At 57.5% G+C, this 57,671-nt stretch carries 51 protein-coding genes (1 of these 51 running past the window's edge); 21 read left to right on the top strand and 30 right to left on the bottom strand.

The window, feature by feature from the left end; translation table 11 throughout:
- From E1180_RS06705 to E1180_RS06690, 4 genes are all read left to right on the top strand, one after another.
- Positions 1–505: the 3' portion of a helix-turn-helix domain-containing protein gene (locus tag E1180_RS06705; RefSeq protein ID WP_155190399.1), read on the top strand. Its footprint begins 347 nt before the window's first position; 505 of the gene's 852 nt are visible here — the last part of the coding sequence; the start codon falls outside the window, past its left edge; the stop codon is at positions 503–505.
- A gap of 198 nt (positions 506–703) precedes the next feature.
- Positions 704–1,939 carry a L,D-transpeptidase gene (locus tag E1180_RS06700; RefSeq protein ID WP_208996976.1) on the top strand — a complete coding sequence of 412 codons (1,236 nt, stop codon included), beginning with the start codon at positions 704–706 and terminating at the stop codon, positions 1,937–1,939.
- 209 nt (positions 1,940–2,148) lie between these two features.
- Positions 2,149–3,411: a BtaA family protein gene (locus E1180_RS06695; protein ID WP_155190397.1), complete on the top strand. Its 1,263-nt coding sequence runs from the start codon at positions 2,149–2,151 to the stop codon at positions 3,409–3,411.
- Between the two features lie 17 nt (positions 3,412–3,428).
- Positions 3,429–4,082, top strand: coding sequence for a class I SAM-dependent methyltransferase (locus tag E1180_RS06690; RefSeq protein ID WP_155190396.1), 654 nt, complete (start codon positions 3,429–3,431; stop codon positions 4,080–4,082).
- Here E1180_RS06690 and E1180_RS06685 read toward each other — a convergent pair.
- Entirely contained in the window at positions 4,079–4,747 is a 669-nt protein-coding gene (locus tag E1180_RS06685; protein WP_208996975.1) for a hypothetical protein, read from the bottom strand. The genes E1180_RS06690 and E1180_RS06685 overlap by 4 nt on opposite strands.
- A 239-nt stretch (positions 4,748–4,986) precedes the next feature.
- Between E1180_RS06685 and E1180_RS06680 the strand changes: the two genes are divergently transcribed.
- Positions 4,987–5,631, top strand: a complete 645-nt coding sequence (locus tag E1180_RS06680) for a LysE family translocator (protein WP_208996974.1) — start codon at positions 4,987–4,989, stop codon at positions 5,629–5,631.
- A 122-nt stretch (positions 5,632–5,753) separates the two neighbouring features.
- On the opposite strand, the gene E1180_RS06675 is transcribed toward E1180_RS06680, so the two are convergent.
- From E1180_RS06675 to E1180_RS06655, 5 genes are all read right to left on the bottom strand, one after another.
- Positions 5,754–6,026: a hypothetical protein gene (locus E1180_RS06675; protein WP_155190395.1), complete on the bottom strand. Its 273-nt coding sequence runs from the start codon at positions 6,024–6,026 to the stop codon at positions 5,754–5,756.
- Positions 6,027–6,218: 192 nt separating this feature from the next.
- The gene (locus E1180_RS06670) at positions 6,219–6,629 is read right to left on the bottom strand and encodes a TIGR02301 family protein (RefSeq protein WP_244313984.1); all 411 of its coding nucleotides are present in this window, start codon (positions 6,627–6,629) and stop codon (positions 6,219–6,221) included.
- Positions 6,630–6,667: 38 nt separating this feature from the next.
- A complete protein-coding gene (locus tag E1180_RS06665; protein ID WP_155190394.1) occupies positions 6,668–6,898 on the bottom strand; it encodes a hypothetical protein in 231 nt (76 codons plus the stop codon).
- Positions 6,899–6,992: 94 nt separating this feature from the next.
- Positions 6,993–7,427 carry an NUDIX hydrolase gene (locus E1180_RS06660; RefSeq protein ID WP_155190393.1) on the bottom strand — a complete coding sequence of 145 codons (435 nt, stop codon included), beginning with the start codon at positions 7,425–7,427 and terminating at the stop codon, positions 6,993–6,995.
- 30 nt (positions 7,428–7,457) lie between these two features.
- On the bottom strand, positions 7,458–7,970 hold the full coding sequence (locus E1180_RS06655; protein ID WP_155190392.1) for a hypothetical protein: 513 nt from the start codon (positions 7,968–7,970) through the stop codon (positions 7,458–7,460).
- A gap of 115 nt (positions 7,971–8,085) precedes the next feature.
- Between E1180_RS06655 and E1180_RS06650 the strand changes: the two genes are divergently transcribed.
- The 3 genes from E1180_RS06650 (at position 8,086) to E1180_RS06640 (ending at position 11,516) form a co-directional block, all read left to right on the top strand.
- Positions 8,086–8,832: an SOS response-associated peptidase gene (locus E1180_RS06650; protein WP_155190391.1), complete on the top strand. Its 747-nt coding sequence runs from the start codon at positions 8,086–8,088 to the stop codon at positions 8,830–8,832.
- A gap of 258 nt (positions 8,833–9,090) precedes the next feature.
- Positions 9,091–10,380, top strand: a complete 1,290-nt coding sequence (locus E1180_RS06645; RefSeq protein ID WP_155190390.1) for a pentapeptide repeat-containing protein — start codon at positions 9,091–9,093, stop codon at positions 10,378–10,380.
- Positions 10,381–10,640: 260 nt separating this feature from the next.
- Complete coding sequence (locus E1180_RS06640) at positions 10,641–11,516, top strand: class I SAM-dependent methyltransferase (RefSeq protein ID WP_155190389.1); 876 nt, start codon at positions 10,641–10,643, stop codon at positions 11,514–11,516.
- A gap of 99 nt (positions 11,517–11,615) precedes the next feature.
- On the opposite strand, the gene E1180_RS06635 is transcribed toward E1180_RS06640, so the two are convergent.
- The 3 genes from E1180_RS06635 to E1180_RS06625 form a co-directional block, all read right to left on the bottom strand.
- Positions 11,616–12,047, bottom strand: coding sequence for a glyoxalase superfamily protein (locus E1180_RS06635; protein ID WP_155190388.1), 432 nt, complete (start codon positions 12,045–12,047; stop codon positions 11,616–11,618).
- Between the two features lie 324 nt (positions 12,048–12,371).
- Positions 12,372–13,832, bottom strand: a complete 1,461-nt coding sequence (dnaA, locus tag E1180_RS06630) for a chromosomal replication initiator protein DnaA (protein WP_208996973.1) — start codon at positions 13,830–13,832, stop codon at positions 12,372–12,374.
- Positions 13,833–14,923: 1,091 nt separating this feature from the next.
- Positions 14,924–16,336: an FAD-binding oxidoreductase gene (locus E1180_RS06625; RefSeq protein WP_155190386.1), complete on the bottom strand. Its 1,413-nt coding sequence runs from the start codon at positions 16,334–16,336 to the stop codon at positions 14,924–14,926.
- Positions 16,337–16,505: 169 nt separating this feature from the next.
- Between E1180_RS06625 and fabI the strand changes: the two genes are divergently transcribed.
- The 3 genes from fabI (at position 16,506) to E1180_RS06610 (ending at position 19,344) form a co-directional block, all read left to right on the top strand.
- Entirely contained in the window at positions 16,506–17,318 is an 813-nt protein-coding gene (fabI, locus tag E1180_RS06620) for an enoyl-ACP reductase FabI (protein WP_155190385.1), read from the top strand.
- A gap of 105 nt (positions 17,319–17,423) precedes the next feature.
- Positions 17,424–18,065 (top strand): histidine phosphatase family protein, encoded by a 642-nt coding sequence (locus E1180_RS06615; protein WP_155190384.1) that lies wholly within the window; start codon positions 17,424–17,426, stop codon positions 18,063–18,065.
- Between the two features lie 112 nt (positions 18,066–18,177).
- Entirely contained in the window at positions 18,178–19,344 is a 1,167-nt protein-coding gene (locus E1180_RS06610) for a DUF3095 family protein (protein ID WP_155190383.1), read from the top strand.
- 200 nt (positions 19,345–19,544) lie between these two features.
- Here the strand turns inward: E1180_RS06610 and E1180_RS06605 are convergent, their stop codons facing one another.
- Positions 19,545–21,830, bottom strand: coding sequence for a putative bifunctional diguanylate cyclase/phosphodiesterase (locus E1180_RS06605; protein WP_196220551.1), 2,286 nt, complete (start codon positions 21,828–21,830; stop codon positions 19,545–19,547).
- A gap of 279 nt (positions 21,831–22,109) precedes the next feature.
- On the opposite strand from E1180_RS06605, the gene aroC reads away from it, so the two are divergent.
- On the top strand, positions 22,110–23,195 hold the full coding sequence (aroC, locus tag E1180_RS06600; protein WP_155190381.1) for a chorismate synthase: 1,086 nt from the start codon (positions 22,110–22,112) through the stop codon (positions 23,193–23,195).
- Between the two features lie 66 nt (positions 23,196–23,261).
- Here the strand turns inward: aroC and E1180_RS06595 are convergent, their stop codons facing one another.
- From E1180_RS06595 to E1180_RS06535, 14 genes are all read right to left on the bottom strand, one after another.
- The gene (locus tag E1180_RS06595; RefSeq protein ID WP_155190380.1) at positions 23,262–23,834 is read right to left on the bottom strand and encodes a hypothetical protein; all 573 of its coding nucleotides are present in this window, start codon (positions 23,832–23,834) and stop codon (positions 23,262–23,264) included.
- 23 nt (positions 23,835–23,857) lie between these two features.
- A complete protein-coding gene (ribB, locus tag E1180_RS06590) occupies positions 23,858–25,177 on the bottom strand; it encodes a 3,4-dihydroxy-2-butanone-4-phosphate synthase (protein ID WP_155190379.1) in 1,320 nt (439 codons plus the stop codon).
- 71 nt (positions 25,178–25,248) lie between these two features.
- Positions 25,249–26,358, bottom strand: a complete 1,110-nt coding sequence (locus E1180_RS06585; RefSeq protein ID WP_208996972.1) for a class I SAM-dependent methyltransferase — start codon at positions 26,356–26,358, stop codon at positions 25,249–25,251.
- A gap of 3 nt (positions 26,359–26,361) precedes the next feature.
- On the bottom strand, positions 26,362–27,594 hold the full coding sequence (locus E1180_RS06580; RefSeq protein ID WP_155190378.1) for a class I SAM-dependent RNA methyltransferase: 1,233 nt from the start codon (positions 27,592–27,594) through the stop codon (positions 26,362–26,364).
- A 50-nt stretch (positions 27,595–27,644) separates the two neighbouring features.
- Positions 27,645–28,385, bottom strand: a complete 741-nt coding sequence (locus tag E1180_RS06575; protein ID WP_196220550.1) for a TlyA family RNA methyltransferase — start codon at positions 28,383–28,385, stop codon at positions 27,645–27,647.
- Between the two features lie 51 nt (positions 28,386–28,436).
- On the bottom strand, positions 28,437–28,571 hold the full coding sequence (locus E1180_RS22615) for a hypothetical protein (protein ID WP_280115227.1): 135 nt from the start codon (positions 28,569–28,571) through the stop codon (positions 28,437–28,439).
- Positions 28,572–28,597: 26 nt separating this feature from the next.
- On the bottom strand, positions 28,598–29,224 hold the full coding sequence (locus E1180_RS06570; RefSeq protein WP_155190377.1) for an SCO family protein: 627 nt from the start codon (positions 29,222–29,224) through the stop codon (positions 28,598–28,600).
- 30 nt (positions 29,225–29,254) lie between these two features.
- Positions 29,255–29,800 carry a copper chaperone PCu(A)C gene (locus tag E1180_RS06565; protein WP_155190376.1) on the bottom strand — a complete coding sequence of 182 codons (546 nt, stop codon included), beginning with the start codon at positions 29,798–29,800 and terminating at the stop codon, positions 29,255–29,257.
- Positions 29,801–29,838: 38 nt separating this feature from the next.
- Positions 29,839–30,219, bottom strand: coding sequence for a hypothetical protein (locus E1180_RS06560; RefSeq protein ID WP_155190375.1), 381 nt, complete (start codon positions 30,217–30,219; stop codon positions 29,839–29,841).
- A gap of 92 nt (positions 30,220–30,311) precedes the next feature.
- A complete protein-coding gene (locus tag E1180_RS06555; RefSeq protein WP_155190374.1) occupies positions 30,312–31,691 on the bottom strand; it encodes an MFS transporter in 1,380 nt (459 codons plus the stop codon).
- Positions 31,692–31,853: 162 nt separating this feature from the next.
- Positions 31,854–33,815, bottom strand: a complete 1,962-nt coding sequence (gene dxs, locus E1180_RS06550) for a 1-deoxy-D-xylulose-5-phosphate synthase (protein ID WP_155190373.1) — start codon at positions 33,813–33,815, stop codon at positions 31,854–31,856.
- Between the two features lie 327 nt (positions 33,816–34,142).
- Positions 34,143–35,351, bottom strand: coding sequence for a helix-turn-helix transcriptional regulator (locus E1180_RS06545; RefSeq protein ID WP_155190372.1), 1,209 nt, complete (start codon positions 35,349–35,351; stop codon positions 34,143–34,145).
- A 374-nt stretch (positions 35,352–35,725) separates the two neighbouring features.
- Complete coding sequence (locus E1180_RS06540; RefSeq protein ID WP_155190371.1) at positions 35,726–35,974, bottom strand: exodeoxyribonuclease VII small subunit; 249 nt, start codon at positions 35,972–35,974, stop codon at positions 35,726–35,728.
- 123 nt (positions 35,975–36,097) lie between these two features.
- Positions 36,098–37,027, bottom strand: coding sequence for a histone deacetylase family protein (locus E1180_RS06535; protein ID WP_283404528.1), 930 nt, complete (start codon positions 37,025–37,027; stop codon positions 36,098–36,100).
- A gap of 410 nt (positions 37,028–37,437) precedes the next feature.
- On the opposite strand from E1180_RS06535, the gene E1180_RS06530 reads away from it, so the two are divergent.
- The 6 genes from E1180_RS06530 to E1180_RS06505 all read left to right on the top strand — a co-directional run bounded on the left by E1180_RS06530 (position 37,438) and on the right by E1180_RS06505 (position 44,880).
- Positions 37,438–38,040 carry a type 2 periplasmic-binding domain-containing protein gene (locus E1180_RS06530; protein WP_208996971.1) on the top strand — a complete coding sequence of 201 codons (603 nt, stop codon included), beginning with the start codon at positions 37,438–37,440 and terminating at the stop codon, positions 38,038–38,040.
- 752 nt (positions 38,041–38,792) lie between these two features.
- Positions 38,793–40,574: an acyl-CoA dehydrogenase family protein gene (locus tag E1180_RS06525; protein WP_155190370.1), complete on the top strand. Its 1,782-nt coding sequence runs from the start codon at positions 38,793–38,795 to the stop codon at positions 40,572–40,574.
- Positions 40,575–40,605: 31 nt separating this feature from the next.
- Positions 40,606–41,349, top strand: coding sequence for a crotonase/enoyl-CoA hydratase family protein (locus E1180_RS06520; RefSeq protein WP_155190369.1), 744 nt, complete (start codon positions 40,606–40,608; stop codon positions 41,347–41,349).
- Between the two features lie 70 nt (positions 41,350–41,419).
- The gene (locus E1180_RS06515; protein ID WP_155190368.1) at positions 41,420–42,283 is read left to right on the top strand and encodes an SDR family oxidoreductase; all 864 of its coding nucleotides are present in this window, start codon (positions 41,420–41,422) and stop codon (positions 42,281–42,283) included.
- A gap of 175 nt (positions 42,284–42,458) precedes the next feature.
- The gene (locus E1180_RS06510; protein ID WP_155190367.1) at positions 42,459–43,988 is read left to right on the top strand and encodes an ankyrin repeat domain-containing protein; all 1,530 of its coding nucleotides are present in this window, start codon (positions 42,459–42,461) and stop codon (positions 43,986–43,988) included.
- Between the two features lie 85 nt (positions 43,989–44,073).
- Positions 44,074–44,880, top strand: coding sequence for a mechanosensitive ion channel family protein (locus tag E1180_RS06505; RefSeq protein WP_155190366.1), 807 nt, complete (start codon positions 44,074–44,076; stop codon positions 44,878–44,880).
- Positions 44,881–44,897: 17 nt separating this feature from the next.
- On the opposite strand, the gene E1180_RS06500 is transcribed toward E1180_RS06505, so the two are convergent.
- Together E1180_RS06500 and E1180_RS06495 are read right to left on the bottom strand one after the other, a co-directional pair.
- Positions 44,898–47,852, bottom strand: coding sequence for a cation:proton antiporter domain-containing protein (locus E1180_RS06500; protein ID WP_155190365.1), 2,955 nt, complete (start codon positions 47,850–47,852; stop codon positions 44,898–44,900).
- A gap of 99 nt (positions 47,853–47,951) precedes the next feature.
- Positions 47,952–48,869, bottom strand: coding sequence for a DMT family transporter (locus E1180_RS06495; protein ID WP_155190364.1), 918 nt, complete (start codon positions 48,867–48,869; stop codon positions 47,952–47,954).
- 230 nt (positions 48,870–49,099) lie between these two features.
- On the opposite strand from E1180_RS06495, the gene E1180_RS06490 reads away from it, so the two are divergent.
- Positions 49,100–51,259 (top strand): malate synthase G, encoded by a 2,160-nt coding sequence (locus E1180_RS06490; protein ID WP_155190363.1) that lies wholly within the window; start codon positions 49,100–49,102, stop codon positions 51,257–51,259.
- 99 nt (positions 51,260–51,358) lie between these two features.
- Positions 51,359–51,880 carry a c-type cytochrome gene (locus E1180_RS06485; protein ID WP_155190362.1) on the top strand — a complete coding sequence of 174 codons (522 nt, stop codon included), beginning with the start codon at positions 51,359–51,361 and terminating at the stop codon, positions 51,878–51,880.
- Between the two features lie 34 nt (positions 51,881–51,914).
- On the opposite strand, the gene E1180_RS06480 is transcribed toward E1180_RS06485, so the two are convergent.
- From E1180_RS06480 to E1180_RS06470, 3 genes are read right to left on the bottom strand one after another with little or no spacing between them, the layout of a single operon-like run.
- Positions 51,915–53,126: a mandelate racemase/muconate lactonizing enzyme family protein gene (locus E1180_RS06480; protein ID WP_155190361.1), complete on the bottom strand. Its 1,212-nt coding sequence runs from the start codon at positions 53,124–53,126 to the stop codon at positions 51,915–51,917.
- Positions 53,127–53,137: 11 nt separating this feature from the next.
- Positions 53,138–54,625 carry an aldehyde dehydrogenase family protein gene (locus E1180_RS06475; RefSeq protein WP_155190360.1) on the bottom strand — a complete coding sequence of 496 codons (1,488 nt, stop codon included), beginning with the start codon at positions 54,623–54,625 and terminating at the stop codon, positions 53,138–53,140.
- Positions 54,622–56,238, bottom strand: a complete 1,617-nt coding sequence (locus E1180_RS06470; protein WP_155190359.1) for a GMC family oxidoreductase — start codon at positions 56,236–56,238, stop codon at positions 54,622–54,624. The genes E1180_RS06475 and E1180_RS06470 overlap by 4 nt, the downstream gene beginning before the upstream one ends.
- A 157-nt stretch (positions 56,239–56,395) precedes the next feature.
- On the opposite strand from E1180_RS06470, the gene E1180_RS06465 reads away from it, so the two are divergent.
- The gene (locus E1180_RS06465) at positions 56,396–57,292 is read left to right on the top strand and encodes a LysR family transcriptional regulator (protein WP_155190358.1); all 897 of its coding nucleotides are present in this window, start codon (positions 56,396–56,398) and stop codon (positions 57,290–57,292) included.
- Between the two features lie 6 nt (positions 57,293–57,298).
- Here E1180_RS06465 and E1180_RS06460 read toward each other — a convergent pair.
- A partial coding sequence (locus E1180_RS06460; protein ID WP_196220549.1) for a fatty acid cis/trans isomerase occupies positions 57,299–57,671 on the bottom strand: 373 nt, incomplete at its 5' end.

The raw sequence follows: 57,671 nt of genomic DNA, 5'->3' as shown, positions 1-57,671 counted from the left end.
TGTGCCGACGTCAATCCCGGACATTTTGAAAACGGATGCTGTCCTTGACTATGAGTACAGCAGCTTTCTCGACAAGACACCGGCTCAAGCCGGATCCGCCGTGCAGGATCAGGAGAAATGGCTCAGCCGTCCGGGTTCGGACTATGAAATCTGCTGTTCCCTGGAGCAGGTGCAAAACCTTGCCCGGGGCGAAGGATACTGGCGGGAGCTGAGTTCAGCCGCCCGCAAGGAACAGCTTGAGGCGATGGCAACGCGTTGCGATGCTCTTTATCCGGCGCTGCGTCTCTATTTTTTCGATCCGAAGGTCGTTTACTCTGCGCCCGTAACCATCTTTGGTCCGCTCTTGGCAATCGTCTATCTCGGGCAGCAATATCTGGTCTTCCGGGAAAAGCGGCAGGTTGAAGCTCTGACACGCCATTTTGACCAGCTGATCCGCGACTGCGGCGTGGATGCCCGCAGCTCTGCCGCCATGCTTGCTGAAATGGCGGAGAACTGCGCGTCCTAGCCGCACCAATTTTGCGAAAGGCGCCGGATTTCATACAATTTGTGATGTGAATAACATCAAAAACCTGATTAAGCTGCCAATTTGGGGCGGAAGAGGTAAGGAAACCAATGAGTAACCTTATCTCCTAACTGAAAGTACATAGCTTTCCGGTAGAGTTTTAGTCGAGCTTTAATGGTTTTGCGTTGGGGGAGCTCAGGGATGGATCTGGGTCTTTTGAAATACCGTTTCACGCCGGGAAAACGGCTCATGCCTGCCACCCGGCTTGCTGGGGCAGCCTTCCTGTCCGCAGCATTGACCGCGGGTGCGCTGGCCCGAGACGGCGAGCCGGACACCACTGCGCCGGTTTCCGAACATCCGTTGCACATGCTTGTCTCGATCAACGATCAGAGCATCAGCGTTTACCGGGGAACGGAGCTGATCAACACGTCGCCGATCTCCTCTGGCAAGCGCGGCCACAGCACACCAACCGGCGTGTTTTCGATCCTGGAAAAACGGCGCAAGCACTTCTCCAATCTCTATGACAATGCGCCTATGCCGTTCATGCAACGGCTGACCTGGTCCGGTATTGCGTTGCATGTGGGCAAACTTCCCGGTTATCCCGCGTCCCACGGCTGCATTCGCCTTCCGCGTGATTTCGCGATGTCGATCTACAAGATGACCGAACGCGGAATGCATGTTGTTGTGACCAAGGACCCGTCCGTGCCGGCGCGCATTCAGCATGCCGTTCTGCCACAGCCATTTTCCGTCCGCACGGAAGTTGCCAGTCTGGCCGAGACCATGATCAACGCGGATCCGGCTTTGCGCGGGGCCATTCAGGTCGCGACCGTCCCGCAGGAGCTGCCCGCGGTTCAGCCGGAAAACCCGCATTTTGATCAGCCCTTGCGAATGATCATCACGCCGGTCCAGCCGGAAGGAAAAGTCCGGACCTTGCAGCGTCTGTTGAACCAGCTGGGCTACAATGCCGGTCCGGTTGATGGCGTGGTTGGCCGCAAGACCCGTGCCGCGATCCGTCTGTATCAGGAAGGCGCGGAAATGCCGATTACCGGCAACATCACCGACAGGCTTGTGTCGCTCATTCATGGTGAAGCGGGCTATCAAAAGCCGCATAATGCGATGCTGCGCGTCCGCCGGAAGTTCCGGGATATCTATCAGGCACGTGTCACACTCAAGTATCCGGACACTGAGATCGGGACCCATGTCTTTACCGCGCTCGACTTCGAGCAAGGCGACAGGTCTGCCGGGTGGATGGCCGTGGATGCCGAGGGCGGGCGCGGCGGATCCGCTGCCAGCATCCTGGACCGGCTGGAAATTCCGGACGATGTCGCAGCGAAGCTGTCGCGCATGTTGACACCAGGAACCTCCCTGACGATCACGGACCGGAGTTTTCAGCGCAATACCGGTCTGGGCACGGATTTCGTCGTCATCACCCGTTAGGTCATCTCCCGGCCGAATTGATTGCAATGCGTTTCAATCAAAACGGGCAGGGCTCTGAAAGGGATAAACACAGGTTTCAAGAATCCCCGCTCCGGCGGGGATTTTTTTATTATCCGGATAAGGGCGCTTTTCAGCCAAACCGTCACCAAATTGTCGCGTCGCTGACGTATCGGGAGGCAGCAATTTGTGACAGGAGGCGTAGGAAAGTCATGGCGCGGAATACACTGGATGCATCAAAGAAGCGGCTGAAACATGCAGTGCACCGGTCTGATGCCACGTCCCGGGAAGGGATGCTGGAGCGCCTTTTTACCTTTGCCTTCAAAGGCCTGGTCTATCCGCAAATCTGGGAAGATCCGGATGTCGACATGAAGGCGCTTCGCCTGACGAAAGACAGCCGCATGGTGACGATTGCCTCCGGCGGCTGCAATGTCATGTCATATCTGACAGCGAATCCTGCCGAGATCACAGCCGTTGATCTGAACCGCGCCCATGTGGCGCTCGGACGTCTGAAACTGGCCGCTGCCAAACATTTGCCGACTTACGAGGCGTTCTACCGGTTCTTTGGAGAGGCGGACGAAAAGGCGAATATTGCAGCCTATGAACGGTTCTTGAAAAACCAGCTGGATCCGGAAACCATCACCTACTGGGAGGGACGGGATCTTGCCAACTGGGGCCGGAAGCGCATCACGCTTTTCTCCCGCGATCTCTATCATCATGGGTTGCTTGGTTACTGTATCGGGCTCGGTCATCTCGTGGCGCGGCTTTACGGGATTGATCCCAAACACATGGTTCGCACCAAGTCCTTGGAAGAACAGCGGTCGTTCTTCGACAATGCTCTTGCGCCCCTGTTCGACAAGCGTCTGGTGCGCTGGGCGACCTCAAAGAAGATGTCGCTCTACGGTCTTGGCATTCCGCCCGCGCAATATGATGCGCTTGTGTCCGCCAATGCGGACGGCAACATGTCGGCAGTGCTGAAAGAGCGTCTGGAAAAGCTGGCATGTGACTTCTCCATGCAAGACAACTATTTCGCGTGGCAAGCCTTTGGCCGGGGCTATGCCCCCTCAAGTGACGCATCGAGCGGCGAGGCGGGCCCGTTGCCGCCCTATCTTAAGCGTGAGCACTTTGAAGCAATCCGCCAGCGTGCCGGCCGGGTTCGCGTCCTGAACCGGAATTTCACAGAGCATCTGCAAAGCGTTGCGGACGATACGCTGGATGCATATGTCTTGCTCGATGCGCAAGACTGGATGACCGACCAGCAGCTGAATGCGCTTTGGACAGAAATCACCAGGACGGCACGACCGGGCGCGCGGGTGATATTCCGGACCGCGGCTGTTCCAACGCTTCTGCCCGGACGCGTGCTGGACAGCATCCTCGACCGCTGGACCTATGAAGCCGAGGAAAGCGTGCAGCTTGGCCAGCAGGACCGTTCGTCCATCTATGGCGGGTTCCATCTTTACGTCTTCAACGGGTAAGGAATACGATTTCTGTCATGACCGAGACGGTTGAAACGGCCCGCTTGATGGATGCTGTCTATCAGCATCAGCGCCATTTTTATGATCTCACACGCAAGTACTATCTTTTGGGCCGGGACCGGCTGATTGCCGATCTTGATCCGCCGGCCGGGGGAAAAGTCCTTGAACTCGGGTGCGGCACGGGGCGGAACCTGATCGCCGCGGCCAAACGGTACCCGTCCGTGCAGTTTGTCGGACTTGATATTTCACAGCATATGCTGGAGACGGCGTCCAGGAACATCCGGAAGGCGGGATTTGAGGACCGCATTACCCTCGTTGAAGGAGATGCTTCCAATCCGGTCGCGCTTGATGCTTCGGGAGCGCAGGTGTTCGACAGGGTATTTTACTCATACACGCTGTCCATGATCCCGGTCTGGCGCGAGGCGCTGGCGGCCGGTGCAAGCCGCCTAAGGCCGGACGGAAAGCTCTATGTGGTCGATTTCGGCCAGCAGGAACGCTTGCCGCAGTGGTTCAAGACGGCGTTGTTCAAGTGGCTGGGGTCATTTCATGTGAGCCCGCGTCCAGAGCTTGAGGACGAACTGAGCATGCTTGCCCGAAAACATGGCCTCAAGCTCACCCACAAGGCGCTTTATCGCGGTTACGCGCTCTTTGCGGCGCTTTGCAAGGATTAATCCCCGGCGACGAAGTAATGCAGCGTACCGTCCGGTCCTATGCCGACGCGGTAGAACACCCAGGCACCGAAGTCCTGTGCGTCCGCGAAATCACCCGCCGTGATGATCCGGAAAAGCTCGACCTTCTGCTCCGGTGTCAAACCTTCCAGAGGGTAGCGCGCAAAGTACGGCCAGATATACATCTCATAGGGGGTCCCGACATCCGCATGCACGAATCCCGCATCCAGAATGTCCGCCAGGATCGCCAGGATTTCGTAGCCCTCGCCATCGCCCGAGGCCTGTTTGAGGTGGTCGATCGGATCGCCGGCGCTGCCGAAAGAAACGGTCGGCGGCATTTCATTGCTCTCGAATATCATGCGCAGCCGGTCAAAATCGCCTGCTGCCGCTGCTTCCTTCAGCTGGGCGTGCATGCGGGCAACCGGCTTCGGCAGCACCGAAGGATCATAAAACACCTGAGGCAGATCCGCTTCGTCCGCTGCCTGAGCCGGGACGTCGGTTCCGGTGTTTGTCGTGGGATCCGGCTGCAGTTCCTCCGCCGGGATCTCAACCGGGGCGGCCACTGCATCCGGCGTAATCGTGATGGTCTCGATCTCCACCGTCTTGCCGGCTGCGGGGGCGGTCAGCAGACCGCACGCAGTCAGAACCACAGCAACTTGCCGCGTCATGATACTTCTCCACGTTACCACGCCGGCCGAAGAGCCTTTGCTGTTGCCTCAGACATGGGCAGCCGAACCGGAAATTCCAGGCTATGAACTGTGCCGACGCCTTTCCTTAAACAATTCGCGCCATTGTGAAAACGGGGCGCCTGCGGATTCGTGAACTTGTCAGATCGAAACAGGGCCGGTATCGAGAATGGCACGCAAACGTGTCAAAGCCTTATCGCCATGAACCAACAGGACCGCTCGTGAGCTATCTGGAATATGCGCTGATCGGATACCTGGTTGGAATCGTGACAACAGCGCCCGTTGGTCCGGTCAACGTCATGGCAATTCAGCATGCTGTTCACAGCGGCTTCCGGCAGGGCGTCTATGTCGGGCTGGGGGCCGTGGTTGCCGATACGGTCTATGCGGCGGTGGCCATTTTTGGTGTCGCCAAGATCACCCAGTTTATCGAAGGCCAATTCAGCCTGATCGAGATTGTCGGCGGTGCGCTTCTGCTGATCTTTGGCTTCAAGATCTGGAACACCCATCCGCATCTCGAAACGGACACCAACGGAAACGCAATCGAGCGCGGCTTTCTGGGCGACTCGGCAGCAGCGTTTTTCATGGCGATCACAAACCCGGGCGCGGTGCTCGCATTTATCGCGATTTTTGGCGGCCTGGGCAATTTCCGGCCCGAGCACGGCGACATAGCGGGCGCGCTTGTCATGGTAGCCGGGGTTGCGTGCGGCGCGACATCCTGGTGGGTTCTCGTGTCGGCGACCGTTTCGCACTTCAAGGCGCGGATCGACGATCGCTGGCTGGATCGCGCCAACCATATCGCCGGGTTTATCCTGATGGCGTTTGGTGCGCTGATTTACCTGAAGCTGGGCTTCGACTGGCTCACGTGAGGCGGTCCGCAATTTGGCATCGCTCTTGCCTCCCCGGCGCGGCTGGATCGCCGGCGTTGCTGATACGCGGCGGGAATCAAAAAGGCCGGCAAGGCCGGCCCGTCTTCATGCCATCAAGGGTGCTACTGCAGGACCCGGTGCACCGTGTAGTCGCCGCGCTGAATTCTTTCCGGAAGACCTTCGGCCAGTTTTGCAACCGCATCTTCGCCGTAGGTCGCCACAAGATCGGCAAGGGCGGTAAACATGGCCGCATGGGCGACCGCATCGGCATCTACACCATTGGCGATGGCTTCGGCCCAGGCATCGGAGATAAAGCCGAGCGCGGCCCGCCGGATATCCTCGTCTTCGGCAAATTCGGCTTCCATTGCCGCGTCAGCATAATCGTCGTTGTACATTCGTTTCCTTACCGGTCTTTCCCGAAACGCAGGTCAATCAACTCCCGCGTGTCCCTTCCCCGAATCTTGTGCCTTGATCCTAGCACGGAGAACCGGGCTGATAAGTAACCGTGAACACAAACTTAACGGCCACCCACAAATTTGATGCAAAAGGTTTACGAAAAGGTAATATTTCGGGGAAATCTCGCAGAACTATCGTCCGTAGCGGCTGGTGACGTCGGTGATGATGCGCTCACCCTCCACCAGATACTGTTCCATTGCGAGACGGGCAGCCGTCGTGCAGTCACGATAAACAGCTGAAAAACCACGATAACCTTGATTGAACCGTTCGATGAAACGGCGCCGGCGGTTCTCGTCTAGCGTTTCCGCGTCGAGAAAATCTTCCATCTGGTCACGCCAGCTTGGTACGTCTCTTTCCCCGCAGACCGGACGCAAAAAATGAAGGGCGCCGAAGATCTCGGAGAGGCGCATCAGCTGCTGTTCGTAAGGTGGCGCTGCCGATGGGCCATCTTGCGCCAATACAACCTGAGACGATAAAACAATACAAAAGACAGCCGCAGACAGGGCTTTCAAGGCGTTGATTCTGGCATGAACGACCATCATGGCCGGATCATGCGCAGGGGCATCGGCGGCTGCAAGGCCTATTGGACATTGACCCCAGGAATTGGCGTAACCGCGCAAAGATTATGAGGAGTGGCGGGCAAGGCCTGATGGGGGAGCATCTGGACATTCATGCTGCCATTCCGGTCAATGAGGCCGGGGCACGCGTCATGCACATGGGCAGAGGCTGCAGGCATCAGGCAGACCAGAAAAAGAACGGCAATCGACCCGATCTTCAGCGCAGCGGCTGCGAGAAAGAACAGTATTTGCATTTTTGCGGACCCACCAAACAATCACTGACTGCCATATTGGACCCGGATTGCACCGCTTGGAAATCAAGCCGCAGCACGCTTGCGTGAGACCCGGTCAGACTGCCGGGAGTGTTGCCATTAACCGCCGCACCCGCTCAGGTGTGCCCGGCGTTGTGAGCCGCTGCCCGACCTCTTCGCCCGTTAGCCAGGCGCTTTCCAGCGCGTCGCTGCCCGGTTTGAGGTCGCCGCTTTGATACGCCCCAAAGAAGACGACCAGAACATAATGGGTGATCGGGCTGCCATCCTGGTCTTTCTGAATGGCATCGACCACCTCGATCGGTTCGCCAAGATCTGCGGTCAGACCAGTTTCTTCAAACAATTCGCGCACGGCGGCATCATGCAGTGTTTCGCCATACTCGAGATGTCCACCCGGAAGGCTCCAGTGATGTTTATAAGGATCCTTCGACCGTTTGATCAGCAGGACACGACCATCCATGTGGCAAAGCACGCTGACGCCGATACGGGGGTGACCTGAAACGGACGGCAGCATCACACCTCCTGGGAAACAGGGAAATAGGGATCAGGCAAACAGAGCGTCGATCTCGGCCTGCGCGCCATCGCCTTCACGCTGGGTTGCCTCTGGCTCGATATGGCCGTGGATGACACCGCTGGCAATGGAAATCAGCGGCTTGATCTCGTGGGTGGCGAAATCGGCAATGTCTGCCGCAATGGCACTGACATCCGGGGCGTCCCGCAATTGCTGCTGGATCTGGCCAACCATGCGGTCGATGTCCGCAACGCGGTATTCCAGATGTTCGCGCAGATGGCTCGGGGCGGCATGATAGGCCTGGATGGCGAGATTCTTGTCCTTGAAGCTCGAATTTTCAAAGTGGCCTTCGTAATCGAGCGGTTCCCATTCCAGAACATCTTCCGAACAATCCGGCATGTCCGGGAGCATTTCCAAAAGCATCATGACTTCATTGAAATGATTAAGATAATCGGTCGCAAGACCGGTCTGGGGATTGATGTTTGCCCGCTCCAGCTTCTCAGCAGCCAGATCACCGGCGCCCAACACTGGATCCAAACATTCCATTCTAGTCCCCCGATTGCCTATCTTTGACCGCTACGCTACTTCTTTTTTGTTTCCAATTGCCTAACTCGGTGGGAGCCTTTTCCAAGGCCGTCCTGGCCGATGCTGGAGGACAGCCATGTGTGGCCGTTTCAGCCTGACGGCAACGCCCGAAGAAGTTCGCGCGCTGTTCGGCTATATTGATCAGCCCAATTTTCCGCCGCGTTACAACATCGCGCCGACCCAGCCGGTTGCGACCGTACGCCAGGAACATGGCCGGCGGCGGTTTCAGTTGATCCGATGGGGCCTGATCCCGTCCTGGGTCAAGGATCCAGCCAGCTTTACGGTGCTTATCAATGCCAGAGCGGAGACCGCCGCGCAAAAGCCATCCTTCCGGGCCGCCATGCGCCACCATCGCTGCATATTCCCGGCCTCGGGCTTTTACGAATGGCGGCGAACACCCGACGGTAAGCAGCCGTTCTGGATCCATCCCGCGGATGGCGGGGTCATGGCGATGGCCGGTCTATGGGACACATGGTCGGATCCGGATGGCGGAGACATGGACAGCGGTGCGATGCTGACAATCGAATCAAACAAGATGATGTCTGAAATCCATCACCGCATGCCTGTCATCTTGAAGCCCGAGTCCTTTGACGCCTGGCTGGATACGGCGAACATTGATGTGCGGCAGGCGCAGCAAATGCTGCTCCCGATCGAGGATGATTATCTGGTGGCAACGCCTGTCTCCTCCCGCGTGAACAAGGTCGTAAATGACGACCCTGAGCTACAGGTCGAAGTTGCGCTTGAGACGACAGACGCTCCGGAAAAGACACGCCGGCCTCAAAAGAAGACGGCAAAAGGCGGCGGGCAATTGGATCTGTTTTGAGCCGCAAGGAACCGATGGTTTTCGAACCAGTTGAATGTCCGTTACGAGCCCTAACTCGATGTTCGCCGACATGCAACCAATTGGCTAATATGACCCATTGCTACCGTTGCCTTGATCCGTTGAACTTATATAGTTTCTAAGAAAGCAAACCTTGTAAATCTGCAAACCCTACCAGGATGCTTGCTTAAGTATCTGCGAGGTAATCATCAGTTGAGATCAGAGAATAAACCGTCGCTGCTAGATTGGCTTTGCCTTAGGTTGAGTCTTGATTTCTCAAGAGCTCGTTGGTTAGGGGCCGTTGCGGGACTATTAGTCATTTTATCTTCGCTTGTGGCGGCTTTAGTGGCAATCATGAGCTTACTCTCGCTGCTATCGGCTTTATTGGGCCTTGGTATATATGCTGGTGATCCAACTGCTGCAGCAGTTCGAAACTTGGGCCTCCTGGTGGCAGCAATTTTCGCTGCACCATTCTTGGTATGGCGAACAATGGTTGCTCAGGCGCAAGCCAATACAGCTGAACAAGGCCTCATTACGGAGAGAATAAACAAGGCTGTCGAGGGATTAGGGGCCGTGAAAACCGTAAAACGGCAGCGAACTCGGATGAGCGGTAAACTAGCACATGAAAAGGGTGAAGACGGCAATCCCAATTTCTCGAAGCCAATCTACGAAGAAGTAACTGCGCCCAATTTGGAAGTGAGGATCGGTGGCCTTTTCGCGCTTGAGAGAATTTCTCAAGATAGCCCGCGAGACTATCTACAAATTTTGGAGATTATTTGCGCGTACATTCGTGAAAATTCCCCATCGCACAGTTTGGAACCGACACCAGAACTCGAAAAACGTCCCTATGTCAGAACGGATATTCAGACTGCAATTAAGATTTTGGCGAGGCGCTCAGAGGAGCAAATCAGCTTCGAATGGAAGTATCGATTTCGGCTGGACCTTCGCAACTGCAACCTATCAGGCGTCGATTTTGAAGCAGGGAATTTTTCTGCGACCATGTTTCACCGCTCAAGGCTAGAAGGTGCAGTTTTTTCTGACTGTAAGCTGGAAGGGACCCAATTTTTCAGTGCAGTTCTAAACTGCGCGGATTTTGACCGAGCTCAATTGATCGGGACTAGGTTTGACCATGCAATTTTCAATTTGCCAGCAATCCCCGCTGGCTCTATGTCAAACAGTATAACAATGGCCAACATTCACAGTATAGTTGTTGCAGGCGCAGATTTGTCAGAAATCACCTATTTAGGTGAGGGCGAGGATTCGAACAGGACATTTGGAACCAAAGATACCAAATTACATCGAGAACTCGAATTCGATAGAAGAAAGTACGATGGTCATTGGCGGGAAATACGGAAACTCCGTAGAGATGACGAGTTAGTACAAGCGAAAGAAAAAGAGCAAGAGTTGGAGAACTCAAAAGATTTCATATATTGGGTTCCTTTCGACACGAATGACCTCGCACTTGGTCATTTCTTGAGCGCCTTTATGGACCGGCACGGACTGTATTCGTGGCCTCATCGAGCAAAGCCCCCAGGGACCACCAGCGAATAGTGGCACATGTAGCCAAATACTTGCGACGATTAGAACTCGAATTTCATTCGTTTCTGAATGACCGCTTTGTGTGCCGATATTGAACCGCGCAAAGTTATCCGAACAGCTCCTTTCCGAATTATTTGAGAACTCTGCTCCATATCGAGTTTGGTCAAAAAGTCCGCTGACCAGTCAGTGGAATTTCGTTCAATTCTTACCGTGTGACGTGCAAAGTCGGGATGGACGGGATAGGAGAGGCTTTCTCTTGTGGCTGGAAACCGATGACGGACGATCACTTCACACCTAAGACGGCAGACCAACCGGGGGGCAGTATCGAAGACGACGCGCTTGCAGAAGCCTATAATCGCGGTCTTGCGCTGCAAAAGAGCGGTGAATTGGAGGCTGCCGCGGACGCTTACCGTCAGGCCTTAAAAATCGACCCGGCGGATCCTGGTGGGGTCAGCATCCGCCTTGCCGCCATGGGTATGGCAGCGGCGCCGGAAAAAATGCCCGATGCTTACGTCGCAACTCTTTTTGACCAGCATGCGGATGTCTTCGACGAGATCCTGGTGGAGGAGCTTGGATATTGCGTTCCCTTGATGGTGCGCGATCTGGTCACCAAGCTGGGAGTTGGTCCCTTCGACAGGCTGTTGGATCTGGGATGCGGCACCGGACTGACCGGCGCCGCCCTGTTTGATGTAACAGCACACCGGACCGGAGCAGATCTGTCGGAACGGATCGTTGAGCTTGCTTATGACCGGGAAGTCTATGACGACCTTTATGTCGGGGAGGCGGTCGAGTTCTTGCAAGAGTTCGAGGATGACGATCTGGGCCGGTGCCGTTGGGATTTGATCACCGCAACCGATGTCTTTCCTTATCTGGGGGCGGTGGAGCCCTTTTTGCAGGCAGCGGCCGACCGGTTGACGAATCTCGGATACCTCGCGTTTTCGACAGAAACGCTGCCAGATGATGCATTTGCCGGCCAGAATTACGTGGTTGGTCCGAAAAGCCGATATGCGCAGAAGGAAGCCTATATCCGGTCCGCTTTGGCCGCCCATGGCTTTGATATTCTGGCGATGGACCCGATCACGGTGCGCCTGGAGGAAGGTGTACCGGTGCCTGGCCATCTTGTCATGGCCAGGCTTGGCGGGCTTTAAACCAATGGGCGGTAAACGGGACCCGATTTACCGCCCAAAGCTTATCGGCTGTGGAGTGATTGAGCATCTTTGGGTGTTTCGAACTAAACGTCCGATACTCTAAGATGCCTGCCTCAGGCGCATGTAAGGTTCGCCGTTGGACGTCTTTTTCAAGGCCACGCCGTCGCCTGCGATGAGGCAAACCACCCGGCTGCGCCAGGCCGAAAAGCTCTCGAACGTGACGACATCAACGGGTTTGTCGAACTGCACGGTTGCCCGGTAGCCGCTCTTGTTGGGCAAACTGGACAAACCGGTGACAACACCCTCAAACGGCTGCTGCAGGTAAGTGCCCGTCACCCGGTCGCCAACGGCAAACGGCTGCATGGGCCCGTTGCCAGCTGCAGCGCAACAGGTATTCCAATCACGGTAGCCATGCTGGCTCGCGATCATTTCCAGTGTCTCACTGTGGCTCACAGTCTGCCCTTTCGAAGCAAGGGCGGAGCGAAGCCGTTTTGCCTGCTGCTTCAGGTCTGTAACGGATGGAAGTGTCATGATGTAACCTTTCAATGGAAAGGCAGGCATTCAAGATGGGGGCCCGCATTGCCATCGGCCTGCGCAAATCATTGCAAAGGTCGATCAGTCCGGAAGGGTCCGGGAAGGCGTTCACCTGGGCCGTGAGGCTGCGGACGGCGGGTCCCTTCAAACCGGCTGCTTAAGTAGGAAGTGCTGGTTGCTTTGTCAATCCGGCAAAAAGAAAGCCGCTTGCGCGGCTTCAAGGGGAGGGAGGTTACGATGTTATGCCCCTGGAGCTGCACGCCAGGTGCTTGGAACAGCGGTATGGGGATATGTACCGCTGTTTTCCGGTCCGCCTTGGTCTCAGGCGTGGATCAGACGCTTCAAAAGCTCGACTTCCTGGGACAGGGATTTGTCCTTGGACACCATGGCTTCAATCTTGCGCACGGCATGAAGCACTGTTGTGTGATCGCGGTTGCCGAAGCGGCGGCCGATTTCCGGCAATGAACGGCCGGTCATGACCTTTGCGATATACATGGCGATCTGCCTTGGCCGGACCAATGTCCTCGCCCGGCAGGACGACAAAAGATCCGCTTTTGTGACGCTGTAGTGCTTGCAAATCACCTGCTGGATCTCTTCCACCTTGATGGAGCGGGGTTCCCCGATCCGGACCAGATCATGCAGGGTTTTTTCCGCAAGCTGCATGGTCACCGGCTGCTTGGTCAGCTGGTTGTGGGCAAATAGCCGGTTCAGGGCACCTTCGAGATCGCGGGCGGAGGAAATGACATAGCGGGCGATGTAATCGGCTACATCATCTGGCACCGAGAACCCGGGATGGGTCCGGCGGGCGGCAAAGATCCGCTTGCGCAAGATATCCTGCCGGAGCGCATAGTCTGTTGCCTGGATGCCGACCACTTCGCCTGTCTGTATGCGTTGACGCAAAGCAGTGCCAAGTGTCTCCAGTTCTTCCGGTGGCCGGTCGGCCGCCATGATGATCTGGGCAGGGGCTTCCATCAGCATTTCAAGTGTTTTGGCGAACTCTTCATGGCCCTGTTTGCCATGGAGGAACTGAAGGTCATCCACCAGGAGAAGGTCGATGGAGCGCATGGCCTGGCGCAAAACCGGGAAGGCGGGTGTCCGCAATGCCGGAACCAGGTGGTACATGAAGAACTCGGCCGACAGGTAGGCGACCTGGCGCCCTGCCTTGCGGCCCTCGATTGCCGCGGCCTGAAGAAGGTGTGTCTTGCCTATTCCGGTAGCAGAGTGGACGTAGAGCAGGTTGAGGGTGCCCTCATGCCCCGCTGCCATTTGCCGCACAGCTGCGCATGCCAGGCTGTTGGAGGCTCCTTCCGCGAACGCATCGAAGGTGAGCTTCGGGTTCAGTGCTGCACCATTCAGGAACCCTGCGGCAGCATCCTCGCCCGTATCTGCAAGGCATGGGATATTCGCCGATGTGGCCATTGAGCCGAATTGGGGCGTGGTCGAAAAGGGGGCGGACCGGGCGCTAATCCGCCGGGCGGGGAGGGCTTTGGGAACCGGATTGGTGTGCTGACGCGGACGCAATGCCCCGCGCACGGTCAGCTCGATGCGGTTGATCTTGTTGTGTTCCCGCTTCCAGAGCCCCACCAGCTGCTTTTCGTAATTGTTTTGGATCCAGCTCTTCAAGAACCTGGTTGGCACTGACAAACGAACCGCATCATCGAACGTGTCTTCATGGTTCACACGTCCGAACCAATTGGAGAAAACGTCGTCACCGAGTTCATTTCTGAGCTCTGTTTTTACACGATCCCATTGATCCGAACTGGTCAAGTTCTGAACCTGCATTGTGGCCTCCATGTGGGAGAATGGCCTAACCCATCCCCTCTCGTGCACTGTCAAGGGGCTGCGAATTCCGCCGTCGCTGCCCTTTATTGTTTTGTCAGGCCCAAGCCTCCTTCGGAGGTATTGAACCGGCTGGCTTGTTAACGCCTACGAGACATCATTAACCTTTTGCTTACCATACTTACAAATAGCTTATTTTTATGAGGTCATAGACGTTCGATATAGTAATTCCTGCAGTCGAAACGTATTTGCCATGTAAAATTTACATAGAGATTTCTCCGCTGCGAAGCTGCAGGAGCAGTTTGTAAGTCTTGAATTCTGTATCTCCTATGATTGCAGCTCACAGCCGCCGTGAGCACGTGTTTGATTTTAGGAAAATTTTAACCTTTGGAACATTTTTTTTCGAGTTTTCAAAAGGCAGGCCAAAAATTAGGAAGTTTTGATAGGTTGTTTTCTATCTTGCCTCTGAAAAGACAGGCATTTTTGACAAGCATGCAGAAAGGATTGGTTAACGGCAGCGGCGCGCGTGTTGAACTTTTTTGCTCCTTAGACCGGATCAGGCAGCCGTCATGCGTGGATTTTGGGGAAAACAGACTCACAGATCAGCATGATGATCCATGGCCGGCCGTTAACGAAGATGACGGGCGCAAACGGCAAATGGCAGATCAATCAGTAGGGTGGTGCCAATTGTGAATGTAGACGTTGCGCTGTCACAAATCAGGGCGCCTGCCGCCGTAAGCCGTCGAAACGCAAATACTCTGGCAACCTGTAATTTCTGACACTTGATCGGCTTCTGATACCTCTGACAACTTTTCGATGGCGCATGCGGATTTTACAACTTGAAAATCGTCAGCACGGCTGAAGTATTCCTTCAGTATTTCGCAGGCGTCATGAAATCAGCATTGGTGGGTCTCCGCGGTTGCAGGCGCGTGTTTCATTGGACTGCTCAGGGTTGCTTTTGTTTTGGGCCGTGTCTTTGAAATCCCAATCGCACAGGCATTTAAACGCGTGCTGCAGGCAATACGAAAAACCCGGCACCAAGGCCGGGTTTACAACACGTTAAGCGGCTCATATCTGCGCCTTTGGCAGCAGCATCACAGGATCCGGCCTGGGTTCAGAAGGCCTTTTGGGTCCACGGCTGCCTTAATGCGGCGCATAAGGTCCAGTTCGATGTCCTGCTTTACGTCCTTCAGGAGGTCTTTCTTCAGCCGCCCGATTCCGTGTTCGGCAGAGATGCTGCCATTGAACTGCAGCACGATGTCATGAACGATCTTGTTCATCTCATCCCACTTGGCAATGTAGTCTTCCTTATCCGCCCCGACCGGTTGGCTGACATTGAAGTGAATGTTGCCGTCTCCAATATGACCGAAGGGCACAGGGCGGCATCCCGGCACAAAAGCGTCCACTGCTTCCATGGCCTTGTCGAGGAAATCGGGAACCGAGGCGACTGGCACGGAGATGTCATGCTTGATGGAGCCGCCTTCCGGCTTTTGAACTTCCGACAGGCCGTGGCGCAGATGCCAGAAATCATTCACCTGGGAAAGGTTCTGCGCGAAGGCCGCATCCTCGACTAGGCCAGCTTCAAAGGCGTCGCCCAGGATGCCTTCCATTAGATCGCGGACTTCAAAGGCCTCCGATCCGCTCGACAGCTCCATAAGCACATACCAGGGGTGTTCGCTCTCCAGGGGGTCGCGGGCACCGTCCAGGTGTTTCAGGCAGAACTCGATGCCGATCCGGGGCATGATTTCGAACCCGGTCAAAAGCGGTCCGGCCTGCGCTTTTGCCAGGGAAAAGAGCTTCAGAACCGCATGCGGGTCTTGCGCTCCGACAAACGCAGCTTCCAGTTTTTTCGGCTTCGGGAAGAGCTTCAGGGAGGCAGCTGTAATTATCCCCAGGGTGCCCTCGCCACCGATAAACAATTGTTTCAAATCATAACCGGTATTGTCTTTGCGCAGCGTTCGCAGCCCGTTCCAAATCTCGCCCGTTGGCAAGACAACTTCGAGCCCGAGAACGAGGTCCCGGGTGTTACCATAGGCCAGCACGGCGGTGCCGCCGGCATTGGTCGAGATGTTTCCGCCGATCTGGCACGAGCCTTGTGCACCGAGGGAGAGCGGAAACAACCGGTCCACTTTCTCAGCCTCGTTTTGCAATGTTTCCAGCACCACACCAGCTTCGACCGTAATGGTAAAGCCATCAGGGTCGACATTTCGGATCTTGTTCAGGCGGGCGAGGGACAAAACGATTTCGTCCCCGGTTTCCTGCGGAATTTGGCCGCCCATCAGCCCTGTGTTGCCGCCTTGCGGCACCACCTTCAGACCGTTCTCATAGGCATAATTGAGGACCGCACTGACTTCTTCCGTCGTGCCCGGCCGGAGCACCATTGGGGTGACGCCCTGGTAAAGATCCCGCCACTCGATCAGATAAGGGGCCTGGTCATCGGGCAATGTCAGAACGTTGGCCTGGCCAATCAAATCGGCAAAGCGGGCGGCGTGGGCAGTGGCCTCCATAAGTGGGGTCCTCGTGATGTTTAGCAGTTGATTTCGGGCGGCAACATAGTGCCAGAAGCACACGCCGTCGACGCTTCATTCCAAAATCCGGTCACTTGAAGGAACCACACCCTTGTGCCATAGGAAGCCAGCCCGCTCGGGCGGTACTGGATTTCTTTCGGAGATGAAGATGGCGGAAACGCGCGGACTGATGAACGGCAAACGTGGTCTGATCATGGGCGTGGCGAATAACAAGTCGATTGCCTGGGGCATAGCCAAAGCGGCCGCTGATGCCGGAGCCGAACTCGCGTTGACGTATCAGGGAGATGCTCTGAAGAAACGGGTTGAACCGCTGGCGGAACAACTGGGCGCGATTGTCGCCGGTCATTGCGATGTAACCGATGGAGAATCCATCGATGCGGTCTTCAACCTGCTGGAAGAGAAGTGGGGCAAGATCGATTTCGTGGTCCATGCTGTTGCCTTCTCCGACAAGAGCGAATTGACCGGCCGGTTTGTGGACACGTCGTCAGACAATTTTGATCGCACCATGAATATTTCATGCTACTCGCTGACGGCTGTGACCCAGCGCGCCGAGAAGCTCATGAGCGATGGCGGGTCCATTCTGACGCTGACCTATTACGGCGCCGAGAAGGTGATGCCGCATTACAATGTCATGGGTGTTGCAAAGGCCGCGCTTGAAACAAGCGTCAAGTATCTGGCCATGGATCTCGGCCCGCAAAACATCCGCGTCAATGCAATTTCGGCCGGACCGATCAAAACCCTCGCGGCCTCCGGGATTGGCGACTTCCGCTATATCCTGAAGTGGAACGAGTATAACTCACCGCTGCGCCGGACGGTCACCATTGAGGAAGTTGGCGACAGTGCCCTGTTCTTGCTGTCGGACCTTGGCCGGGGTGTGACCGGTGAAATTCAGCATGTTGATTGCGGTTACAACATCGTCGGCATGAAGGCTGTTGATGCACCGGACATTTCGGTGGTTTGAACCGCCGGTTGAGACCGGTCTTCGACCCGGTTCCGCCTCTTTATTGAGACGTATGAATGCGCGCCCTCCAATCGGTCCGGGCGCGCAACTTCTTTGCAGGTGAACATGACAACACTTTCCATTCCCCAATCCGGCAACCTGCCAAAGCTCCATGATCCGGAGTTTCTGATTTTTATCCGCCACGGCCAGACCGACTGGAACGCCGAGGGGCGCATGCAGGGGCAAAGGGACATTCCGCTGAATGATATTGGCCGCGGACAGGCCTCCGGAAACGGCGCCAAGCTGAAGGATTTTCTCCGCGAGCAGGGACTGACGGACAGTGATCTGGATTTTGTGTCCTCTCCCTTGGGCCGGACCCGGAGCACGATGGAACTCTTGCGCAGCGCCATGGGTCTGCCCCCTGGCCACTACAGGCTCGATGACCGTTTGAAGGAAATCACGTTTGGTGACTGGGAAGGCTTCACATTTGACGATCTGGCGGACGAGGAGCAGGAGTTGATTGCGGCTAGGCGGGCCGATAAATGGGGCTTCACCCCACCGAATGGGGAGAGCTACCGGATGCTCGCAAGCCGTATCGGCGGCTGGCTGAAGAGCGTTCAGACACCAACGGTTGTCGTGTCCCATGGCGGTGTCTTCCGTGTTTTGCGGGGGCTTTTGGAAGGGGGCGCGACCGTCGATGTGCCCAAGCTTGATGTGCCTCAGGACAAGGTATTTGTCTGGCGCAACGGGGGCATGACCGCGATCTGATACTTGCCGGCTTTCCCGCGCCAACACGAACTCGTGACCCGTTTTTCCGGGCCCGGTGTCATCGGTTCCACTCCGCAAGGCGTAAGACAGAAAACAACAGGGCACACTTGTTATGCCGGCCGATGATTTTTATTCAGATCTACCAAGCTTCAGTGATTTCAGCGCCGTTGGTTCCATTGATGACTACCGCCCCGTCCCGGATGACTGGATAGTTCTGGCGGCCGATATTGTCCGGTCGAGCGACGCAATTGCCGGCGGCCGCTACAAGGACGTCAACATGATCGGCGCGGCAGTGATCGCAGCCATCTTGAACGCCGTCGGAAGTGATCGTGTTCCCTTCGTCTTTGGCGGCGACGGCGCCATGTTGATCATTCCGGCTCAACATCTGGAGGCGGGCAAGAAGGCCCTGTCGGGTGTTGTTGATCTTGCCCGGCAAGTGATGGAGCTGGAATTGCGTGCCGCTGCGATCCCGGTCTCCCATATCCGGGGCCTTGGCGGAGATATCCGGATCAGGAAGTATCTCCTTAGCCCCGGCAATCACCTGGCGATGATCATTGGCGACGGCCTACAGCTCGCAGACCAGATACTCAAGGATCCAGACCAGGCCACCCCCTTCGTAATCGCACAAATCACTGGCCCTTTGCCGCCACTGGATGGACTGTCATGCAAATGGGAGCCGCTGCCGGCCGTCAATGGCCAAATTGCCTCGTTGATCGTGAAGCCTACGGGGACAAAAACGCTCACCGAAATCGTCTCCGGTCTGGCCGAAGGGCTGGGTTTCAATCCGCTGACGGATGATGCACAGACGCGCCTTGCCGACCAAAATCGCCTGAAGTTCCGGTTCCCGCCAAAAGGGCTGGGAGTGGAGGTCAAACTCGCGTTTGCCAAGAACAAGCTGAAGGGCTGGCTGGAGGCAAGTGTTGTCTGCCTGTTGTTTTTGTACAGCTACACGACGGGACGGCGGATCGGTCCGTTCGACCCGAAAAAATACTTTCAAGAACTCGGCACCAACACAGATCACCGAAAGGTCGGTGACAGTCTGCAGCTTGTTCTCGATCTCACGCCAAAACAGCTTGCAGCTGTTCAGGTCTATCTGGAAGACGCGTATAAGCGGGGCGATCTTGTCTACGGCCTTCACATCTCCGACGAGGCCCTCATGACCTGCTTTGTCGAGGATATCGGCAAGAGCAAACATATCCACTTTGTGGATGGTGCTGACGGCGGATTGAGCCTTGCCGCGACACAATTCAAAGCGCGCCAGAAAGCTCAGCCGGTGTAGGGCAAGTCGCGTTTAGACGGGTGAGGTTCACTGTCACTCGGCTGTGCCTCTTACGCAAAATCTGATGTTGTCTGAATTTATGTAAACACGACACGCTATAGATCAGCGGGTGATAGCCCGGACCCGAGTTACTGCCCAAAGCTGATCAGCTATGCAGCGGTCGAGGATCATTGGACGTTTCGAACTAACGGGACGATACTCTAGGCTTTAGCTGCGACCGCGACTGCCGGCTCGCCAAGGTCCGGGGGAGGGGCGCGCATAAGGTGGTCTTGGCGCAGGACCATGCCCATGAAGGCATCTTTGGGAATGGCCTTGGAAATCAGGAACCCCTGAATAACGTCGCAGCCATTGGCCGCCAGCCATGCGCGCTCGCCTTCGGTCTCGACGCCTTCGGCCAAAACGGCAATATCGAGGCTCTTGGCCAGATTGATCAGGGCGCTTGTAAACTTCTGAAGGCCCGGATCCCCGTCCACTCCTGCAACAAAACTCCGGTCGATTTTCACGCGGTCCACTTTCAGGTCCCGCAAGCTGGAGATGCTGGAATGGCCGGTGCCGAAGTCATCCAGTTCGATATGGAAACCGAGGCTCGAAAGATGTGCGATGTTTTCCTTGATCGGCATGGCTGCGCTCTCGTCGATCATCACCGCTTCCAGAATCTCTACGCTGACCATTGACGGTGTCAGTCCGAATTGGCGGACCTTCTGGACCAGAGAATTGACGGCTTCGCGGCTGGCCAGCAAATCCGCTGACAGGTTCAGTCCAAAATGGATAGACCGGCGCGTCTGTTTCTCCATACAGGCGGCAAGTTCCAAGGTCTGGTCGCGGACCGCAGCCTCAATCAGGCTCATATAGCCGGCATCCATGGCAGCTGGCAGGAAGGAGCCGGGAAACCGGACGATATCCTTGTCGATCCAGCGGACCAGGGCCTCGGCGCCGACGACTTCACCGGTGTGAATGTCGACCTGGGGCTGGAACCAGGGCATGATGGTCTCTTCCTTGAGCGCCTTCAGAACATTCTTGGCCGTTTCACCGTATTCTTCGAAGATTGCCCGCATGTCTTTCGTGAAGAGTTCGCTGTGACGCGGCCCTTTTTGCTTTGAGGCGCGCATGGCCAGAGCCGCGTCGATCAGGCACTGATCGGTAACGGCCTCACCGGGGGCGCTGAGGAACATCCCGATATTTGTATCGAGATTGGCCTTGTGCAGATCAACGTAGCGGTCCTTGCCCAGCTCGTTGATGATGGCATCGCCCAGGGTTTTGAATTCCTTTGCATAAATCACGTTTGGCCGGAGAAGCACAAACTCAGTTCCGCCGGTCCGGCTGAGGAAATCGTCCGGCTCGGCAAATTGCATCAATTCTGCTGCGATATCCCGCAAGAACGCGTCGCCGATTTGATCGCCATACTGGTCATTGATCTTCTTGAATTGCCGGATGTCCAGTGTCAGCACACCAATACGCTTGGACGGCAGCTTTGCCTTGGCAAGGGCATTGATGGTTTTCAAAAGCGCCTGGCGGTTCGGCAATCCGGTCAGTGGATCGTGAAGACCGAGATTTTCAAACTCCTGCTGGGTGCGCTGGGCAAGCGCCCGGGTGAGCGCGATGGCAATCCCGAAGGCCACGATGATCACCGACCCGCCAACGAGCCCGGCAAGAGACACCGCAAAAAGCGTTTCCGCGCGCTGGCGCTGCAGATCCTCGTGCATGTAGTCGACCGCATTTTGCCAGAGCGAAAATGTCGCCCGGATCAGGTCCGGATAGGCATTGATGACGGGCTCCGTCACAATGTCGGTGCCGGTATCTGCCTGGATGGTCGAGGAGAGCAGCTTCGCGCCCTCACTTTGATAGGCAACATTGGCTTTCCGGTAAACATCTGCCGCTCGTCTCAGATCTTCCGCTTTGGCGCCAGTGAGTTCGGCAAAGTTTTCAAGTGTTTCCCGCGAAGCGCCGTCCGCGGCCACCTTGAACTGCCCGCCCTGGACGGGAACCAGCATCTTGTCCCAGACATTGATCACGTCTTTGCCGGAGAGCATTTCAGCATTACGACGCATGTTCGCCGTCTCAACGATCACCGCAAGAAGCGTATCGGCAACAAGACCCGGGATGGCCATGGCTTCATAGGAAACGGATCCGCCCATCTTGGCGATCTGAAAAGACGACCGGACAAGGTCGCGCGCGCTGCGAATGGCCTTTGCGGCGTCGGGCTCGGCCTTGAATTTGTTCAAATCTGCGAGAAAGTCTTCGGCATAACGGTCGCCAGCGAACTGCAACAGCGCATCTTGAAGGCGGTCGTTGTTGGCGGTCACCTCGCCCGTTAATGCCTTTTCCTGCATCAAGGGGCCGACAGCCTGCACGAGATAGAGACCCTTCAGGCTGTGGTCTATCGCGCTGACGTTCTCAAACTTGTTGTAAAACCATAGGGATGCAAAGAGCAGGCTCGGTGCCAGCAAGAAAACGATCAGACCTGTTAGCCACCCGCGAATGTGCACTTTGGACACCATTCAGTTGAGAGATCGCGATCAGTGTCCCTATAGGCTCTTAATGAAAGGCAAATACCAAGGCAGACCAGCGATCAACTTTGTAAGCTTTCCGTGATTACGGCGTTAAATTGGCCGGTTCTGACACGAAGAACCGCCCAACAGCAGCTGGGTTTGAAGTCCGGGCAGCTAGCACCTCTGCGTCAAACAGCCCACGGGGCTTGAGCTTCAAGTCGCGATGGCGTATCGCTCGCGTTCAATAAAAACGCCAAATCCGTCCAGGAATGTTCAATGTCCCATAACAGCTTCGGTCACTTGTTTCGTGTCACCACCTGGGGGGAAAGCCATGGCCCGGCCATCGGGTGTGTGGTGGACGGTTGCCCGCCGCTGATCCCGCTGACGGAAGCTGACATTCAGGGCTTTATGGAAAAGCGCAAGCCCGGCCAATCCAAATACACCACGCAAAGGCGTGAGCCGGACGAAGTGAAAATCCTGTCGGGCGTCATGGTCGATGAGGACGGCATACAAAAAACAACGGGGACGCCGATTTCGCTGATGGTGGAAAACACCGACCAGCGTTCCAAGGACTATTCGGAAATCAAGGACCGTTTCCGGCCGGGACATGCGGATTTCACCTATGACGCCAAATATGGCATTCGCGACTATCGCGGCGGGGGGCGGTCCTCGGCCCGCGAGACAGCGATGCGTGTTGCCGCCGGTGCCGTTGCCCGCAAGGTGCTGCAAGGTGTTACCATCCGCGCCGCGCTGGTTCAGATCGGCCCGCACAAGATTGACCGGAGCAAGTGGGACTGGGCGCAGGTCGAGAACAATCCGTTCTTTTGCCCGGACGCCGATGCAGCTGCGTCCTGGGCGGACTATCTGGACGGCGTGCGCAAGGCCGGGTCATCCGTTGGCGCGGTCATCGAAGTTGTTGCAGAAGGGGTTCCGGCCGGTTGGGGCGCGCCGATCTACGGCAAGCTGGATACGGATCTGTCGGCTGCGATGATGTCCATCAATGCGGTCAAGGGCGTTGAGATCGGCAATGGGTTCGAAGCGGCGACGCTCACCGGTGAAGACAACGCTGATGAAATCCGCCTCGACGATGTCGGGCAGCCCATGTTCCTGACCAATCATTCTGGCGGTGTCCTGGGCGGGATCTCCAATGGAGATCCGCTCGTCGTGCGGTTTGCGGTCAAACCGACCTCTTCCATCCTGACGGAGCGCAAGTCCATTACGAGCAAGGGGGAAGAAGTGGACGTGATGACCAAGGGCCGCCACGATCCTTGCGTCGGCATCCGTGCCGTGCCGGTTGGCGAGGCCATGATGGCCTGCGTTCTGGCCGATCACTTCCTGCGTCATCGCGGGCAGGTGGGGTAACACTGTCTGGGGTTGTTTGCCGGGCCGTGAGCCGGTTTTTTGGCTCTGTGCGTAGGTGATTGCGGACTAGACGAACTTGAACGTGCGGATCCGGCTCAGGATTTCTTCCGGGTCCGCTTCAAGCGTGTGCAGATTGATTGCGATGAGTTCGCGGCCATGTTCGCGCGGCGTGCGTTTCCAATTGCGCATCATGAACTTTTTCCAGAAGGGGCAGGTCTGGGCCTGGCTGACGGCATCCTCCAGCGACCGGGTGAGCAGGACATGGAGTTTGACCTGTTCATTGTTGCGGACCTTGGTACGGTGCACGTCGGTCATACGGATCGCGGACCAGTCGATGAACCCGATCCGCTCGACATATAGGCCTTCTTCGTTGGCGCCGAGCTGCGGTTTTCCCTTTTCGATCATGGGAAAATGCCAGTAGGCCATGGCAAACGGGGCGATGGCTGCCGGGGCCAGAAGCGGAAGGCCGCCAACAACACTGACGGCGGCAAAGACAATTCCAATTCCAATACAGCCGTAGAACAGGCCTTCGCTCGTCCGCCGGTTGAAGCCGACGGTAAAGGGTTTTGGCGCCGGTTTTTCGTCTGCCTTAGCAGTTGCTTTCCCGGGTTTGTCTGCCGCAGCTGCCTTTACCGCCATGAATGCTCATCCCTTTGACCGCCTCATGTATCGAGGATCTCGGTTTCATCAATTTTGATGTCGAAGCCCTCCAGCCCCACATAATGCCTTTCGCGGGATGCCAGCAGGCGGATTGAGCTCACACCAAGGTCCTTCAGGATCTGTGCGCCAAGCCCAACCTCCCGCCATTGTTCTTGTCTAGCTTGTGCGGAGCTGTGGTCCTCGGTTTCTGCAGCTTCAAATTCACTGCGGGGGCGGGTTGATTGGCGTGCTACCCCAACGGCACCTTCGCGCAGATAGACGATCACGCCCCGGCCGCGCTCGGAAAAGTGGTTCATGATCTGATCAAGCGGGCGGGCATCGCCAAAGACGTCGTCCAGCACTGATTCCAGCTGCAAACGCACCGGAACGCTGCGTCCGTCCAGGATGTCGCCGTAAACGATGGCCAGGTGATGCATCGGATCAAACGGTGTCGAATAGGTCATGGCGTAGGCCGGTCCGGCAACCGTATCAACCGGCTGCTCATTGACCCGCTCGACCATCCGCTCTGTGCGTTGCCGCCAGGCGATCAGGTCGGAGACCGAGACCATCTTCAGATCATGTTCTGCCGCGAACTCGGTCACCTGCTGGCCACGTTTGACGGTGCCATCGTCATTGACCAGTTCACTGATGACACCAACCTGTTCAAGGCCGGCAAGCCGGCACAGGTCGACAGCCGCTTCCGTGTGGCCGGAGCGCATCATGACGCCGCCTTCTTTCGCAACGAGCGGGAAGATGTGGCCCGGCCGGACGAAATCTTCTGCCCCCACATTCGGATTGGCGAGCGCTCGCACGGTCGAGCAGCGTTCTTCGGCGGAGATGCCCGTTGTCAGTCCCTGCCGGTAATCGACGGAGATCGTGAACGCGGTGGCAAGGGGCGCGTCGTTTTCGGCCACCATCGGGTCCAGGCGCAAACGGCGCGCCTGGGCAACCGTCATGGGCGCGCAGATAATGCCGGACGTGTGGCGCACCATGAACGCCATCTGTTCGGGTGTGACCTTAGAGGCGGCGACAATCAGATCGCCTTCGTTTTCGCGGTCGTCATCGTCTGTCACGACAACCATTTCGCCGCGCTCGAACGCACGGATTGCTTCTGCGACACGGGCCTGGGACACGGGATGCTCCTTGGTTGTAGACAGTCCGAGAAAGTCGTTGGGGGTCACTTCGCCATTGGTGGCGATTGCGATTTTGCGGGCCATATCCCGCGAAACCCAAACATTTGGGTCGTTGCATAGGGCTGTGACGGAGGCGGGGGACAGGTTCGCGCGGCGCGCAAAGGCGCTCCGGCTTTCCCCTTTTTGAATCAGCCAATAATCCAGTCTCATGGGGCTGATATACGCCGGGCGCATTTCAGTCACAAGACAAAGAATGAAAAAATTTCAGTATGACTGAAAGGTTATCCGGATTTTATGAATTCAGCGGCGCGCGAGACGAAAGCCGGTGCCATCCAGCGCTGCTCCATGCCAGCCTCGGCGCATAGGCCGGTCAGGTCTTCAGACAGATAAGATGTATAATACGGTTCATGGAACATCTGCGGGAAAACCGACAAGAGACCGTCATAGTCCGGCACGTCCCCGTTTTGCAGGCTGTCCACGAACAGGAATGAGCCGCCTGGCTTCAACACACGGGCGACCTCCGCAACCACCTGCCGGCGCACTTTCGGCGGCAGTTCGTGAAACAGAAATACACAGGAGATCACGTCCATGGAGTTGTCAGCGAAGGGAAGCTCCTCGGCCATGGCGGTCACATAGGTTGCGCGGCGGCTCGCGAACCTTTCCCGGGCAACTGACAAGTAGGGCTCGGACAGATCCAGACCGATCCCGGTAAGGCGCGGAAACGCTTCAAGGGCGGGGCGTAGCAAACCGCCTGTTCCGGTCGCAATGTCCAGATAGGCGACCTTGCGCTGATCTTTGCGCTTCAGGATATCCGCGAACGGCACCAGCGCCTTGCGCCTCATGGCGGCCGTTGCGCCGGAGAACAGAACGTCGACCTGAAAGTCGTAGAGACGGGCGCTGTCCTGTGAAAGCCAGCCATCGGTTTGGAAATGGAAATTCTGCCGGTAATAGCGGGGAAGCGCGGCCGCAAAGCCCTGCGGATCCTTATTGACCTCCTGGTGGGCCTGTTCGGCGCGGCGCCGGGCAACTTCCGGCACGTCCTTGAAGAAGGCCTGGCTGACGCGCAGAAGTTCGCGCGGGCTCATTGTCCCATCGTCCGGGAGCGGATAAAGACCGGCTTCGGCTGCCTTCAGGTCGTCGGCAAACAACCGCGCAATGTCTGACAACAGCCGCCGCTGGGTCGGAACCGGGCCATCCGGAATAACCTTGGGCGTTTCCGGAAGATCCTTTGAAATCCGACGGGTCATCCGTTTCATGGCTTCGGAGTGAACAGTGTAAAGCGCAACCCGGCTGCCCTGCTGAACCGCATAGCGGGTCCGTCTGGCCAGCTTGGACAGCGGTGGCCGCCGGTCTGCCGTACCTGACCTGACTTTCATCTCCGCTGCGCTCATCCGTCACTCCCGCATCAAGACACCGACCACCTCAATATGGGGCGAAAACTGGAACTGGTCCACGGGTGTGACACTTTTGAGCGTGTAGCCGCCCTCCATCAAGATCTTTACATCCCTGGCAAACGTGGCCGGATTGCACGAGACAGCGACGATTGTCTTGACCTTTGAGCGGGCCAGCTGTTCGGCCTGGGCCTGGGCACCAGCGCGCGGCGGGTCGAAGACAACGGCGTTAAACGGTTCAAGTTCGTCACGCACCAGCGGACGGCGGAAAAGGTCGCGCCTTTCGAAAGTCACTTTTTTAAGGCCCTGAGGTTTGCGCAGGGCCCTGTCGAAGGCTGCAATGGCGGCTGCATCGCCTTCCACGGCGTGGACGTTGGCCACCCGGGCCAGCCGGAGGGCGAATGTGCCGATACCTGAAAAAAGATCGGCAACCCATTTGCTTTTGCCGGCTCCCTGAACCACAAGCTGCGCCAGAGCTTCTTCCGCGGCGACCGTTGCCTGCGTGAATCCGCCGGGCGGCGGAACGATGCCGGTACCTCCCATATCGAGAAGGGGCGGGCGGATCTCCAGAAGGATCTCGCCGTTGACCGACAGCCGGGCAAGGCCGAGGTCCGCAGCCTTCTTGCAGAGCGCTGCAATCTGGCGGTCATAGGACGCGGCGGCTTTTTCAAGGGCAACATCGAGACCAGCGGTGGTCTCCAATACTGTCACACGCAGGTCGCCTTTCTTCGGCAGGACCAAAGCGGCCAATTCCTTGAGCCCTGCAAGACTGCGCTCAATCTGCGGGGTGAGAACGGCACAGCCGGCAGCATCAAAGAGGTCATGGCTCGCCCGGCCGTAATAGCCCAACACCACTGACCGGCCTTTGCGGGCCGCGCTGAACACGGCCCGGCGGCGGCCTCCGGCAGTTGCTGCGACGGTTTCAGAAACCTCGGTGGTAATCCCCGCGCTTCTAAGTGCGTTTTCCACAAGGCTTCGTTTCCAGACAAGGTACGGCTGTTCCGCCAAATGCTGCATGAAGCAGCTGCCCGAGGCAGGATCATGTGTGCAGACCGGTGCCACGCGATCCGGGGAGGGGACGATAATCTCGATAAGGTCTGCCCGGTTGCCATCCATGCGAACGCGGATGGTCTCGCCCGGCAAAGCCCCTGCGACATAGACCGGGCCCTCATCGGTAAACGCGATACCGTCGCCGCGATGGCCGAGTTCTTTAATCTCTAAATGGGTCTCATTCATGTGCGAGCGATACCGCCGAACGGGTAGCCGGGCAAGCTTGATGTAACCATTCAAACAGCCTTCTTCCCGTAAAGCAGCCACTCAGCATTGCCGTCGCCACCTTTGACCGGTGAGGGAACAAGTCCGCCAGCCGTCCAGCCCGGCTGCTGGTCAAGCCATAGCCGCAGATCCTCAGCCGTATCTGTGGCCGTTACCTCGTCAACCAGACCGCCCTTGCCGATCTTGTCTTTGCCAGCTTCGAACTGGGGTTTGACCAGGAAGACGCCCTCGGCCCCGGGCGCGGCAAGTCCAAGCGCAGGCGGCAAGGCGAGTTTCAGGGAAATGAAACTGACATCTGATACCAATAGCGCAGGCGCGTCTCCGCCAAGGTTTTCTTGCGTGAGCTCCCGGGCATTCAGGCCGTCCTGCGCAACGACCAGCGGATGATCGCGGAGGCTGTGGTGCAGCTGGTCATGTCCAACATCAATTGCGTGGATTTTTGCAGCGCTGCGCTCCAAAAGCACCTGGGTAAACCCGCCTGTCGATGCCCCGATGTCGAGGCATACCTTGCCCGATGGATCCACGTTGAAGACGGATAGTCCCCCGATGAGCTTCAGTGCTGCGCGCGATACATAGTTCGCAGCTGGATCTGAAACGGCGATCTGGGCCCCTACCGGTACCTTGTGCGCAGGTTTTTCGATCACCGTTCCGTTGACCGAAACTGTCCCGCGCAAAATGGCATCCCGCGCACGGGCGCGGGTTTCAAAGTGGCCATTTTCTGCCAGAAACTGATCGAGGCGCAATTTTGACATGCGCGCGGTTCTAGCGATTACGTGGGGATCTGGAAAGGGGGAAGTGCCGGTTCAAAAGCAGTTTGCAATCATGGAGATGAGCCGGTCGGCATAAACCCGTTCGCCAGCGTAGAGCCAAAGCAAAAGCGCAAGCGCGACAAGACCCGTCGCGCCAGCGGAAAGAGCTATGTAAAGCGGAGAGTTCATGCGCCGCTTCCGTCCTGTCAGGCCCGTCAGGTTGACGGTGCCGCGTTTTCAATCAGCCGCTTCAATTTCGCCAGCGTCGTCTCTTCCGATTCCTGATAGGCGATTGTCCCCACGAACTTGTTGTCTGCATTCATGAGATACACGGCGGCAGAATGGTCCATCGTGTAGTCGCCATCGTCAAGAGGAACTTTCTTGGCGTAGACACGGTAGGTCTTCAGCATCGCCTCAACTTGCTCCGGCGTGCCGGTCAACGGTGTGATGCGCTCATCAAACGCCCAGACATAATCACGCATGACTTCCGGGGTATCCCGTTCCGGATCCACGGTCACGAAAGCGTAGTTGAGCTTTCCGGCATCTTCTCCCAGAACTTCCATCCAGCCCTGAAGCTCGGCAAGTGTTGTCGGGCAAACGTCAGGGCAGTAGGTGAAGCCGAAAAACATCAGCGTCGGTTTACCGGCAAAGGTGTCTTGAGTAACGGCCTCGCCATTGCCGTTCACGAGCTCGAAATCGCCACCGATGGATGCAAGGGGCTCAATGAGCGCCCCGGAATTCGAGCTAGCTACGGTCTGTTGATAAACAAGGTATCCGGAGCCGGCAGCAAGGACGGCAACTGCCGCCCAAGCCACGATCCGGAAGAGTTTCAAACCTGACATGAGGTCACCTCTTCGGATGAATTTGCAGCATTAGTTATGGTCGGAATGGTTGTGTCCATCCGTACCGTGGTTCATTTTGCCGTGATCGCCGTGGCCGTGATCATGCCCATCCTTGCCGGACGCCTTTGCGCCCATCTTGGCAACAGCAAGGTCAATGGCGTAGTCGCCCGCCTTTTCAAATGTCAGGACGACCGGCACCGTTGACCCTTCTTCGAACGGTTGTTTCAGGCCCATGAACATGATGTGCAATCCGCCCGGTTCAAGAGCGACCGTCCCGCCAGCCGGGATCTCGATGCCGTTGTCCAGTTCGCGCATCCTCATGATGCCATCCGTGACGGCCATTTCATGGATTTCGACCTTTGCGGCGAAATCTGATCTTGCGCCGACAAGACGGTCAGCCTCAGTCCCGGAATTGATGATTTCAATAAATCCGCCACCGGCCTTGGCTTTCGGAGGGGTTGCCCGGGTCCACGGGTGAACGAGCGTCAAATCACCCACCTTGTAGTCGTGGGCAAACGCTGAGAACGAGCCGAGTGTAAGGGTGGCCGCAAGGGCGATAGAGGTCCAGAGTTTCATGGTCTAGCTTTCTTGATGTCTGAGTGTTTTTGCGTTTGTCAGATCAAGAAAGAAGGGGGTGCCCGGATCGGTGTCCCGGTATGACATCCGGTAAGCCGTGTTTCACGGATGATAGCGGCGGACAGGTGCGGGGCAGCTGCGGCCGTCAGCCGATCAGAAAGCGTTCCGGAAGCGCAGTGTCCGAGTGAGCAGCCATGGGCGCAGACCGGGCCGCAATTGCAGTCTGCCGGATTGTGGGAACCGGGCAGTATCTGCGACTGTCCGGAAGGAGAACACAGGGCTGTCAGGCCGCTGGCCACGGCACTGTTTGCAGAGAGCGCAGTTCCGAGGATCAAAAGAACAAGCCGCAGCGAAAACGCGATCATGGCGAGCGCCACAAGGGGGCGCCGTTCCGCGTTCAAGACCAACAGCAAGTTCAAATTCGGCTTCATACAGCGGCTATAGGCCGGTTACACCCGGCTGTCGAGGGGCGAAACGGCGCAGGTGCTCCGCTCAGGCCGCACAAAAGACGTTACCCACGGGTCTGCTCAGGAGACGCCTTGGGAGCCTCAGTGTCATCGACCGGATTGTCCGCGCCATCTCCGGCTTCATCCGTGGTCTCGAATGTGTAGATGTCGTCCTCGTATGCGGGAAATTCTTCCGGCGGAATGACATACTCTTCGTTTTCAACATCGAGCGCTTCTGTGGAGATGACGGAGCCGACTTGCGCGGTGGATGCATACTCGAAGTCTGTTTTCTCCTCGGCTGTCAGTGCTTCGCGCGTGATCACGCGGGTGAGGACGAACGCCGACATGGCAAGGCACGTGCCGATCACGAGGACATAAAGCCCGCCTGGCCCGAAGAACTCCATCAACACCGAAGCGGAAATCGGCCCGATTACCGACCCGATCCCGAAGGACAGGAGCATGCCGGACGATGTTTCAACAAAGGCTTCTGTTGGCGCGTGGTCGAAGGCATGGGCAACGGTAACCGCATAGAGCGGCTGGGTGACGGTGCCCAACAGAAATGCACTGATCAAGGCCGGTATGAATGTGGTTGGTTCGATGGTGATGATGCCAAGGGAGGCTGTAGCGGCCGCAAGGCCCAGGCCAATCATCACAAGGCGCCGGTCAACCTTGTCAGAAAGCCGTCCGATCGGCCACTGCGCGACAAGGCCGCCGGCAATGATGGCGGCTGTGTAAATGGCGGCCTGGTTTGTGGTCAGCCCGATCTGGGAGCCGTAGAGCGGTGTGAGGGTGAGAATGGAGCCCTGTGCCGCGCCAATAAAGAGGACGCCGACAAACGCTGCCGGAGAGTTCCTGTAAAGCTGGGCCGGGCGAAATCTAACCAGTGTGATTGGGGCCGGTTGTGTGGATGTGGTGAGTGAGACAGGCATGACCGCAAGGCTGACTGTCACCGAGGCGATTGCGAATGGGATAAACGAGGATATGCTCATCGTCGCAACCGACACCTGCCCAAGCATGAGCGCGGAAAACAGAACCACGATGTAAAAGGACATAACCGTGCCGCGGTTTTCATTGGTAGCCGTCTCGTTCAACCAGCTCTCGACGATCATGTAGAACCCGGCCAGGCTGAACCCTGAGATGATGCGGATGATCATCCAGGCGTAGGGGTCGATAATTACTGGATGCAGAATTGCGGCGCCCGACATCAGGGACACAAGTGCGGCAAAAGCCCTGATATGTCCGGCGCGCATGATCAGGAGAGGGGCGCCGAGGCAGCCCAGGACCATTCCCACGAAATAGGCGGATGAAATGGCACCGATCTCAAAGTCGGAGAAATAGAACCGGTCAGCAGCCAGCGGAAGCAGCGTGGTCTGCAAGCCATGCCCGAAAATCAGCAAGGCGACAGAAAGAAGCAGCGCGGACACGGAAAGGAGCGTCTGGGCCATGAGTGCCTCCGGAATACTGGCAACAAAACAAAAAGCGCCGGACCACCCCGGCGCGTCTGTGCTGGCCTCCAGCCTTCTCAGGTGTGGAAACGTCTGTCAATGCAGATTTAGCGTCCGTTCCCAACCAAATACCGGCATGGGAACGGCGTCAATGAAGCCGCCTTATGCGCTCCGGCCAGCGGTCAGGGCTTCCTGGCCAAGGGCTGCAAATACCGCCCTCAGGATGCCGTCGCAGTCTAGACCGGCCTTGGCATACATGGCATCCGGCTTATCCTGGTCCAGATACACATCCGGCAGGCCGAGTGGCCGCACTTTCAGTCCGTGGTCCAGCAGGCCCTCTTCGGCCAGCATCGTCAGCACATGGCTGCCGAAACCTCCGGCAGACCCTTCTTCCACGGTCACGAGAACCTCGTGTTCCCTGGCAAGGCGCCGGATCAGATCCTTGTCGAGCGGCTTGGCAAAACGCGCATCCGCAACCGTCGTGGACAGACCGGCCGCATCCAGCTCATCGGCCGCTTTGAGCACTTCGCTCATCCGGCCGCCGAAGCTGAGAAGGGCAACCTTTGTTCCTTCCCGCCGGATAACGCCTTTGCCGATCTCAAGCACGGTACCGCGATCCGGCATGTCGAGCCCGACGCCTTCCCCGCGCGGATACCGGAATGAAATTGGGCCTTCGTCATAGGCCACTGCCGTTGCGACCATATGCCGGAGTTCAACTTCATCTGCTGCCGCCATGACAACGAAGCCCGGAAGACAGCTCAGATAGGCTGTGTCAAACGCACCGGCGTGGGTCGGTCCATCCGCGCCAACCAGCCCGGCACGGTCAATCGGAAACCGGACCGGCAAACCCTGGATCGCAACGTCATGCACCACCTGGTCATAGGCGCGTTGCAGGAAGGTCGAGTAGATGGCCGCGAACGGCTTGTAGCCCTCGGTTGCCATGCCTGCTGCAAACGTAACCGCGTGCTGCTCGGCAATGCCGACATCATAGGTCCGCTCCGGAAACGCTTCGCCGAACAGATTGAGGCCCGTGCCATCGGGCATTGCCGCCGTGATCGCAACAACCTTGTCGTCTTCTTCTGCTTCGCGGATCAGGGACGTTGCGAAAACGTTCGTGTAACTCGGGGCATTGGCCTTGGGTTTGGACTGCTTTCCGGTAACAACATCGAACTTTGCAACACCGTGATACTTGTCCTTAGCCCCTTCCGCAGGGCCGTAGCCCTTGCCCTTTTGCGTGACCGCATGGATCAGAACCGGTCCATGATGGTTGTCGCGCACGTTTTTCAGAACCGGAAGGAGATGTTCCATATTGTGGCCGTCAATGGGGCCAACATAGTAAAACCCAAGCTCCTCGAACAGCGTTCCACCGGTCCAGAAGCCACGTGCATATTCCTCGGCGCGGGCCGCTTTTTCAAACAGCTGTTTCGGCAGGTTCTTGACGATGTTCTTGGCCGTATCGCGCAGCGACTGATAAGTCGGTCCCGACACCAGTTTGGCCAGATAGGCGGACATCGCACCGACGGGCGGGGCAATCGACATGTCATTGTCATTGAGAACGACAATAAGGCGCGAGCCGAGGTGCCCGGCATTGTTCATGGCTTCATAAGCCATGCCTGCCGACATCGCCCCATCGCCAATGACGGCGATCACGTTATTGTCGCCGCCCTTCAGATCCCGGGCGGCTGCCATTCCCAGGCCGGCGGAGATTGACGTTGATGAATGCGCAGCTCCAAACGGGTCGTATTCGCTTTCAGTCCGTTTGGTGAACCCGGAAAGTCCGTTGCTCTGCCGAAGCGTGCGGATCCGGTCCCTGCGTCCTGTCAGGATTTTATGCGGGTAGCACTGGTGCCCGACATCCCAGATGATCTTGTCGTCCGGCGTGTTGAACACGTGGTGAAGCGCAACGGTCAGTTCCACAACACCGAGCCCGGCGCCAAGATGGCCGCCGGTGATCGATACGGCATCGATCGTTTCGCTCCGCAGTTCATCTGCGAGCTGCTGCAGATCGCTTTCATCGAGTTCCCTCAGATCCGCAGGCGTGTGCACGCGGTCGAGCAAGGGTGTATTGGGCTTGGATGTCACGCTGAAGCAGGCTCCGGTGTCTATGTTTTGGCGGGCAGGCATACACCAACCGGTTTTAGGGCGCAAACGGAGGAACAGAAACTCGTAACGATTGATGTGCCGCCATATGTCGCAAACTGCAGGGGAGGCGGGCTGAAGGATCGGTCATTTTCTCAGCCGATACACTTTCAGGTGGTAAAATTTTAATCAATCACCCTTTTGGGTGATGCATTTATTGTTAATTTGGCTTAAAAACGCCTCCGTGGTCGATGGGGCCACGTGCACAGTGATCAACTTGGGGCCGTGGCGACACGGCCCCCATTTTTATGTGTTTTTATATATCTCATTGAATATTTTGAGTTATTGGATCAAACGGCTGCGCTTGCCGCCTCAATAGAGGCCCGCCAGCTGGCGCATAAGAATTGCAAGTTCAAGTTGCGTTTTGGTTCCGGTTTTTTCAAAGATCCGGCGTAGATGAGTTTTCCCGGTATTACGCGTTATTCCAAGCGTCTCGACGGTTTGTGTCATGGATGCGGAGACGGTTAGAAGCCTTGCCAGATTTGCTTCGGTCTGCGACAGCCCGAACTGGCTTTGCAAGACATTTTGAACATCTATTGGGACGTCTGCCAGCAGGTACGTTCCAACAACAAGCCAAGGGCCGTCGTCTATTGTCCCAGGCAGCTCACGGACCGGATGTATGACAATCCGGCAAAGCATCGTCTCTGCGTTCTTGATGAACATCTCGATTGTGTCGCTGCCGGCAGTTTGGTGAGACCGGCTCCCGAGCGTCTCCGCATTATCCGCAGAGCTGTCCTGAAGGGCTTTTGCAAGGTTGGCATCCAGTTCCTTGTTCCGGCTTTTCAAGGAGCCGTTCAGGATCCGTGCGGCTCTTGTTTTTTCCAGGGCCTCGGCAGCTGTTGCGGTGGCGGCAATAACGTTGAGGTCGCGGTTGACGATGACAGTTGCAGCACTTGGTGCCTCCATCAGCAATCGTTGTTTGAAGGAGACTATTTTCTCTTCACCAAGCGCATCATCAATGGCCAATCCGGCTTCGACAATCCTTTGAATGCGCGCGAAAATGCGGCCGGTCGCGGCAACGTCCCGGTCCGCTTCCTTGTCGTCCACAATGAGGCATGCGAACAAAAGCTCGAGGTCACCGGACTTGCGGATTATAGACAAGAAACCGGGTGCCTCATTCAGTTTGGCCAAAGGAACAATCGGCCGGAACGAGGAGATGAGCTTGTCTTCCCTGAATGCTTGAACCGGCAATCCGGAAGACGTTTTGGTGCCGAAGCGGGCCTGCAAGTTCGATTTGCAGTAGGGATATTTGAGAGAGGCTTCCTGCAAAAGAAACTGATGTGCGGACAGTCCGCCTTCGGTCTCGATGCTACCCAATATGGCGGCGAGTTCGCGTCCGCTTTCCTGGCCGCCATAAAGATCAGCCGGTCGTCCGTCAGGGGTGAAAGCGTTGAGGTACGTACGGCAGCCGCAGGTGTCGTCAATATTCTTCAGAAGGTCTTTCCAGCCGTTAGGTTGGATCGCAAGCTGAATTACTCGTAGAAGTAGTTCGACCTCTTCTTGATCTTGTAGAAAGTGCATTGTTGCCACTACTATAAGATGCGTAGATTTTTATGAGTATTTTAAAATTCATATCCGAACACCGCAAAATTATCAATATTGGAAAAAGGTGAAAGCTTGAGATGCTTAATCGGTTACTTTTTCGCGTTGCGGTAAATTGATCGCAAAATCTGCCGGTGTACCTTAGTGGTCTGGAAGACCGACGGCCCGCTTCCAGCTGCCGTCTGCACACAGTACATCGGCGTAGAGGCAGGCGTGCCCAGGCGCAAGGCTGACGGATAAGCGCCCGGATAGATCTGAAATCGGTGCCTGGCAGCCCCGGCCCAAAGAAATCTATTGGTTGTAATGGCTTGAAGTATGAAATGCCGCAGAGGTGCCCGTAGAGCGGGCCGGAATTACTGCGGATCGAGAGGGCCGGTGCCTTTGGCCTCGCCGGATTGGCCGAGCTGGATTTTCTCAACTTTGGCTTCCGCAGACTTTAAGAGTGTGTCGCAGTGTTTGCGCAAGGCATCTCCGCGCTCATACATCTCGATACTGCGTTCCAGCGGCACATTTCCTTGCTCCAGCTCACGAACAATTGTTTCCAACTGCTTCAGAGCATCTTCAAACGAGAGTGCGGCAAGCTCGTTGGTGGCATCAGTCATGATCAAGGGTTCCCGAAAAATGTGATTGGGCGGGAGACTCGCGGCCCGGACTGCGAAGGTCAAGAGGCAAGACACCTTTGGAGAAAAACATCCCCGGCGAATTCATTGTGCAACGAGTCAGTCTCAGCCCGTCATGAGGGTCATCATGTGGGCAGCGACCGAGCGCGCGAGGCCTTCCAGGTCATATCCGCCTTCCAATACGGAGATGAGATGGCCTTCAGCATGTTTGTCCGCCACATCCATGAGCACCCGTGTTGCCCAGGCGAAGTCGCCTTCCGTCAGATTAAGCCCGCCAAGTGGATCGCGCGCATGTGCGTCGAAGCCGGCAGAGATAATGACCAGTTGCGGGGCAAATCCGTCCAGACGCGGGAGCAGCACCGTATCAAACGCTTCCTTAAATCCGGTGCCATCTTCGCCTGGTGGCAACGGAGCATTGACGATCGTATTGGCTTCACCGGTTTCGGAAGCTGCGCCCGAGCCCGGATAAAGCGGCATCTGGTGGGTCGAGCAATACATAACAGTCGGGTCGTCCCAGAAAATGTCCTGGGTCCCATTGCCGTGGTGCACATCGAAATCAATGATCGCGACACGGTTGATGCCATGCTTGGCTTGTGCGTAACGGGCAGCGACGGCCACATTGTTGAAGAAACAAAACCCCATGGCGCGGGCTTTTTCCGCGTGATGCCCCGGTGGGCGGGATGCTGAAAAAGCATTGCTGACCTTCTTCGTGAGGACCTCATCAACGGCCCGGCAGGCGCCCCCCACGCCGCGCAACGCGGCCTCCCAGGTTCCGGGCGACATCGTCGTATCGGCATCGACCCGCGCAGTTCCCTCGTCCGGCGCCAGCCTGTGCAGACCGTCGATATATGACATCGGGTGCGCCCGGGCGATGTCTTCCAAAGCACCGATGGGGGCAAGATCCCTTTCCAATGGCTGGAACTTCTCGTGCTCCAGTATCCGGTCAATCGCCCTGATCCGGTCGGGGCGCTCTGGATGGCCGACAGGCGTCAGGTGATCGAGATAGGAGGTATGGTGGAGCAAAAGGGTCGACACGGGATGCTGTTCCGCAATTTATGGTTATTCAAAGCCCGCACATCTGACCGGGAGTTCATCAGCGTGTCAATCACAAGGGTGGGCTGAAATGTCCGCCAAGGGGCGGGTTTCAGGTGCCATTGTGTGTTCGGCCCGGTCACAGGCTGCTGGAGGCACTGGCCGGGGTCCCGCGGTCTACGCTTTTCTCACCTTGCTATGGACGCAAATGAATTTTGCGGGGCCAGGGTTCCCGATCATCGTCCCGTCTTTGCCGGTTGGGGATAATGACAGGTTTGACAGGACAAGGCGCCATGGACGCCAAACATCGATAATAATTCCGGTTTTCAGAGATATTGCGAACGCAAAGTAACGCTTGTTTTAAGTTCTACTAGTTCAATTCTCCGCAGGTTTGACCCTAGGAGAAGACAAACATGAAACTTCTAAAATCCGCCGCCTGTGCACTGTTGATGCCCATGATGATCGCACCTGCCGCTGCGGACGAAATCACGATTCTGGCCGGAAATCTGCCGCCAATGTTCCTAGAAGGCGGAGATGGGCGCGAAGCGGAGATTATTACGGCGACGCTGGAAAAGTGCGGTCATTCCGCGACCTTTGAAATTCAACCGTTTACCCGCCACTGGGAGTCTTTCAAATCCGGTAAGGGCGATGCGGTGTCGACGGTTCCAGTCGGCATGCCGGTCGATGGCACAGCCTCGGAAGTCTACATCCACTATCAAAACGGCGTTTCCTTCTTGAGCGACAGCGGTGCGGCCTATGAAGGGCTGGAAGATCTGGCGGGCAAGAAAGTGATTGGCTTCAAAGGAGCCGAAGCCATCATCCCAGGACTGGCAGATCATACAGGATCGTTTGCTGACTACCGGGAAGTGACCGATCAGATTACCCAGAGCCGGTCGCTGTTTGGTGGCCGCGTGGATGCGATTATCGGCGATGGCATGTTGTTTGCCGAATACAACCGGCAGCTTCAGGGGCAAACCGATCTGCGTTTCGACCCGAACCAGCCCGTGACGTTCTAGGCGGTATTTGACTCCAGCCCATACACCATGGCGTTCCGCAATCCCGCACATGCTGAGGATTTCAATCGCTGTTTTGCGGAGTTGGAGGCCGATGGAACGATTGCCAAAATCAATACGGCATGGGTCGACAAGTACCGTGACAACCTTGGCACTTCTTATCTCAACTATTGAGGATTTGGTGATGGCCGCCTCAGGCCATCGCCGCCCATAAAAAAGAGCCGGCACCGTGGTGCCGGCCTACTGGGAGGTGCGGGCACCGCAATGCCCGAGGGGAGGTCCGCTGCATCTCAATTCTGATTGTTAATCTACGTGATTCCCGTTGCGGAATGCGAGGTGATTACAGTAATCCCGTCTTGTTGTGGTGTTGATAAGTTTGCACGCGCTCGTGAAAAAGCCGGTGAGTTTGCAACATTTGCTTAACAAAACACCGCTGGTTCAGCTTGAAGGCATCTGCGTTGGTCTTGGGGATAACAGCCGTCTCCGACCCGGTGTCCTGTCGTCCGGGGCGGCTTAACGGCGCGCGGCAAAGACCTGCTCAAGCCGAGGCCTCTTAGGCAAAAAGGCGTAAAAGTGCCCCTCTCACATGAAAAAGCACATGGTGCCGTTGCGATACGGGTTGACGTTTACGTCACCTCGACTACTGTCCTAGACAAATAACGTTTGCCTGCCGGGCGCTGACTACCGAGCGCGCGGGTGAACCAAAAAGACAAACCGCCGCCACGGCGCGGCTGGACCGTTCTGGGAGGAAAAACATGTATCGCGCCCCTGTGGATGAGATTTCTTTCACGTTGAAGCAAGTGTGTGGGCTGCCGGATTTGCAAAATAGCGGAAGCTATGAGGATCTCGGCGATGACCTTGTGGACGCCATCTTGAATGAAGCAGGCCGCTTCGCGACGGAAGAAATCGCGCCGCTGAACAGTGTGGCCGACAAGCACGGAACGCCTTTGAACGATGGCGTTGTGACCACACCTCCCGGCTGGCGCGACCTTTACCACGCTTGGATCGAAGGTGGCTGGAACGGACTAAGTGCGAGCGCCGAAGCCGGTGGTCAGGGACTGCCTCAAATGCTCGCCTGCGCCGCAATGGAGATGTGGAACTCAGGCTCCATGGCATTTGCCATCGGGCCGACACTTACAATCGGTGCCGTTGAAGCGATTGAAAAGCATGCGACCGAGGAACTGAAGGCCATCTTCCTGGAAAAACTGGTGTCTGGGGAATGGATGGGCACCATGAACCTGACCGAGCCGCAGGCTGGCTCGGATCTGAATGCGCTGAAGGCGAAGGCGGAGCGTCAGGACGACGGGACCTACCGGATTTCCGGCCAGAAGATTTACATCACCTATGGCGAGCATGATCTTACAGACAACATCGTGCATCTCGTGCTCGCCCGCCTGCCGGATGCTCCGGCCGGAACGCGTGGTATTTCCCTGTTTCTTGTTCCAAAATTCCTGGTGAATGAGGACGGCTCCCTGGGCGCGCGCAACGATGTCCGCTGTGCCGGCGTGGAGCACAAGATGGGCATCCACGGTTCCCCGACCTGCACCATGGTGTATGGCGATGAGGGCGGCGCTGTTGGGTACCTTATCGGCGAAGAAAACCGCGGATTGGCCTGCATGTTCACCATGATGAACAATGCCCGGCTTGCGGTCGGCCTTCAGGGTCTCGGCGTGGCCGAAAGGGCGTGCCAGGATGCCCATGCTTATGCGCTTGACCGCAAGCAGGGCCGGGTGACGGGCCAAAAGGGTGAGGGCATGATTGCTATCGCGCACCATCCGGACATCAAGAGATCTTTGCTTGGGATGCGCACACGCACACAGGTTGCCCGCGCAATTTGTTACTCCTGTGCCCATGCCATCGACATGGCCAATACCGCAACGGATCCCGGCCAAAAGAAGCACTGGTCTGAGCGGGCCGGGCTTTTGACCCCGATCGCAAAGGCGCTGTCGACCGACTTTGGCGTAGAAGTGGCCTCCATCGGTGTGCAGATCCATGGCGGCATGGGTTATGTAGAGGAAACGGGCGTTGCCCAGCATCTGCGTGATGCCCGGATTGCTCCAATCTACGAGGGAACCAACGGCATTCAGTCGATTGATCTGGTCCTGCGCAAACTGCCATTGTCCGGCGGGGAGCACATTAAGGGCTTCCTGGCTGAGCTGCGGGACATCGTCCGTGAGGTTGGTCAGTCAAACCGTCCCGAGTTTGGCGATACCGCGCAGCGGCTTGCGGGTGCCCTGGATGATCTTGAGGCAGCAACGCTCTGGATGCTGGAAGCTCAGGCTGACGGGCGTGTTGACGATGCTCTTGCCGGGGCTACGCCGTACCTGCGGCTTGCCGGTCTTGCATATGGCGGCGTTCTGCTGGCCAAAGGGGCGCTCCGGTCCGGCATGGAAGACCGGGCAAGACGAACACAGCGGACCATCATGGCACGCAGTTTTGCGATGACCATCTTGTGCGACACGGCGAGCTTGAAAGAAGACATCACCGGATCCTCCGAAAGCATTCTCGCCTTCGATCCGGAAGAACTGGCCTCCTGAACAGGTTTCAGACCGAAAGGAATATCCTGACATGATTACGCAGTCCCTTCAGGACGGCGTCCGGACTTTGCGTCTGGACCGGCCGGAGAAAAAGAATGCGCTCACGGGCGAAATGTATACCGCTCTCGCCGAGGCACTGGAAACTGGCAACACGGATGACAATGTCCGGTGCCAGGTGATTTGCGGCCAGCCGGAGGCCTTTACCGCTGGCAATGACATCGGCGATTTTCTGGCCTATGCGGGCAAGGTTGAAATGGGCAAGACACCTGTGGTGAGGTTCTTGCGCGCGCTGGTCGGCAATGAAAAGCCTTTGGTCGCATCGCTGGACGGCGTTGCCGTTGGTGTCGGCGCGACGCTGCTGATGCATTGCGACATGGTTTTCGCAAGCCCGCGCACCGTTATCAAATCTCCATTCGTGGACCTTGGTCTTGTTCCCGAAGCCGGGTCCAGCCTGCTCGGTCCTCAGATCATGGGGTATGCCCGTGCGTTCGAATTGCTCGTGCTTGGAAATGCCTTTTCCGCGGAAAAAGCGCAGCAGGCAGGACTTGTGAATGAGGTTGTCGACGGCGATGTCGACGCGGCGGCATTGGCATGCGCCCGGGAGATTGCCTCCAAACCGCCGCAGGCGCTTGCCCTTTCCAGAAAGCTGCTGCGCGGCGAAACAAGCGTGCTTGCGGAGCGCGTTGAGGAAGAAGCCAAGATCTTTGCCGAGCGGCTGACCGCGCCGGAAACCGTTCAGGCGTTTCAAGCATTCATGATGAAAAAAAGGGCGTGAGCCCGGCAGACCGGCGGGTGGCTGCGGCCGCCAACGCGATGCACAAGCGCATTCAATGGAGGAGTTCCACATGTCCCTGAAGGGAAAAACACTATTCATCACCGGCGCTTCACGCGGCATTGGAAAGGCGATTGCTCTGCGCGCAGCCCGCGATGGGGCGAATGTCGCGGTCGCAGCCAAGACCGCTGAACCGCACCCGAAACTGGAAGGCACGATTTTCTCAGCCGCCGAAGAGATCGAGGCGGCCGGCGGCAAGGCATTGCCGATCGTGCTGGATGTGCGCGACGATGAAGCCGTCAAGGCAGCAATCGACAAGACCGCGGCCGAGTTCGGCGGCCTTGATATTCTGGTCAATAACGCAAGCGCGATCCAGCTCACACCGTTGCAGCAGACCGACATGAAGCGGTTTGACCTCATGCATCAGATCAACACACGCGGAACTCTGGCCTGCTCGAAGCATGCCATTGAGCATCTGAAAAAATCCGATAACCCGCATATCCTGACCCTGTCGCCCCCGCTCGACATGCAGGAAAAGTGGTTTGCGCCCTTCACGCCCTATTCCATCGCCAAATATGGAATGAGCCTTGTCGTTCTCGGCCTTGCCGGCGAACTCAAGTCGAAGGGAATTGCCGTCAATGCATTGTGGCCACGCACGACAATCGCGACAGCTGCGATCAAGAACATTATCGGTGGCGACAAGATGATGCAGCAGAGCCGGACGCCGGACATTCTTGCGGATGCGGCCTATGAGATCTTCACCACGCCGGCCAAGGAGTTCACCGGTCAGTTCGTCATCGACGACACGTTCCTGGCAAGCCGCGGCGTGACCGATTTCGATCAATACCGGGTGGACCCGAGCCTAGCGCTGGCCCCGGATTTCTTCGTCCCTGACGACAGCAAGGCCCCGTGCGATCTTGGGCCGGTAAAGAGCTGACACAAGGTGGGCGGCCTTGCCAACAGGCCGCCCGTCCGCTACCACTGCCGGTGCCGATGAGGGCGGCAACCGGATCCGCGGACAGCGAAAGCACCCTGACACCTTCCTATATGCGGTTTTTCACCTGCGCCCGATACCAGCGGATCACCCGGGCTTTTGAACCAGGAGAAAAGCCATGTCCGATGGTCAAACCCTTTCCAGTTACAAAAAATCTGCCAAACGGCTCAAGAAGGCATTCTCTGCCGGGGAGCCCGATGCCGTTGCGCGCGTCCGCTCTGTGATCGCCGAAGACCGGCCTTTGAAACATGCCGACTTTCTGCATGTCGTTGCCCGCGAAATCGGCCATGACAGTTGGCCCAAGCTCAAGTTTGCGCTGGAGCGCTCGGCCATGAGCCGGGAAGAGCGCGCCGAACGGCTCAAGATGGCGCTGTATCACGGGCAGCACTGGGTAACAGAGAAGCTTCTGGACGCTGAACCCGACCTGAAGGACGACAATCTCGGGCTACAGATCGCCCTATATGATGCTGCGTCGGTCAGGCGCGCACTGGACCAGACCCCGGCGGCCGCAACAAACACCATCGGTATTCGCACGCCTTTGCTCCATCTAGCGTTCTCAAAAGAGATCCATCGCAGTCCGCACAAGGCAGCTGACATGATCGAAATCGCCGAAAGGCTCGTCCGCAACGGCGCCGGCGTCAATGAGGGATATCCTGCGGAACCAGGCGGAGGCCACAAACTGTCGGCGCTCTATGGGGCCTTGTGCCACGCCAGCAACCATGAACTCGGCAAGTGGCTGCTGGAACAAGGGGCCGATCCGAACGACAATGAAAGCCTCTATCACAGCACCGAGCTTGGAAACACGCGCGCGCTGGAATTGCTTTTGGCGCATGGGGCACGCCCTTCGGGCACCAATGCCTTGCCGCGCGCCCTGGATTTCCGGAACACCGAGATGGTGCGGCTTCTGCTTGAAGCGGGCGCAGATCCGAATGAGGCCGTCCGCGATCATCCAAGCGGCCAGCCAATCGACACCATACCCGCATTGCATCAGGCCGCCCGCCGGTGGTGTTCGGCGGAACAGGCTGAGCTTTTGCTGAAGCACGGTGCGGATCCGTTGTGTGTGTGGAATGGACACACCCCTTACGCCACTGCCCGGATCTTCGGGAACCGGGACATTGCAGAGGTTCTTGAAAAGCATGGCGCTGCAACGCCGTTGAGCCAAGTGGAGCAGCTGCTTGCGAGCTGCGCCTCCGGTCAACCCGGCGCGAGTGGGTTGGACGTGGGGCGGCTCCATGAAGAAGACCGCCGGTTATTGACCCGGATCGTTTTTCAAGAAGGCCGTTTGGACCATCTCAAAGCACTCGTGGCTGCCGGGCTGGATCCGAACCAGGCCGATGAAATGGGCCTTCCCCCCTTGCATGCGGCAGGGTGGGCCGGTCTTCCGGAAACGGTTGCCTATCTCCTGACCCTGGGACCGGACCTCACCTGGAAGAATGCCTTTGGAGGGGATGCGCTCGACACGGTGCTGCATGGATCAGAACACCGGCTGGACCGGGAGGAACGGGATCACATTTCCTGTGCGCGGCTGTTGCTTAAGGCTGGCAGCGTCATCTATCCGGACTTCATTACGGGCTGCGGAAACGAAGAGATGGTGGCGTTTCTGGAAGAGTGGGCCGCCGACAATCCCCAAAGTCTCGTTGAGCGGTAGACATCCCTTTTGCGCCCTGCGTCTGCCCCTGTTAAGACACCGGGACGGGGTTAACGGCGCGGGGCCGTTTTGAACGGAGGGAAACATGGAAGCTGCAGCTGAACAGGTCAGCATGTACACGCCACTGCTTATCAATGCGATCAAGGCAGTGATCGTTCTCGTCATTGGCTGGCTGGTCGCCGGTTTCGTGTCCAGCATGGTCAAGAGGCGCATCGTTAGCCATCCCCGGATTGACGACACCATCGGCGGATTTGCTTCCTCGATGGTCCGCTGGCTGATCCTGTTGGTGACGCTGATCGCGGTGCTGCAGCTCTTCGGCATTCAGGCGACCAGCCTTGTTGCCGTCCTGGGTGCGGGGACCCTGGCCATTGGTCTGGCCTTGCAGGGAACGCTCAGCGATATCGCCGCAGGAGTGATGCTGGTTATCTTCCGCCCCTACAAGATCGGTCAATTTGTCGAGATTGGTGGAACTTCGGGCACCGTCAAGGATTTGAACATCTTCGTGACCGAACTGGTCACACCAGACAATGTGCAAATCATCATGCCCAACGGTCAGGCCTGGGGAGCAGTTATCACAAACTACTCCGCGCATGAAAAACGCCGTCTCGATCTGACATTCGGTATCGACTATGGGGATGATGCGGACAAGGCCATCCAGATCATCCTGGACGTGGCTGCGGCGGATGAGCGTATCGAAAAAGATCCGGAGCCGTGGGTGCGCGTAACCAATCTTGGCGACAGCTCGGTAGATCTCGGGGTGCGTGTGTGGTGTAGGGCAGAAGACTACTGGGAACTGAAATTCCACATGCTGAAGACAGTCAAGCAATCCTTCGATGCAGGCGGGATTTCAATCCCATACCCGCATTCGGTCGAGATTCAAAAAGCTGGCTGACACTGACTGAAACCGCTTCAGGCCGAAGCGGTTTCTTTCTTTTGGGTCTTTCCGTCCCCCGGTTTTGGCTTGGACGTTTCCTCACGTGCTGCCGGTTTATAAGCTTGTGTGTCATCCGGTTCGGCTGCTGGTGTGCCGGTGACGGTTTCCGCTGCTTTGTCCGGGTGGTCTTCGGGTTGTACGGAGGGGACAGCTTCTTCCGTAGACGGTTGATGTGAAGCTTCTTCTACCGGAGCGGTCAGGGTGCTTTTCTCCGCATCCGCCACTTGATCTTGTGATGCGGCAGGAACCGCTTCTTTCCTGTCAGGTACCTCTTCTGGCGTTACAGGTTCATCCGGTTCTGCTGCGGCTTCCGCACTATCTTTCCTATTCGGAGCATCGGCACTCTCGTTTTTGCCGGCCTCAGAGGTGTCATGTGTGCTTTCGACGGAGTCGACCGGGTCATTTGCGAACAATGGCACAACCGGATCTTCGATTTCGGCCATCTCGTCATCGGAGTTCATGAGCTGACGCTTTTGAGCGAGCATCGCCACATGGTCCTGAAGATCCGTTGAATCGGCGAGCAGTTTCTTGAAGTCCTGCGCCCTCAACCGTACGAGCTGGCAGTAACCCAGCGCAAACACATCCGCACTTCGCCGTCCGCCGGTCATCAGGGCGATCTCGCCAAAGACATCACCCCGGCCCAGAAGGACATTGTGTGTTGCCGTGCGGACCTCAACAGCACCCGAGGCGATGAAATAGGCCGCGTCGCCGCGATCCCCCTTCCGGATCAGCTTTTCACCTGGCACTGCGAATTGCGGGCGCATGACCTTCATGATCGCTTTTTGCTGTTTCTTTGGAAGACCGGCAAAGAGCGGATGCGCCGTCACCAGTTCCTTGGTCTTCATGCCAAGATCCAGCTTCGGCCTCTGGTGGCAGACCCGCCGGGTTGTCTCGACCTCGCGCAATAGGTCCTGATGCAGCTCTGTTCCGATCAGCATCTGGCTCTTCGCCACGTCATAAGCATTTTCTTCCAGCCGCACGCCCGCCTTGCGCAAGAACTGGTTTTCCAGAGCGTCGGCATAATCGGGATATTGCAGCCGCAGCGCGTCGATGGCCTGCATGGTGTCGGCCTGGCGGCTTGCAAGCGTTTCGTGCAGGATGTCTCCGATCCTGTCCCCCAGGAGCGGCCGGATGCGGTGGGAATTGAAGTCGATAAGCTCGTCGGCGAGGATCCGGTAAACGAGGAGAAACTCGAACCGGTCGGCAAGCCGGATCGCAAGCGGACGGGAAATGCGCAACCGGCGCTGCAGAGCCTGAGCCACGCGGAAGGCCTGGCCGAACCGCAGCGGCCGGCGTGTTGCCTTGTTGTATCCAGAGCGGCCGTCGCTGCGGGTCAGGTCGCCCATGCGTCCAGTGATCGTGAGGAATTTGGAGACCGCCGGTCCAGATATTGTCTTGTCGTGGAAGTGCTCCAGAACCAGCTGTTGTTCCCGGTCCGCCAAGGCGATCAGGCCGATCCTGACCCGGTCCTTGTCCGTTAGCTTCTCAAGCATGTTCGTTTCCGATGCGGCAACGGACGCCCGTTCCTCATAGTCCTTCAGAACTGCTGACGTGACGCGGGGCGCAATGTGATAGGCGGACGCCGCATCGCCCACTTCCTGACGCACATCAGACAAGGCGAGTGCCTGATACTGGCTGCGCAGGGCTTCATCCAAAGGGTTCAGCTTGTCGAGACCAAGAAGCTTGATCAGCGGCTTCAGGCTGGTCCCGTAAACCAGGAGCGTGAAGAGTACAAAACCAGTCGCCAGTTTTGTGATGAACGCGGACACATCATCCGACAGCAGGGCATGTTCGGAAACGCTGAGCGCAAGGGTCAGGGTCACGGCACCGCGCATGCCGCCCCAAAGCATGACCGTCTTGAAGTTGGTGCTGACCGCCTGCCCGAGGCGGACCCTGCTTAAGACCGGCAATAGCCCGTAGATCACAAGGGCACGGGAGGCCAGGGCAGCCACGATAACGACGAACAAAAGCACGATGTCGATGGGGGCAAACCCCTCAACAAGCCTTGGAATAAGAATGGCCGACAATAGGAAAATCAAAGAGGCGGCCAGGAAGGAGAGCTGGTCCCAGACCGTGTGCAGAAACTCCCAGCCTTTCGGCTGAATGCGGGAGGGGCCGTAAAAGTTGAAGACGATCCCGGCGCACACAACAGCAACAACCGCAGACACGTCGGCAAACTGATCGCTGACCACATAGATTCCATAGGGCAGGGCAAGGCTGAGTGTCACCTGCGCCAGGGGCAAATCGCGCATAAGCGGCAATATGGAGACGGCAATCCGGGCGAGCACCGTGCCGACAATTACGCCTCCGATAAAGGACCGTCCGAAAGCCATCGCCGCTTCGCCGGCATCTAGTGACTGCTGGCCGGTCGCAATACCCAACAAAATGACAAACAGAACGATGGCGGCTGCATCGTTCAGGAGGCTTTCCCCCTCAACGATGCGTCCAAGGCGTGCAGGTGCTCCAATGTCCCGGAAGATGGCGACAACGGCGACTGGGTCTGTCGTGGCGACAATGGCCCCTAGGAGCAGGCATACCACCAGCGGCATTCCGGACAAGGGGTAGAGCGCGAAGCCGATGAAGGCCGTTGCTGCGAACACCGCGACCACCGCCATCAAGAGAATAGGGCCGAGATCTTCAAAGATCCGGCGGACATCCAGTGTCAGGCTGGTTTGAAACAGAAGCAGCGGCAGGAAAATGTAGAGGATCATCTCCGAATTGAGCGGAGGATAAACGAAGACATTCGCAATCGTGTTGAAGGCGTTGGTCGCAGGGGTGTACAGTAAATATGTGGCGCCAATGCCGATCATCGTCCCGACCATTGCAAGCAAAACGCTCGGCGCAAGGCCGAGCCGCCGCGCCAACGGCTGGAGCAAGGCAATCGTGAGCAGCAGGAGAGCAAAAGCTCCTGTAATCAGGGGTGTTTCCATGACAATCACTTTAGCCGGGCGATTGCGGCAAATTCAAATCAGCATTGATCTTTTCCGAACGGCCGTCGGAAACTTATATGGCAGCCTATGTTGCAGCCGTTAACGAGCCGTGCTTTTGCGTTCCGACAACCAGATACCGCCAAGAACGAGGACAAGAGCTGTTCCGTGGTGCCACTTAAAGGGCTCACTGAGGATGCTAACCGCCAGAATGGCGGCAAAAATCGGCACGAGATTGATGAACACGCCGGCACGCGCTGGGCCAATCAGTTCGACGCCGCGCATGAAGAATATCTGGCTGAGACAGGACGGAAACAGCGAGATGTATAGGACAACAAGCCAGCCCTTGGGTGTCGGCCATTGGGCGGTCTGGCTCGCCATTTCCCATAAGAGGCCGGGCACCGACGCAATCGCGGATATCCCTGCAAGGACTGCGAAGAACACGAGCCCCGACACCTGGGGCCGATTGCGCAGGGCGAGCGTGTAACCGGAGTAAAGCACACAGGCGATGAGCATTACCCCGTCGCCGGGATTGACGGCAAGCGCGAGGAGAACTTCAAGGCTGCCTTGGGCGGCGATCAGGGTAACGCCCGCCAGCGTGAGCAATATGCCGGCGATCTGGAGCAGCCGGACCTTAGTTCCAAAGGCAAGAACAGACCCGATCAGGACCAAAATCGGCATGGATCCCTGGATGATTCCGAGATTTACGGCTGTCGTCGATTGCGCCGCGATGTAAAACAGGGTGTTGAAGGCAACGAAACCGAGCGCAGCCATCAAGATCATCCGCGTAAGGGATGGGCGCATCATCGGCCATTCGGACCTGATCCGGAGCCACATCAGGGGAAGCATGATGGCCGCAACGATCATCCAGCGCAGAAACACCACGACCATTGGCGACACTTCGCCCACTGCCAGGCGTCCTGCAACAGTGTTGCCGCCCCAAAACAATGTGGTCAGGCCCAGCATCAAGATGGCGTTGCCATAGGCCAGACCGCCAATATGCTTGAAAAGCGTTCCCATGAATGCCTCGGGTTAGATGGAGGGTTGACGTCGACGGCTACTCCAATTGCAGCTCGTGCGAAAGGCCGGTTCCCGGGTTATAGGGCAGGAATGACGGTGGTAATTGAAATAATTGTTTCCGCTTTGGAAAAAGTGATCCGGGTTGAAGCCCAATTGACGCGAGGCTCCAATGTGCTCACAACAAGTCCAAATGACCCGGTATGCGGCTTATTGAATTGCGGAGTTTTTGAATGACAGATCGTTTTGACGTCCACGGCTTGAAAGTTGCCAAAAGTCTTTTTGAGTTTGTGAACGAGAAGGCTCTGCCGGGAACCGGCGTCGACCAGGACCATTTTTGGAAGAGTTTCTCCGCACTGGTGCATGATCTGGCGCCCAAGAACCGTGCGCTGCTTCAAAAACGCGACGATCTGCAGGAAAAGCTGGACGCATGGCACAAAGCCAATCCGGGAACGCCGGACATGGCGGCCTACAAAGCCTTTTTGAAAGAGATTGGGTACCTGGTGCCTGAAGGTGAGGACTTCACGGTCGGAACCGCCAATGTCGATCCGGAGATCGGGTCGGTCGCAGGACCCCAATTGGTCGTGCCGGTGATGAATGCGCGTTATGCCCTGAACGCTGCCAACGCGCGGTGGGGATCGCTTTACGATGCGCTCTATGGCACCGACGCCATGGGCTCCAAGCCGCAGGCTGGCGGCTATGACGAGGCGCGCGGCGACGAGGTGATCGCCTACGCCCGCAAGGTTCTCGATGAAGCAGCACCCCTGGCTGCGGGCAGCTGGGCCGGTATCACCGGTCTTTCGGTTGAAAACGGGGCCCTGTCGGTTGCAACGGAAGCTGGAGCAACGGGGTTGCAGGATCCGTCCCAGTTTGCCGGATATTCCGGGGATGTCGCGGCGCCCTACAAGGTGCTTCTGGTCAAGAATGGCCTGCACCTTGAGATCAATGTCGACAGCCAGCACCCGATCGGAAAGACCGACAAGGCGCACATATCGGATGTCGTTCTGGAATCGGCCATGTCCACGATCATGGACTGCGAGGATTCCGTGGCAGCCGTCGATGCCGAAGACAAGGTGGTCGTCTACACGAACTGGTTGGGCCTTTTGAAAGGCGATCTGGAGGAGACCTTCCAGAAGGGCGGCGAGACCGTCACCCGCCGGATGAACGGTGATCGCCAGTACACCGCACCCGATGGCACCGCCCTGTCCCTGCATGGCCGGTCCCTGCTTCTGGTGCGCAATGTCGGCCACCTGATGACCATCGATGCCGCCCTCGACAAGGATGGCAACGAGGTGCCGGAAGGGCTGCTCGACGGCATGATCACGGCGCTGATCGGCCTGCACGACGTGGGCCCGAAAGGCGGCAACACCAACAGCCGCGCCGGCTCGGTCTACATCGTCAAGCCGAAGATGCATGGCCCGGAAGAGGTCGCGTTTGCCTGCGAGATCTTCAACCGCGTTGAAGACGCGCTGGGCATGGCGCGCAACACACTCAAGATGGGCATCATGGACGAGGAGCGCCGCACCACGGTGAACCTGAAGGAGTGCATCCGCCAGGCCAAGGACCGTGTGTTCTTCATCAACACGGGCTTCCTGGACCGCACGGGCGACGAGATGCACACGTCCATGGAAGCGGGACCGATGATCCGCAAGGGCGACATGAAGGCGGCGGCCTGGATCGGCGCTTATGAAAACAACAATGTCGATGTGGGTCTGGCCTGCGGCCTGCCCGGCCATGCACAGATCGGCAAGGGCATGTGGGCCATGCCGGACCTGATGAATGCCATGCTGGAGCAGAAGATCGGCCATCCGATGTCCGGGGCAAACACCGCCTGGGTGCCGTCGCCGACCGCGGCAACGCTCCATGCGCTGCACTATCACAAGGTCTCGGTTTCAGACCTTCAGGCCGAGCTGAAAACCCGTGAGGCGGCAAAGCTGGAAGACATCCTGTCGATCCCGGTGGCCGAGCGGCCCAACTGGGCGCCGGAGGACATTCAGGCCGAGCTCGACAACAACGCGCAAGGCATTCTCGGCTACGTGGTCCGCTGGGTCGAGCAGGGTGTCGGCTGTTCCAAGGTGCCGGACATCAACAATGTCGGCCTGATGGAAGACCGCGCCACCTTGCGGATTTCCTCGCAGCACATCGCCAACTGGCTGCGCCACGGTGTTTGCTCCGAGGATCAAGTGGTCGAGACCATGAAGAAGATGGCCAAGGTCGTTGACGAACAGAACGCCGGGGACCCGCTCTACCGCCCGATGGCAGCCGATTTTGATGGGTCTGTCGCTTTTCAAGCTGCCCTTGAACTCGTTCTGGAAGGAACGAAGCAACCGAACGGGTACACCGAGCCGGTCCTGCATCGTCGCCGCCTTGAATTTAAGTCAAAGGCAATTTGATAAATTTAGCAGGATTTAAAAATCTTTTTGTCCGCGTCACAATGCTTATGCGGGCAAGTCCGGCCCGCCCTGAAACAGCAGCTGCACGCAAATTGGAACATGGGACCTAAAACTGAAACGGCCCTTGCATATGCTCTGGTACCCGCAGTCATTGCGGTTGGGGTTTGGTATGTGTTTCAGGTCGGCAACTCGGTTGGTGGTTTGACCGAACCAAACACTGTTGTTCTTCAGCCGAAGGATCTGCAAACCGTTTATAACGGGCAGCAGCTGTACATGGACCATTGCGCCTCTTGTCACGGCGACAATCTCGAAGGTCAACCGAATTGGGATATATCCAATGCGAACGGCACGATGCCAGCGCCGCCCCATGATGGCAGCGGCCACACCTGGCATCATTCCTCCGCGGTCTTGTTCAAAGCCGTTAAAATGGGGCTGGTTCAGGCTGCGGGTTTGAAGGATGTTCAACCGTCCGCGATGCCTTCTTTCGGCGGAATACTTGCGGATCAGGAGATCATTGCTGTCCTGTCGTTCATCAAATCGAAGTGGCCGGAAGAAATTCAACGCAAACATGATGAACTGGATCAGTCGGCAACGATGTCGGCTCATTTGCACAAACACTGATCCAGTGTGTGTTTAATCCACGTCCGCGTCTGACTTATAGCGGAGCCGCTGGTCTCTCCTGCAAACCGAGATGCAATTCGGTACCTTCATAGGGATGCGCCCGTGCCACATCTTCGTTCAACTCGTGACCAAGGCCGGGTTCATCGGATGGGACAACGTAACCGTCCTGCCATCGGATCGGCGTGTTCAATAGATCAGCAAAAAAGCCGTCAAACGTTCGAATGGACTCCAGGATCAGAAAGTTGGGGCTGCACGTAGCGATCTGAATATTCGCTAAGGCAACCAAGGGGCCACAATAAAGATGGGGCGCAATCTGCGCTGACGCGCACTCGGCCATGGCAGCAATCTTCTTGGCTTCCAACAGGCCGCCGACCCGGCCAAGGTTCATTTGTAAGATACTCGCAGCGCGGGTTTCCAGAACACGCGAAAACTCATACTTCGTGCAAAGGCGCTCGCCGGTTGCAACGGGTATGGAAGTATAGCGGGCAACTTCCGCCATTTGTTCCGGCATTTCCGGCGGCATGGGTTCTTCGAACCACAGCGGATCATAGGCCTCAAGCCGCCGCGCGAGGCGCTTTGCACCGGAAACGGTAAATTGCCCATGGGTTCCGAACAAAAGGTCCGCTTTGGTCCCGACCGCTTCCCGGATGACCCTGCAAAAGGCTTCGGACCGATCCAGATCGTCCAGGCTTGGCTGGTGGCCGTCATAAATGGTGTAGGCCCCGGCCGGATCGAATTTGACCGCGGTAAATCCCTTGGCGACCGCCTGGACGGCCACTTCGGCTGCCATATGCGGATCGTTGTAGACGTTGGGTTGGTCCGGGTCCGGGTAAACATCGCCGTCCGCCGGGTAGAGATACGTGTAGGACCGCAGCCGCTCATGCACCTTGCCGCCGAGGAGCTCATAGGCCGGTTTTCCAGCGGCCTTGCCGATGATGTCCCAACAAGCCATCTCCAGTCCGGACAACACTCCCATGACAGTCACATCGGGGCGCTGGGTGTAGCCGGCGCCATAGGTCTTGTGCCAAAGCCTTTCGATGTGATGCGGGTCTTCGCCGGCGAATTGCCGTTCGAACACATCCCGTGCCATGCCGGCAACAAGGTGCGGGCCGAACGTGGCGTTATAGATCTCGCCGTAACCCGTTATCCCGCAGGCCGTGACCAGCTTGACGAAAATGAAATACTGGCCGCCATGACGCGGCGGCGGATTGCCGACCACGAACGTCTCAATGTCCTGAAGTTTCAAGGGACCGGCTCCTAACTGGCGTTCGACACAGTGATGGATTTGACCTTGGTGTAGGCGTCGAGGCCTTCCCAGCCTTTCTCGCGGCCGTACCCGGATTTCTTGTTCCCGCCGAAGGGCAACTCCAGGCCACCGGCCCAATAATCGTTGATGGACACCTGTCCGCAATCCATCGCGGCGGCAACCCGCATCGACCGGCCGACATCGCGTGTGTAGACTGAGGCGATAAGGCCAAATTCCGTGCCATTGGCCAGCGCAATCGCCTCGTCTTCGGTCTCAAAGTTCTGGACCGACAAAACCGGGCCGAAGATTTCTTCTTGAACGGCTGGATCATTAGGCTGGAGATCGGCAATCACGGTCGGCTGGAAGAACCAGCCCTTGCCGGTTTCACAATCGGTCGTTACGTCGCCTCCGGTCAGGATGCTGACACCCCGTGACTTTGCGGCATCGACATGTGCCTTGATGCGCGACAGGTGGAGGTCGGAATTGATCGCCCCCATGTCAGGCGAGCGTAGGCCATGGCCGGGCTTAATCTTGGACGCGCGCTCAGCCAAGATATCCAGAACATCGCCGCGGATGGATTTGTGAAGGATCAGCCGTGACCCGGCGGAACAAATCTGCCCGGAATTCGAAAAGATGGCCCAGTAAGCCCCGTCTGCCACTTTTTCCGGATCGGCGTCTTCGAAGGCGATCAAGGGTGATTTCCCGCCAAGCTCAAGGGTCAGCCGGGTGATATTCGGGGCTGCCATTTGCGCCACGTTGACGCCGGTTGCGACCGAACCGGTAAAGGTCAGCTGCTTGATCCGCGGGTCACGGGCCAATTGAGCACCGACATCCCGGCCAAGCCCCGTGACGACATTCACCAGACCGTCCGGTACGCCTGCCTCGGAGAGAAGCTCGGCCATCAACAGCGCCGTGAAGGGCGTGGTTTCGGCAGGTTTTGCAACAACGGAGCATCCGGCGGCCAGAGCAGGTGCGACACCGCGCGCGAAAGTCGATGTAGGATAGTTCCAGGGAATGATATGCCCCGTTACTCCGACCGGTTCGCGCACGGTGAAGGCGGTGTAATCGGGTCCGAGATTGACCGAGCGGCCATCCAGTTTGTCGGCGGCACCGGCATAATATTCGAACAAGCGCGCGGATGAGTTCACGTCGCCCGTCGCTTCCGCAAGGGTCTTGCCGCTGTCGATGACTTCCATGACCGCAAGCCGGTCGGCATTGGCGCGGAACACACGGGCGACCTCATTCAGAATGCGGCACCGCTCGCCCGGGGCTACGCGGCGCCAGTGCGCCGCTGCCTTTTCCGCCGCGCCGATGGCCGCGTCCATCTCTTCCGCGCTTGCAAGCGAGAATTCGGCAAAGGCTTCCGCCCGGCCAGGGTCGAAGCTTTCCATCTTGCCGTTCGATGCGGCCGTGAGCTTGCCATTGATGAAGTGGCCGTCGGGCAGGGTGCCGAGTTTCCCGGTCGCCAGATAGTCTTGGGCCAGATCCTGAACACTCATTGATACGCTCTCTTTTGATCTTCGAGGATGATGTCCGCGCCTTTCAGCGCCAGCATCATGGTGGGGGCATTTGTATTGCCTGATGTGATGTTTGGAAACGCAGATGCATCGATCACCCGCAGCCGGTCTATCCCATGAACTTTCAATCGGCTGTCGACGACGCTTTTGTCCGCACTTGCGCCCATGCGGCAGGTTGAAACAGGGTGATAAACCGTGCTGGCACGCTCCCTGAAGTCGGCCAGAATTCCCTGATCATCGAGGCTGAACAGGTCCGGAGATATGCGCGTGTCGACGAGGTCGGTCAAGGCGCGGGTGCGCATGATCTGCTGGCACAGGCGGCCACCGGAAATCACGGTCTGGCAATCCTCTTCGGTCGACAGCGAGTTCGGTTGAATACGCGGTGCCACCGAGCTGGAAGCGCTCTTGATCTCGATCCTGCCCCGGCTGGTTGGTCTGGTGGGCTGAGCGCAGATAATGAAGCCGTTGAACGGATCAATCGTGACCTGCCGCTTGCCTTGATTGGCCGCCACCTTGTAGCTGATCGGGTTGAAATAGAGCTGTTGATCCGGCTGCGAAAGATCTGCTCTGGATCGCAGGAACCCGCCGCACTGGTTGACCGACAAAGCCAATGGCCCGCGCCGGGTCAAGGCATAGCGGGCCGCCGCGAGGGCCTGGCCAAGCAATGGCCGCAGCACCGCATTCAAAGTCGGCTCCTTGGCCTTGAACGTAAAGCTCGCGGTCAAATGATCCTGCAAGTTCCCGCCGACATTGTCGTTGTTGAAGACCACCGGAATGCCGAGTTGCTGAAGCAGGCGGCCCGGGCCGAGCCCCGATACCTGGAGTAGCTGCGGTGAGCCGATGGCGCCGGCCGACAGGATGATCTCACGCCGGGCGCTTACCTGCTCGCCGCTTTCAAGTTCAATGCCGGTGGCAACTTCGCCCTGGAACAGGATACGCCGGACTTGCGTATTGGTGCGCACGATAAGGTTCTTCCGGGAAAGGGCCGGGCGCAGAAAAGCGCGCGCAGAAGAACAGCGCTGTCCGGCCTGGGTGTTGATCTGATAGATGCCGCCGCCTTCCGGCTGATCGCCGTTGAAATCGTCAGTCCAGGGAAAGTCCAGTTCTTGGATTGCCGAGAAGAAATGCCGGTTGATCCGGTGGATCTGATCCGTGACATTCTGAACGTGAATTGCCCCGGACCCTGTTTTCGTACCGATGGGGCTGACCCGGGTTTCCAGACGTTCATAGACAGACTTGACCTGTGACCAGCCCCAGCCGGACGCGCCAGCCAGCTCCCAGTCATCGAAATCGGCCGGTAGTCCCCGGCAATACACCATCGCATTGATGGAGCCGGAGCCACCGATCAGCCGGCCGCGGGGCCAAGTGATTTGGCGTCCGGCCAACCCGGCATCAGGGTCCGTCTGAAACTGCCATGTGCATTTGGGGTCAGTGTTCAACTTGCCATAGCCGATCGGGACATTCACCCAAGGCGAATTGTCCGGACCGCCCGCTTCCAGCAGCAAGACGGTTGAGGCCGGGTCCGCGCTCAGCCGTTCGGCCAGAATGCAGCCGGCTGAGCCGGCACCGATGATGATGTAATCGATGTAGTCCATGGAGTGCGTCCGCGACCTGAGTTCGCTGTGATTTTCGTGGTGTTCTTGAAAAACCAAAAACGAAAAATGATTTGGCCTTACATCGAAAAATTTTGTAGGAGTGGACTGGTAACACTTAAGTAATCTGGAGCCGGGGCAAGCCTGGACAAGGTTCTGAATGGCTTTCAATCTGCCGCCACTGCCATGGCTGAGAGCGTTCGAGGCGTCCGCCCGTCTGGGCAATTTCACACGGGCGGCCGAGGAGCTGCTGATTACGCCTGCTGCGGTCAGTTACCAGGTCCGCCAGCTCGAACAGCATTTGGGCTATCCGCTGTTCGACAGGGTCCACCGTGAGCTCGCTTTGACCCGGTTGGGCCAGACCTACCTGCCGTCTGTCGAAAAGGCGTTCTCGGACCTTTCCATTGCGACGGTTTCGGTGTTTGGAGAGCGGGGGCGCAAGCCCGTCCGGTTCCGCTGCCTGAACAGTTTCGGCCAGCTCTGGATGATCCCAAGACTGTCGGACTTCCGCCAGATTTATCCGGATATCGAACTGCAGATGATCTCCGCATCCTGGGCTGAAACCTTGAACCCGGAACTGTTTGACATCGATATCCGGTTCGGTGACGGCACCTGGACTGACGGGAGTGTGGCGTTTCTTGTGAACGATCCGGTCATTCCGGTCTGTCATCCGGAGCTTTCGCTGGATCCGGCTCTTCCGGATATACAGCAGCTTGCTGAGGCCGAACGTATTGACATCATGGGCGTTGTCGATACCTGGGAGAGCTACTTCCGGATGTTTTCCCACCCCGTACCAAAGCGAAATGGCCTGCAGGTGGACCAGACCCTGTCAGCGCTGGAGCTTGCAGCGAACGGGCATGGGCATGCCCTGGTTCTCGAGACGCTTGCCGCGCCTTATTTGGAAAGCGGCCGCCTAGTGCGCTCAGCCAACCGGCAACTCAAAAGCCGGCACAGCTATTATCTTGTCACCTCCGGCCCGCTCGAGGCGTTGCCGGGCGATGCGAAGCTCTTCTGTCATTGGATGTCACAAAAGCTCGCTGCCGACGCGATCACCTGAGAATAGTCAGCGCTCCTGGTTCTCCAGAAAGCCAAAGTCGAACAGCTGCTGAAAGCTGAACTCTGTTTTAGGATCGTCATAGCGGTTGAGGTCCAGAAGGCCCGCCTGAAGCGGGTCCTGCGCGGTCAAACCGACCTGAACCCTATCAAATACCTGCCAGAAATCCGGAGCGGTCCTGCGCACACCATAGGTCGCGACCAGTTCAACGAGGCCCGCTTGCGATCGGATCCCCGTAAGCATCTCCACAAAGTCCGGAAGGGCATCAAAGGAAACTTTGAACACGAAGTTCGGATAGCTGCTGAACTGTCCCTTGACGATGGTCAAGCTGTCATCGTCCGGTTCACGGCGCAGATCCTCGTTGAAGATGAAGGCAACATTG

This window comes from Roseibium denhamense (genome assembly GCF_009711415.1).
GTDB lineage: Bacteria > Pseudomonadota > Alphaproteobacteria > Rhizobiales > Stappiaceae > Roseibium > Roseibium denhamense.
Note: the sequence above shows the minus strand (reverse complement) of the source record. Positions and strands in the feature narration are given on the sequence as shown.

Excerpts from the sequence above, each read along its gene's own strand:
- E1180_RS06485 (WP_155190362.1), top strand. The coding sequence starts at position 51,359 with ATGGGACCTAAAACTGAAACGGCCCTTGCATATGCTCTGGTACCCGCA.
- E1180_RS06470 (WP_155190359.1), bottom strand. The coding sequence starts at position 56,238 with ATGGACTACATCGATTACATCATCATCGGTGCCGGCTCAGCCGGCTGC.
- E1180_RS22615 (WP_280115227.1), bottom strand. The coding sequence starts at position 28,571 with ATGAACTCTCCGCTTTACATAGCTCTTTCCGCTGGCGCGACGGGTCTT.
- E1180_RS06500 (WP_155190365.1), bottom strand. The coding sequence starts at position 47,852 with ATGGAAACACCCCTGATTACAGGAGCTTTTGCTCTCCTGCTGCTCACG.
- E1180_RS06610 (WP_155190383.1), top strand. The coding sequence starts at position 18,178 with ATGCCGGCCGATGATTTTTATTCAGATCTACCAAGCTTCAGTGATTTC.
- aroC (WP_155190381.1), top strand. The coding sequence starts at position 22,110 with ATGTCCCATAACAGCTTCGGTCACTTGTTTCGTGTCACCACCTGGGGG.
- E1180_RS06690 (WP_155190396.1), top strand. The coding sequence starts at position 3,429 with ATGACCGAGACGGTTGAAACGGCCCGCTTGATGGATGCTGTCTATCAG.
- E1180_RS06515 (WP_155190368.1), top strand. The coding sequence starts at position 41,420 with ATGTCCCTGAAGGGAAAAACACTATTCATCACCGGCGCTTCACGCGGC.
- E1180_RS06510 (WP_155190367.1), top strand. The coding sequence starts at position 42,459 with ATGTCCGATGGTCAAACCCTTTCCAGTTACAAAAAATCTGCCAAACGG.
- E1180_RS06505 (WP_155190366.1), top strand. The coding sequence starts at position 44,074 with ATGGAAGCTGCAGCTGAACAGGTCAGCATGTACACGCCACTGCTTATC.
- E1180_RS06465 (WP_155190358.1), top strand. The coding sequence starts at position 56,396 with ATGGCTTTCAATCTGCCGCCACTGCCATGGCTGAGAGCGTTCGAGGCG.
- E1180_RS06640 (WP_155190389.1), top strand. The coding sequence starts at position 10,641 with ATGACGGACGATCACTTCACACCTAAGACGGCAGACCAACCGGGGGGC.
- E1180_RS06490 (WP_155190363.1), top strand. The coding sequence starts at position 49,100 with ATGACAGATCGTTTTGACGTCCACGGCTTGAAAGTTGCCAAAAGTCTT.
- E1180_RS06525 (WP_155190370.1), top strand. The coding sequence starts at position 38,793 with ATGTATCGCGCCCCTGTGGATGAGATTTCTTTCACGTTGAAGCAAGTG.
- E1180_RS06570 (WP_155190377.1), bottom strand. The coding sequence starts at position 29,224 with ATGTCAGGTTTGAAACTCTTCCGGATCGTGGCTTGGGCGGCAGTTGCC.
- E1180_RS06625 (WP_155190386.1), bottom strand. The coding sequence starts at position 16,336 with ATGGAGGCCACTGCCCACGCCGCCCGCTTTGCCGATTTGATTGGCCAG.
- E1180_RS06615 (WP_155190384.1), top strand. The coding sequence starts at position 17,424 with ATGACAACACTTTCCATTCCCCAATCCGGCAACCTGCCAAAGCTCCAT.
- E1180_RS06545 (WP_155190372.1), bottom strand. The coding sequence starts at position 35,351 with ATGCACTTTCTACAAGATCAAGAAGAGGTCGAACTACTTCTACGAGTA.
- E1180_RS06650 (WP_155190391.1), top strand. The coding sequence starts at position 8,086 with ATGTGTGGCCGTTTCAGCCTGACGGCAACGCCCGAAGAAGTTCGCGCG.
- E1180_RS06585 (WP_208996972.1), bottom strand. The coding sequence starts at position 26,358 with ATGAGCGCAGCGGAGATGAAAGTCAGGTCAGGTACGGCAGACCGGCGG.
- E1180_RS06495 (WP_155190364.1), bottom strand. The coding sequence starts at position 48,869 with ATGGGAACGCTTTTCAAGCATATTGGCGGTCTGGCCTATGGCAACGCC.
- E1180_RS06685 (WP_208996975.1), bottom strand. The coding sequence starts at position 4,747 with ATGACGCGGCAAGTTGCTGTGGTTCTGACTGCGTGCGGTCTGCTGACC.
- E1180_RS06520 (WP_155190369.1), top strand. The coding sequence starts at position 40,606 with ATGATTACGCAGTCCCTTCAGGACGGCGTCCGGACTTTGCGTCTGGAC.
- E1180_RS06575 (WP_196220550.1), bottom strand. The coding sequence starts at position 28,385 with ATGTCAAAATTGCGCCTCGATCAGTTTCTGGCAGAAAATGGCCACTTT.
- E1180_RS06635 (WP_155190388.1), bottom strand. The coding sequence starts at position 12,047 with ATGACACTTCCATCCGTTACAGACCTGAAGCAGCAGGCAAAACGGCTT.
- E1180_RS06565 (WP_155190376.1), bottom strand. The coding sequence starts at position 29,800 with ATGAAACTCTGGACCTCTATCGCCCTTGCGGCCACCCTTACACTCGGC.
- E1180_RS06555 (WP_155190374.1), bottom strand. The coding sequence starts at position 31,691 with ATGGCCCAGACGCTCCTTTCCGTGTCCGCGCTGCTTCTTTCTGTCGCC.
- E1180_RS06665 (WP_155190394.1), bottom strand. The coding sequence starts at position 6,898 with ATGCAAATACTGTTCTTTCTCGCAGCCGCTGCGCTGAAGATCGGGTCG.
- E1180_RS06655 (WP_155190392.1), bottom strand. The coding sequence starts at position 7,970 with ATGGAATGTTTGGATCCAGTGTTGGGCGCCGGTGATCTGGCTGCTGAG.
- E1180_RS06595 (WP_155190380.1), bottom strand. The coding sequence starts at position 23,834 with ATGGCGGTAAAGGCAGCTGCGGCAGACAAACCCGGGAAAGCAACTGCT.
- dxs (WP_155190373.1), bottom strand. The coding sequence starts at position 33,815 with ATGCCTGCCCGCCAAAACATAGACACCGGAGCCTGCTTCAGCGTGACA.
- E1180_RS06675 (WP_155190395.1), bottom strand. The coding sequence starts at position 6,026 with ATGTACAACGACGATTATGCTGACGCGGCAATGGAAGCCGAATTTGCC.
- E1180_RS06660 (WP_155190393.1), bottom strand. The coding sequence starts at position 7,427 with ATGCTGCCGTCCGTTTCAGGTCACCCCCGTATCGGCGTCAGCGTGCTT.
- E1180_RS06580 (WP_155190378.1), bottom strand. The coding sequence starts at position 27,594 with ATGAATGAGACCCATTTAGAGATTAAAGAACTCGGCCATCGCGGCGAC.
- E1180_RS06475 (WP_155190360.1), bottom strand. The coding sequence starts at position 54,625 with ATGAGTGTTCAGGATCTGGCCCAAGACTATCTGGCGACCGGGAAACTC.
- E1180_RS06700 (WP_208996976.1), top strand. The coding sequence starts at position 704 with ATGGATCTGGGTCTTTTGAAATACCGTTTCACGCCGGGAAAACGGCTC.
- fabI (WP_155190385.1), top strand. The coding sequence starts at position 16,506 with ATGGCGGAAACGCGCGGACTGATGAACGGCAAACGTGGTCTGATCATG.
- ribB (WP_155190379.1), bottom strand. The coding sequence starts at position 25,177 with ATGAGACTGGATTATTGGCTGATTCAAAAAGGGGAAAGCCGGAGCGCC.
- E1180_RS06695 (WP_155190397.1), top strand. The coding sequence starts at position 2,149 with ATGGCGCGGAATACACTGGATGCATCAAAGAAGCGGCTGAAACATGCA.
- E1180_RS06540 (WP_155190371.1), bottom strand. The coding sequence starts at position 35,974 with ATGACTGATGCCACCAACGAGCTTGCCGCACTCTCGTTTGAAGATGCT.
- E1180_RS06670 (WP_244313984.1), bottom strand. The coding sequence starts at position 6,629 with ATGATGGTCGTTCATGCCAGAATCAACGCCTTGAAAGCCCTGTCTGCG.
- dnaA (WP_208996973.1), bottom strand. The coding sequence starts at position 13,832 with ATGCAGGTTCAGAACTTGACCAGTTCGGATCAATGGGATCGTGTAAAA.
- E1180_RS06530 (WP_208996971.1), top strand. The coding sequence starts at position 37,438 with ATGAAACTTCTAAAATCCGCCGCCTGTGCACTGTTGATGCCCATGATG.